The 56,721-nt window shown below is 71.2% G+C and carries 52 protein-coding genes (2 of these 52 only partly in view); 22 read left to right on the top strand and 30 right to left on the bottom strand.

Translation table 11 applies throughout. The features are described from left to right. The 4 genes from ACIBF8_RS28775 to ACIBF8_RS28760 all read right to left on the bottom strand — a co-directional run. On the bottom strand, window positions 1-582 hold the 5' portion of the coding sequence (locus tag ACIBF8_RS28775) for an alpha/beta hydrolase (protein ID WP_396787057.1). It extends 393 nt beyond the left edge of the window; the window shows 582 of its 975 coding nt (coding positions 1-582); its start codon is at window positions 580-582; the stop codon falls past the left edge of the window. A gap of 76 nt (window positions 583-658) precedes the next feature. After that, entirely contained in the window at window positions 659-1,555 is an 897-nt protein-coding gene (locus tag ACIBF8_RS28770) for an acetyltransferase (protein WP_396787056.1), read from the bottom strand. Between the two features lie 158 nt (window positions 1,556-1,713). Then, a complete protein-coding gene (locus ACIBF8_RS28765) occupies window positions 1,714-2,910 on the bottom strand; it encodes a low temperature requirement protein A (protein WP_396787055.1) in 1,197 nt (398 codons plus the stop codon). 177 nt (window positions 2,911-3,087) lie between these two features. Further along, window positions 3,088-4,626, bottom strand: coding sequence for a flavin-containing monooxygenase (locus tag ACIBF8_RS28760; RefSeq protein ID WP_396787054.1), 1,539 nt, complete (start codon window positions 4,624-4,626; stop codon window positions 3,088-3,090). A 226-nt stretch (window positions 4,627-4,852) separates the two neighbouring features. Here ACIBF8_RS28760 and ACIBF8_RS28755 point away from each other — a divergent pair, with 226 nt between their 5' ends. After that, window positions 4,853-5,815 (top strand): AraC family transcriptional regulator, encoded by a 963-nt coding sequence (locus tag ACIBF8_RS28755; protein ID WP_396787053.1) that lies wholly within the window; start codon window positions 4,853-4,855, stop codon window positions 5,813-5,815. Window positions 5,816-5,848: 33 nt separating this feature from the next. On the opposite strand, the gene ACIBF8_RS28750 is transcribed toward ACIBF8_RS28755, so the two are convergent. Then, the gene (locus tag ACIBF8_RS28750; protein ID WP_396787052.1) at window positions 5,849-6,790 is read right to left on the bottom strand and encodes an anti-sigma factor RsbA family regulatory protein; all 942 of its coding nucleotides are present in this window, start codon (window positions 6,788-6,790) and stop codon (window positions 5,849-5,851) included. A gap of 28 nt (window positions 6,791-6,818) precedes the next feature. After that, entirely contained in the window at window positions 6,819-8,036 is a 1,218-nt protein-coding gene (locus ACIBF8_RS28745) for a PP2C family protein-serine/threonine phosphatase (protein ID WP_396787051.1), read from the bottom strand. A 178-nt stretch (window positions 8,037-8,214) separates the two neighbouring features. Here ACIBF8_RS28745 and ACIBF8_RS28740 point away from each other — a divergent pair, with 178 nt between their 5' ends. The 3 genes from ACIBF8_RS28740 to ACIBF8_RS28730 all read left to right on the top strand — a co-directional run bounded on the left by ACIBF8_RS28740 (window position 8,215) and on the right by ACIBF8_RS28730 (window position 9,906). Further along, window positions 8,215-8,349 (top strand): hypothetical protein, encoded by a 135-nt coding sequence (locus ACIBF8_RS28740; protein ID WP_396787050.1) that lies wholly within the window; start codon window positions 8,215-8,217, stop codon window positions 8,347-8,349. Continuing rightward, window positions 8,328-8,675: a thioredoxin gene (gene trxA / locus ACIBF8_RS28735; RefSeq protein WP_396787049.1), complete on the top strand. Its 348-nt coding sequence runs from the start codon at window positions 8,328-8,330 to the stop codon at window positions 8,673-8,675. The genes ACIBF8_RS28740 and trxA overlap by 22 nt, the downstream gene beginning before the upstream one ends. Window positions 8,676-8,928: 253 nt before the next feature. Continuing rightward, on the top strand, window positions 8,929-9,906 hold the full coding sequence (locus ACIBF8_RS28730) for a glycosyl hydrolase (RefSeq protein ID WP_396787048.1): 978 nt from the start codon (window positions 8,929-8,931) through the stop codon (window positions 9,904-9,906). A gap of 1 nt (window position 9,907) precedes the next feature. Here the strand turns inward: ACIBF8_RS28730 and ACIBF8_RS28725 are convergent, their stop codons facing one another. Continuing rightward, a complete protein-coding gene (locus ACIBF8_RS28725) occupies window positions 9,908-10,801 on the bottom strand; it encodes an NAD-dependent epimerase/dehydratase family protein (protein ID WP_396787047.1) in 894 nt (297 codons plus the stop codon). 69 nt (window positions 10,802-10,870) lie between these two features. Here ACIBF8_RS28725 and ACIBF8_RS28720 point away from each other — a divergent pair, with 69 nt between their 5' ends. From ACIBF8_RS28720 to ACIBF8_RS28705, 4 genes are all read left to right on the top strand, one after another. Beyond that, window positions 10,871-11,281, top strand: coding sequence for a VOC family protein (locus ACIBF8_RS28720; protein WP_091399534.1), 411 nt, complete (start codon window positions 10,871-10,873; stop codon window positions 11,279-11,281). Window positions 11,282-11,378: 97 nt separating this feature from the next. Further along, window positions 11,379-12,005, top strand: a complete 627-nt coding sequence (locus ACIBF8_RS28715) for a glyoxalase (protein ID WP_396787046.1) — start codon at window positions 11,379-11,381, stop codon at window positions 12,003-12,005. Window positions 12,006-12,016: 11 nt separating this feature from the next. Beyond that, entirely contained in the window at window positions 12,017-12,472 is a 456-nt protein-coding gene (locus tag ACIBF8_RS28710; RefSeq protein ID WP_396787045.1) for a pyridoxamine 5'-phosphate oxidase family protein, read from the top strand. 89 nt (window positions 12,473-12,561) lie between these two features. Beyond that, window positions 12,562-12,981 carry a PPOX class F420-dependent oxidoreductase gene (locus tag ACIBF8_RS28705; protein ID WP_396787044.1) on the top strand — a complete coding sequence of 140 codons (420 nt, stop codon included), beginning with the start codon at window positions 12,562-12,564 and terminating at the stop codon, window positions 12,979-12,981. A gap of 43 nt (window positions 12,982-13,024) precedes the next feature. Here the strand turns inward: ACIBF8_RS28705 and ACIBF8_RS28700 are convergent, their stop codons facing one another. Further along, window positions 13,025-13,924, bottom strand: a complete 900-nt coding sequence (locus ACIBF8_RS28700) for a bile acid:sodium symporter family protein (protein ID WP_396787043.1) — start codon at window positions 13,922-13,924, stop codon at window positions 13,025-13,027. Window positions 13,925-14,070: 146 nt separating this feature from the next. Between ACIBF8_RS28700 and ACIBF8_RS28695 the strand changes: the two genes are divergently transcribed. After that, on the top strand, window positions 14,071-15,396 hold the full coding sequence (locus ACIBF8_RS28695; protein WP_396787042.1) for a glycoside hydrolase family 18 protein: 1,326 nt from the start codon (window positions 14,071-14,073) through the stop codon (window positions 15,394-15,396). 57 nt (window positions 15,397-15,453) lie between these two features. Here ACIBF8_RS28695 and ACIBF8_RS28690 read toward each other — a convergent pair whose 3' ends face one another. After that, window positions 15,454-15,819, bottom strand: a complete 366-nt coding sequence (locus ACIBF8_RS28690) for a hypothetical protein (protein ID WP_396787041.1) — start codon at window positions 15,817-15,819, stop codon at window positions 15,454-15,456. 211 nt (window positions 15,820-16,030) lie between these two features. Here ACIBF8_RS28690 and ACIBF8_RS28685 point away from each other — a divergent pair, with 211 nt between their 5' ends. Further along, window positions 16,031-16,840 (top strand): hypothetical protein, encoded by an 810-nt coding sequence (locus ACIBF8_RS28685; protein ID WP_396787040.1) that lies wholly within the window; start codon window positions 16,031-16,033, stop codon window positions 16,838-16,840. Between the two features lie 70 nt (window positions 16,841-16,910). On the opposite strand, the gene ACIBF8_RS28680 is transcribed toward ACIBF8_RS28685, so the two are convergent. The 8 genes from ACIBF8_RS28680 to ACIBF8_RS28645 form a co-directional block, all read right to left on the bottom strand. Beyond that, window positions 16,911-17,102, bottom strand: a complete 192-nt coding sequence (locus tag ACIBF8_RS28680; protein WP_396787039.1) for a DUF397 domain-containing protein — start codon at window positions 17,100-17,102, stop codon at window positions 16,911-16,913. Further along, window positions 17,093-17,305 (bottom strand): Scr1 family TA system antitoxin-like transcriptional regulator, encoded by a 213-nt coding sequence (locus ACIBF8_RS28675; RefSeq protein ID WP_396787038.1) that lies wholly within the window; start codon window positions 17,303-17,305, stop codon window positions 17,093-17,095. The genes ACIBF8_RS28680 and ACIBF8_RS28675 overlap by 10 nt, the downstream gene beginning before the upstream one ends. 762 nt (window positions 17,306-18,067) lie before the next feature. Further along, entirely contained in the window at window positions 18,068-20,128 is a 2,061-nt protein-coding gene (locus ACIBF8_RS28670; protein WP_396787037.1) for a cellulose binding domain-containing protein, read from the bottom strand. A 351-nt stretch (window positions 20,129-20,479) separates the two neighbouring features. Continuing rightward, entirely contained in the window at window positions 20,480-20,641 is a 162-nt protein-coding gene (locus ACIBF8_RS28665; RefSeq protein ID WP_396787036.1) for a hypothetical protein, read from the bottom strand. Between the two features lie 258 nt (window positions 20,642-20,899). Beyond that, window positions 20,900-21,961 (bottom strand): LacI family DNA-binding transcriptional regulator, encoded by a 1,062-nt coding sequence (locus ACIBF8_RS28660; RefSeq protein ID WP_396787061.1) that lies wholly within the window; start codon window positions 21,959-21,961, stop codon window positions 20,900-20,902. A gap of 87 nt (window positions 21,962-22,048) precedes the next feature. Continuing rightward, on the bottom strand, window positions 22,049-22,885 hold the full coding sequence (locus ACIBF8_RS28655; RefSeq protein WP_396787035.1) for a carbohydrate ABC transporter permease: 837 nt from the start codon (window positions 22,883-22,885) through the stop codon (window positions 22,049-22,051). Beyond that, a complete protein-coding gene (locus ACIBF8_RS28650; RefSeq protein WP_396787034.1) occupies window positions 22,882-23,880 on the bottom strand; it encodes a carbohydrate ABC transporter permease in 999 nt (332 codons plus the stop codon). Before ACIBF8_RS28650 ends, ACIBF8_RS28655 begins: the two co-directional genes overlap by 4 nt. Window positions 23,881-23,932: 52 nt before the next feature. Beyond that, window positions 23,933-25,228: an extracellular solute-binding protein gene (locus tag ACIBF8_RS28645; protein ID WP_396787033.1), complete on the bottom strand. Its 1,296-nt coding sequence runs from the start codon at window positions 25,226-25,228 to the stop codon at window positions 23,933-23,935. A 252-nt stretch (window positions 25,229-25,480) separates the two neighbouring features. Between ACIBF8_RS28645 and ACIBF8_RS28640 the strand changes: the two genes are divergently transcribed. Beyond that, complete coding sequence (locus tag ACIBF8_RS28640) at window positions 25,481-27,106, top strand: glycoside hydrolase family 43 protein (RefSeq protein WP_396787032.1); 1,626 nt, start codon at window positions 25,481-25,483, stop codon at window positions 27,104-27,106. 44 nt (window positions 27,107-27,150) lie between these two features. Here ACIBF8_RS28640 and ACIBF8_RS28635 read toward each other — a convergent pair whose 3' ends face one another. The 3 genes from ACIBF8_RS28635 to ACIBF8_RS28625 form a co-directional block, all read right to left on the bottom strand. Beyond that, window positions 27,151-27,774, bottom strand: coding sequence for a hypothetical protein (locus tag ACIBF8_RS28635; protein ID WP_396787031.1), 624 nt, complete (start codon window positions 27,772-27,774; stop codon window positions 27,151-27,153). 113 nt (window positions 27,775-27,887) lie between these two features. Further along, complete coding sequence (locus ACIBF8_RS28630; RefSeq protein ID WP_396787030.1) at window positions 27,888-28,601, bottom strand: hypothetical protein; 714 nt, start codon at window positions 28,599-28,601, stop codon at window positions 27,888-27,890. After that, window positions 28,598-29,197, bottom strand: a complete 600-nt coding sequence (locus tag ACIBF8_RS28625) for an RNA polymerase sigma factor (protein ID WP_396787029.1) — start codon at window positions 29,195-29,197, stop codon at window positions 28,598-28,600. The genes ACIBF8_RS28630 and ACIBF8_RS28625 overlap by 4 nt, the downstream gene beginning before the upstream one ends. Window positions 29,198-29,464: 267 nt before the next feature. Here ACIBF8_RS28625 and ACIBF8_RS28620 point away from each other — a divergent pair, with 267 nt between their 5' ends. Together ACIBF8_RS28620 and ACIBF8_RS28615 are read left to right on the top strand one after the other, a co-directional pair. Further along, window positions 29,465-30,667, top strand: coding sequence for a chitosanase (locus ACIBF8_RS28620; RefSeq protein ID WP_396787028.1), 1,203 nt, complete (start codon window positions 29,465-29,467; stop codon window positions 30,665-30,667). Between the two features lie 209 nt (window positions 30,668-30,876). Beyond that, window positions 30,877-32,127 carry a DUF222 domain-containing protein gene (locus ACIBF8_RS28615; RefSeq protein ID WP_396787027.1) on the top strand — a complete coding sequence of 417 codons (1,251 nt, stop codon included), beginning with the start codon at window positions 30,877-30,879 and terminating at the stop codon, window positions 32,125-32,127. Between the two features lie 174 nt (window positions 32,128-32,301). On the opposite strand, the gene ACIBF8_RS28610 is transcribed toward ACIBF8_RS28615, so the two are convergent. Next, on the bottom strand, window positions 32,302-33,141 hold the full coding sequence (locus ACIBF8_RS28610; protein WP_396787026.1) for an alpha/beta fold hydrolase: 840 nt from the start codon (window positions 33,139-33,141) through the stop codon (window positions 32,302-32,304). 72 nt (window positions 33,142-33,213) lie between these two features. On the opposite strand from ACIBF8_RS28610, the gene ACIBF8_RS28605 reads away from it, so the two are divergent. Continuing rightward, on the top strand, window positions 33,214-35,106 hold the full coding sequence (locus ACIBF8_RS28605) for an ABC transporter ATP-binding protein (protein WP_396787025.1): 1,893 nt from the start codon (window positions 33,214-33,216) through the stop codon (window positions 35,104-35,106). Window positions 35,107-35,167: 61 nt separating this feature from the next. On the opposite strand, the gene ACIBF8_RS28600 is transcribed toward ACIBF8_RS28605, so the two are convergent. The 3 genes from ACIBF8_RS28600 to ACIBF8_RS28590 all read right to left on the bottom strand — a co-directional run bounded on the left by ACIBF8_RS28600 (window position 35,168) and on the right by ACIBF8_RS28590 (window position 36,522). Continuing rightward, window positions 35,168-35,635 carry a PepSY domain-containing protein gene (locus ACIBF8_RS28600; protein ID WP_396787024.1) on the bottom strand — a complete coding sequence of 156 codons (468 nt, stop codon included), beginning with the start codon at window positions 35,633-35,635 and terminating at the stop codon, window positions 35,168-35,170. 106 nt (window positions 35,636-35,741) lie between these two features. Next, window positions 35,742-36,296, bottom strand: coding sequence for a DUF5872 domain-containing protein (locus ACIBF8_RS28595; RefSeq protein ID WP_396787023.1), 555 nt, complete (start codon window positions 36,294-36,296; stop codon window positions 35,742-35,744). A 28-nt stretch (window positions 36,297-36,324) separates the two neighbouring features. Further along, window positions 36,325-36,522, bottom strand: coding sequence for a hypothetical protein (locus ACIBF8_RS28590; RefSeq protein WP_396787022.1), 198 nt, complete (start codon window positions 36,520-36,522; stop codon window positions 36,325-36,327). 148 nt (window positions 36,523-36,670) lie between these two features. On the opposite strand from ACIBF8_RS28590, the gene ACIBF8_RS28585 reads away from it, so the two are divergent. Then, window positions 36,671-37,063: a septum formation initiator gene (locus ACIBF8_RS28585; protein WP_396787021.1), complete on the top strand. Its 393-nt coding sequence runs from the start codon at window positions 36,671-36,673 to the stop codon at window positions 37,061-37,063. Here the strand turns inward: ACIBF8_RS28585 and ACIBF8_RS28580 are convergent. From ACIBF8_RS28580 to ACIBF8_RS28555, 6 genes are all read right to left on the bottom strand, one after another. Continuing rightward, entirely contained in the window at window positions 37,060-38,133 is a 1,074-nt protein-coding gene (locus ACIBF8_RS28580; protein ID WP_396787020.1) for a hypothetical protein, read from the bottom strand. The two genes, ACIBF8_RS28585 and ACIBF8_RS28580, sit on opposite strands and share 4 nt — an antisense overlap. Then, entirely contained in the window at window positions 38,130-38,477 is a 348-nt protein-coding gene (locus tag ACIBF8_RS28575) for a PadR family transcriptional regulator (protein ID WP_396787019.1), read from the bottom strand. Before ACIBF8_RS28575 ends, ACIBF8_RS28580 begins: the two co-directional genes overlap by 4 nt. Before the next feature lie 105 nt (window positions 38,478-38,582). Continuing rightward, on the bottom strand, window positions 38,583-42,518 hold the full coding sequence (locus ACIBF8_RS28570; protein ID WP_396787018.1) for a ThuA domain-containing protein: 3,936 nt from the start codon (window positions 42,516-42,518) through the stop codon (window positions 38,583-38,585). Window positions 42,519-42,747: 229 nt separating this feature from the next. Beyond that, window positions 42,748-44,208, bottom strand: a complete 1,461-nt coding sequence (locus ACIBF8_RS28565) for a hypothetical protein (protein ID WP_396787017.1) — start codon at window positions 44,206-44,208, stop codon at window positions 42,748-42,750. Beyond that, window positions 44,205-46,061: a dynamin family protein gene (locus ACIBF8_RS28560; protein ID WP_396787016.1), complete on the bottom strand. Its 1,857-nt coding sequence runs from the start codon at window positions 46,059-46,061 to the stop codon at window positions 44,205-44,207. The genes ACIBF8_RS28565 and ACIBF8_RS28560 overlap by 4 nt, the downstream gene beginning before the upstream one ends. Window positions 46,062-46,176: 115 nt before the next feature. Further along, the gene (locus ACIBF8_RS28555; protein WP_396787015.1) at window positions 46,177-47,064 is read right to left on the bottom strand and encodes an IniB N-terminal domain-containing protein; all 888 of its coding nucleotides are present in this window, start codon (window positions 47,062-47,064) and stop codon (window positions 46,177-46,179) included. Window positions 47,065-47,360: 296 nt separating this feature from the next. Between ACIBF8_RS28555 and ACIBF8_RS28550 the strand changes: the two genes are divergently transcribed. The 7 genes from ACIBF8_RS28550 to ACIBF8_RS28520 form a co-directional block, all read left to right on the top strand. Further along, entirely contained in the window at window positions 47,361-48,626 is a 1,266-nt protein-coding gene (locus ACIBF8_RS28550) for an Hsp70 family protein (RefSeq protein WP_396787014.1), read from the top strand. A 5-nt stretch (window positions 48,627-48,631) separates the two neighbouring features. After that, window positions 48,632-51,196, top strand: a complete 2,565-nt coding sequence (locus ACIBF8_RS28545) for a LuxR C-terminal-related transcriptional regulator (protein WP_396787013.1) — start codon at window positions 48,632-48,634, stop codon at window positions 51,194-51,196. Continuing rightward, window positions 51,193-53,124 (top strand): nitrate- and nitrite sensing domain-containing protein, encoded by a 1,932-nt coding sequence (locus ACIBF8_RS28540; protein WP_396787012.1) that lies wholly within the window; start codon window positions 51,193-51,195, stop codon window positions 53,122-53,124. Before ACIBF8_RS28545 ends, ACIBF8_RS28540 begins: the two co-directional genes overlap by 4 nt. Further along, window positions 53,121-53,570 carry a roadblock/LC7 domain-containing protein gene (locus ACIBF8_RS28535; protein ID WP_396787011.1) on the top strand — a complete coding sequence of 150 codons (450 nt, stop codon included), beginning with the start codon at window positions 53,121-53,123 and terminating at the stop codon, window positions 53,568-53,570. The genes ACIBF8_RS28540 and ACIBF8_RS28535 overlap by 4 nt, the downstream gene beginning before the upstream one ends. Continuing rightward, the gene (locus tag ACIBF8_RS28530) at window positions 53,545-53,928 is read left to right on the top strand and encodes a DUF742 domain-containing protein (protein ID WP_396787060.1); all 384 of its coding nucleotides are present in this window, start codon (window positions 53,545-53,547) and stop codon (window positions 53,926-53,928) included. The genes ACIBF8_RS28535 and ACIBF8_RS28530 overlap by 26 nt, the downstream gene beginning before the upstream one ends. A 74-nt stretch (window positions 53,929-54,002) precedes the next feature. Further along, the gene (locus ACIBF8_RS28525) at window positions 54,003-54,740 is read left to right on the top strand and encodes a cellulose binding domain-containing protein (protein ID WP_396787010.1); all 738 of its coding nucleotides are present in this window, start codon (window positions 54,003-54,005) and stop codon (window positions 54,738-54,740) included. Window positions 54,741-54,841: 101 nt separating this feature from the next. Beyond that, window positions 54,842-56,721 carry the 5' portion of a glycerophosphodiester phosphodiesterase family protein gene (locus tag ACIBF8_RS28520; RefSeq protein WP_396787009.1) on the top strand. Its footprint extends 37 nt past the window's final position, so the window shows 1,880 of its 1,917 coding nt (coding positions 1-1,880); the start codon lies at window positions 54,842-54,844; the stop codon falls past the right edge of the window.

Raw genomic sequence — 56,721 nt, 5'->3', positions numbered from 1 at the left:
CGCGTAGGCCGGCGCCTGTCGCGGGTCCGGGCCGAAGAACGGCGAGAGCAACAGCAGATGCCGTACGACGGTGCCGGGCACCTGGGCCAGCCAGGTGGCCAGCACGGCACCGCCGGAGATCCCCACGACACCGACCTCGTCGCCCAGGGCGGCCGCGACGGCCCACGCCCGAGCGGCGTACGTCGTCAGCTCACCGGCCTGCACCCGGTGGTGGGCCCGCCGGTCGACGGTCCCGTGCTGGGGAGCCCGGGGAACCCAGACGTTGTACCCGCGGTCGAAGAACTCCTCGGCCAGTCCTTCGTACTGCTCGGGCGCCAGGGTGTATCCGTGCAGCAGCAGCACGGCCCGGCCGGTGCGGGAGCCGTGGCTCAGCAGGCGGCTGCGCGACTCCGGCCGAACCTCGGGATCAGCCGCCTCGGCGGCCATGATGGCCTCGGCGGCGCGGGTGGCCGTGTCGAAGTCGAGCGGTCGCGCCGGCGCGACCCGTAGCCCACGGCGGGGCACCGGCCAGAGATAGAGCCCGGCGACCGCCACCCCGACCAACGCGAACCCGCCGACGAGAAGCGCGATGATCCCCGGCATGCTCAGATGCTGACAGGAGCAGGGGACGGCGGCGGCCGAGGGGGTGCGCCCGGGTGACCGGGCGCACCCCGGTCAGCTACTGCTGATGGTGCGGTGGCGCGAAGACGACCCGGGAGCGCAGCTGCCGGAAACCGGTCCGTTCCAACTCCGCCAGCACCGCCACCCGGTGGGAGTCCACGTCGGCGATGACCTCGCGGGCACCGCCGAGGACCAGCACCCGCACCGCCTCGGCCAGCAACTCGGGACGGGCCGCCTCGTCGAGGAGGCCGAGATAGGCGAGCAGTGGGTAACAGGCGTCGCCAAACGTTCCGACCAACCCGACCGGCTCGCCGGCCGCCAGCGCGATGCGCCACCTCTCGGTGACATCGCCCAGCCAGGCCAGCGGGTCGGTGGCGAGGTCGACGCCGCCGACCGCCCGCGCGATCTCGACACCGGTCAGCACGTCCGGCTCGGCGATCCGGGCGACGAGCGCGTTGATCTCCGCCAGGTTGGCGGGGACCCGGAAGTCGTACCGCCCGGAGGACGCCGGCAGGGGCGTACCCGTCCAGGAGCACCGGACCCGCTCCCCCCGCTCGACCAGCCCGGCGAGCCGGGCGGCCGCCATCGGCGCCCGCACCACGGACAGCACCTCGGGTCGACGCCGCCAGTGCGCCGGCAGCGCGGCGTAGTACAGACCGGGACCGCCCAGCGCCTCGTGGGCGGCGTGCAGCAGTTCGGCGCCCACCTCCGGCTCGGCGTCCAGGTCGAACCGGTCCAGCCAGGGGGCACCGACGGCGCCCGGTGGACGGAGCCAGGCGGCCCGGCCCACCAACCTGCCGGCGCGCAGCGCGACCCAGGTGGTCTCGGGACGGTAGCCGCCGCCGGCGATCCCGTCGGCGTACGCGACCTGGCGCAGTTGGGGCAGCGGATCGGGCATGGAGTCGAACAGGTTTTCCTCGCCCGCGACAAGCGGACGGATGACGAGATCAGTCATGGGTTGGTCCTCCGGGAAGCGAGCGCCCCGGGTCAGATCCGCGCGGACGCCGGAGCGCGGAGGGGGCGCAGAACATCGGACATTGTTCTGACCTCCTTCCAGCTCGACGGCGTGCCCGACGACCATACGCGCAGTGGTCGCCGGCCCGCAATGGATCGTCACAGCGTCGGATTGGTCTCCGACCCGCGCGTGTGGGCTCGCTGGTCGTACACGGTGATGCCGGCCAGGATCAGCGCCGCGACGGCCGCCACGGCGACCGGCGGGAGCAGCACCATCGGCGGGGCCGCCACGACCAGCGCCGCCACGCCGAAATACAGCGCCCGACACCGCGGTTCGGATCGGTCCTCCCGCTCCAGGGTGCTCCGCCCGATCAGGAACAACACCGGGCCGCCGAAGATGATGGCGACCAGAGCCCAGTCGATCGGCGGGTGCGGATCCTCGATGACCTGACCGAAGCCGACGGCGGTGCAGATGATGCCCCCAACGATCAACAGCAGGCTGTAGCTCGCCCACCGCGACAGCTGGATCCCCTCCCCGCTCGAGGTCGAGGCATGGCCGGACCTGGCGTGGTAGAAGTAGATCCGCCAGAACGAGACGACCGCCACGAACGAGGCGACGAGGGTGACGGTTCCCGCGGTCGAGAAGCCGGGGAAGCTGACCGCGGCGCCGGCTTCGAGCACCACCTCGGCGAGAGCGATCATGAAGAACTGGTTGTACCGCTCGGCGAGATGCTCCTGCGAAACGGTGACCCCCAGGCTGTTGAGCCGCCTCCCGCCCATCCGGGGAAGGGGGTAGTTGGTGGCGGCGCCGATCAGCTCGATGCCGAGAGCGATGGTCCAGAAGACGCCCCGACCGAGACCACCGCTGATGCCGCCACTGATCCAGAGCACGCCGGACGCGATATGCCAGGTCAGCACCCGCACCGCGAACGCCTGACCCGCCTGACCCCGCAGGGCGAACGCCAGGAAGAGCGGTCGACCGACCTGGATGATCACGTAGGTGCAGGCGAAGATCACGCCGCGCTGGCCGAAGGCCTGTGGCAACGTGACAGCCAGCACCAGCGTGCCGAACATCGTCGCCAGCAGGACGGCCTGGAGGTCTGGACGGCGAGGGTCGTAGGTGCTCGCCAGCAGGGCGTTGAGCGACCAGATCATCCACATCGCTGTGAAGAAGAGGACCGTCTGACCCGCCTCTGACAACAGCGTGTGCCGAACGATGGTCAGGTCGTCCGCGACCCGCCCGGCGAGCCGGGCGAGCGCGAAGACGTAGACGATGTCGAACAGCAGTTCCAGGACGGTCGCCGAGCGCGGGCTCTTGCTGTCCCCGAGCCCACGAAACACGGAGCGCGTCAGCACGTCCAATTTTATCCATTTATGCGAGGGTTCTGACAGGCATAGCGGATACCCGGTCGGCGGGGCCTCAGCTCGGCTCGTATCGACGCCGTGAAAATCCCCGTCGCCGCTGTGCAGACGGTCATCCAGGCCCGAGCGTCCCCCGCGCCCGGGCTGCGTGCGCCCGTAGCCCTGTCGCCCTCACCGCATCGCGCGGGCGGGCCGGGTCGGTTCGACCTGGCCGGCCGCGCCCCCACCGGCGGTACGCCGGATCATGCGGGCCGTCACCCTGCGGTACGAGCCCGGGTCGACGGGGAACAGCCACTGCCGGGCCCGGGTCAGCGGGCCGAGGTTGAGCCCGAGTTCGTCGAGCACCTCGTCGATGTTGTGCATCGAGAACGGGATGATGTTCGTGCCGCGAGCGTGCCGGCCGTTGGTGCGCGCCATCATCCAGGCCAGCCGGGCGCGCACCTCGTCCCGCATCCGGCCCTCGGCCGGCAGGGTGATCCCACCCCGCAGGTACGCGGCCGTCCAGACCGCCGCCATCTCCGCGCTGAGCGGGCTGAAGAACGACGAGTTGTAGCCGGCGAAGGTCAGCCGCGGTACGCCGATCGGCAGGATCTGGCGGTAGAGCATGAAGTTGCCGGCGTCGTCCTGCAGTCGGGCGTGCAACGCGTCGTCGAAGAACGGCACGTGCTGGCGGAAGCCGGTGCCACAGATCACCAGGTCGGCGGCGAGCACCGTGCCGTCGGTCAGGCGGGCGGCGGGCCGGCCACCGTCGACCAGCAGCTCGGTGATCACCTGGTCCCGGTGCACGGCGATGCGGCCGTCGGTGACCCGCTCGAAGAAGCCCTCGGTGCCGAGGCTGACCGTGCTGCGGGCGATGTCCTCGAAGCTGCCGTTCGGCACCAGACCCAGCTCGCGCAGGTTGAACTGCCGGCTCGCGACCGAGCCGACGCTGTCGACCATGCGTCGGCGTAGACCGTTCCCCGGGCCGTGCAGGAACCGTTCGAAGCCCTTCAGGTGCAGGTAGCGGAACAGCGCCTCACCCATCCGGGTGAGCAGCAGGTACTTGTAGTTGAGCGCGCCGCCGAGCTTACGGGGCATCTTCCAGAGCAGTTCGCGGGCGACGACGTGGGTCCGGGCGGCCACCTCGCTCACCGGCACCGCCACATCGCAGGACGACTTGCCGTACCCGACGACGAGGACGCTCTTACCCCGGGCCGCCTCGATGTCGTGGAACTCCCCCGTGGGCAGCACGCGTCCTCCGGCGGCGGCAAAACTCGCGTGCCCGGCGTAGGACGGGACGAGGGGGTCGCTGAAGATGCCGTTGGCGACGATGAGGTGGTCGTACCGCTCCACCGTCAGCGGGTCCTGGGCGCCCGCCGGCCGCGATGTGACCAACCACCCGGTCTCGTCGTGAACGAGTTCGGCGGAGGCGACCTCCGTGGACAGCCGCAGCGCGCTGGCCAGCCCGAACTTCTCAACGTAGCTCTCCAGGTACCGCTGAACCTGCTCACCGGACGGCCACTGCGGGTAGTGGGCGGGCATCGGCAGGTCGGACAGGTGGTAGGTGCCCTTGTCGTTCTGGGTGTGCAGACCTGGGTAACGCCGGGTACGACTCCACACCCCGCCGACGTCGGGTGCCCGCTCGAACACTGTCACGTCGAACCCGCTCTGCCGCAGCACCTTTGCTGCGCTCACACCGGCGAATCCGGCACCGACGACGGCAATCCTCATGGTCTCCTCCGAAGAACGCGAACCCCTGCCGAAAACCGCGCCGGCCCGGACCGCCAGCGGTGGTCGCACGCTAACGAGCAGGCCGGGAAGGTCGCTATCCGTTCGACGCGAGCGGTATCCGCGGTACGCAGCCGCACCCTCTTCCTGTCGGGTCGACGGCTTTCGGGGCTGATCCGGCCCGCTGACCATTTACGGTCGGCGCGACGGGACGCCCGGGAGGTGTCGGATGGCTGCGGTGACGGTCCGAACGGATGACGTCGACCAGGCTCGCGCCGAGGTGGGCCGGGTTTTCTGTCCGCACCGGCTCACCCCGCAGGCGGGCGTGCGCAGCGTGCGTCTGCGGATGGCGGCTCGCCGGGCGGGCGGGGTGGGTGTGGTCGACCTCGACTACGGCCAGGCGGTGCGCATCCAACCGCCCGCGCTGGAGACCTTCTACCTCGTCCAGATCCCCAACGCCGGCAGCACGGTGGTCCGGCACGCCGGTCAGACGGTGACCTCGACGCCCGACGTCGCCTCGGTCCTGTCCCCGTACGACGCCTCGGACATGCGCTGGTCCGAGGGGTCACCGCACCGGATCTTCTACGCCGACCGGCGGGCCGTCGACCGGGAACTCGCCCGCCTGCTGGGCCGCCCGGTGGACGAACCGGTCCACTTCGACATCGGCATGCTCATGACCACGCCGACGGCGCAGGCGTGGGCGCGCGGGGTGGCTTTCCTCGCCGACGAGCTGTCGCAGCCGGCGGAGGCGTCCCTGTTCGATCACCCGCAGGTCGCCGCCCGCTTCGAACAGGGGCTCATCGGCAAACTGCTGCTGGCCCACCGGCACAGCCATTCCCACCTGCTCGCCGAGCCGGGCCACCACGCTCACCCCGGGCGCCTCGTCCGCCGGGCCTGCGCCCTGATCTCCGAACACCACCGCGAGGCACTGACCGTCGGTGACGTCGCCGAGACGCTCCGGGTGAGCATCCGTACGCTGCAGGATTGTTTCCGCCGTGAGCTGCAGACCACCCCGACGGCGTACCTGCGGGCCTGCCGGCTCGACGCGGCGAACCGTACGCTCCGCTCGGCCGCGCCGGGGGCATCCGTGACGACGGTTGCCCTGCAACACGGCTTCGTGCACCTCGGTCGGTTCGCAACCGAGTACCGGAGCCGCTTCGGCGAGTCGCCGTCGACGACCCTGCGCCGCTGACGATCGTCGCCTCGCCCCGGGGTCCGTCCGGCGTCAGCGGTGCATGTGCACGCGGATCGTGGTGGCGCCGGGCAGGGTGTGCACACGCACGAGGTCACAGAGTTGGTTGACCAGGACGAGTCCTCGACTGCCGGGCTGCTGCGGCGGCGGGGGGATCCGGCCGGCGAGTGGGTTCGTGATGTGCCCGGTGTCCCGGAACTGGCAGATCAGCCGGGTGGGGTCGGTCCAGACCGCGAGAGTCCCGCCGGCCGCGGTGTGCTTGACCGTGTTGGTGGCCAGTTCGTTGACGGCCAGGGTCAGGTCGGAGACCCGCTCCGGGGACAGACCGGCTGCCACGGCCTCGGCGGTCACCACCCGGCGGATCGTCGCAAGGGCGACCAGGTCGATGGCGATGGTGGTCGCGTGGGCGGGTGGGTCCTGCAGCGGCAGGTTGAACCCGGCCGCCACGACGATCGGATCGGCGTAGTGGGGGCTCTGCCGCACGACGGTGCCCATCTGGAGGATCGGATGAGTGCGGCGGGCGTCGTCGAGCCAACTCTGGTCGAGCCGGCCGGTGTCGTAGGGGCAGAGGATGGTGGCCGGCCGGCTGGCGAACGCCGCGTTGATCAGAGCCTCGTGTTGGGCGCAGGCGGGGTATTCGGTCGCCGTACGGCCAGCCCAGATGGGTTCACCGATGATGCGTACCCGCTTGTCGGGGTGGGCGGTGGCGAAGGCGAGCAGGACGCCCGGCAGGATCCGCCCGGGGTTGCGGCCGGCCACGCTCATGTCGTGCAGCTGGACTCTGGCCGCGTCGCTGCCGAGGGCGGCCCGGATGCGGTCGAGGTTGTCCTTCGGCACGGCGACCAGGACGGGCTCGTCAGCTTCGAGGCCGGCCTGGACGAACGGCACCGTGCCGGCCAGGTACTCCTCCTCGTCGCCGTAGAAGAGGGCGGGGTGGACAAGACCGTCAGTCCGGGTGGCGACCGAGTTGCTCATGCTGCTGGCTCCGACGGTTCGAAGTCGTTCAAGAGAGCCTTCCGCCGGTTGTGTGGATGGCGAGTAGGGCGATGTCGTCGATGGTCTGTTCGGCCGCGAGTGTGCTCATGATGCGGGCGCAGACCGTCTCGGCGGGAGCCGGTTCGACGGCGGCACGGAGCCGATCCATGCCGACGTCAATGACCTCGCCACGGCGTTCGATCAGCCCGTCGGTGTAGCAGATCAGCACCGCGTCGGAAGGAAACGCGACCTCGGTGTAGCGGCGGGCCGGCTGGCGCGGGCCAACGCCCAACGGAAGATCGACTGGCAGTGTCAGGATCTCGGCCGGGCGTCCCGGTGTGGCCAGGATGGGCGGCAGGTGCCCGGCGAGGGACACCCGCATGGTGGTGCGGTCCGGGGAGATCACGGCGTAGAGGACGGTGGCGAGGTTTCCCGCCTCGAAGTGGTGGATCTTGCGATCGAGCAGGGTCAGCGCGCTGGCCGGGTCGTCGCAGACCAACGCGTACGCCCGGAGGGCACTGCGGAGGCGCCCCATCACGACGGCGGCGGGCAACCCGTGTCCGGAGACGTCCCCGATGACGACGCCCAGCCAGCCGGACGGGAGGGTGAACACGTCGTACCAGTCGCCACCGACGCCGGCGTCGTGACCGGGTACGTAGCGGGCGGCCATGTCCACGCCCGGCGCCTGCGGCAGGTGGGTGGGCAGAAGGCTGCGCTGCAGTGCGAGCGCGGCGGTGCGGTCGAGGCCGCTGGCCTGCGTGCGGGTGGCAAGGCTGGCCCGGTCGGCGGCGAGTTGCAGGAGTTGCACGTCGGCTGCGCTGAACCGGCGCGGCCGGACACCGCCGACGAGCACGACGCCGATGACCTCGCCGCCGGCCAGCATGGGCACACCCACCAGCGAGCGAGCCTGGTGGCCGGAGAGAATCTGGTCGTCGGGGTCGGCGACGACCTCGTCCAGGATGACGGGCTGCATCTCCTGGGCGATCCGGCCGGCGAGGCCGCGACCGACGGGGATCCGAGAACGCGGCCGGGCGTCCCCCAGCCCCTTCCGGGCAGCGGTCACGAACTGCTGGGCGTGCACGTCCAGCAGCAGGATCTCCGCGGTCTCGACCCCGAGCACCTCCCGGACACGGTCGAGGAGTTCCTCCAGAAGGTCCTTGACGCCGAGCTGGGACAGTGCGGCGTCGGTGACGACCTCGATGCGGCGCAGCCGCTCGTCGCTCCCGCTTGCCTGCACGTCAATCACGTGCCGAAGCCTAGCCCCTTCCCAGCCTGGGACGCGCCGTGAGGACAACGTCCTACCGGGCTACGGGCGGGACGACATCAACGAGCACGACAGCCGCGAGGAGCGGGTCGCGTACCCAAAAAGGGGTATTCCGACCACCTGCCGCGGCTCGTCCGGCGACGTCTGCCCGGACTCGGTGGTGGTGCTGCGGCGCAAGATCGTCGAGGTCGACGGCGTCATCGACCGGCTCAGCGCGGTACGCCAGCAACTCCACGGTCAACTCGCCCAGGCGATCGCACATCGGGAGGAAACATGCCTCAAGAGGCGGAAGTAGGCTCGCTGATCACCGTCACCGACGACACGTTCGCGGAGCTGGTGCTGGCCAGCGACCGGCCCGTGGTCGTCGGCTTCTGGGCGGACTGGTGTCCGCCCTGCAAGGCCATCGAGAAGAGCCTCGCCGAACTGGCCCAGGAGTTCGGCGACCGGATGGTCGTGGCAAAGCTCAACTCCGACGAGAACCCGAAAGCGACCCGTACCTACCGGGTGATGTCCCTGCCGACGCTGCTCGTCTTCCGCCAGGGCGAGGTCGTCGGCTCGACCGTGGGGTCCAGGCCGAAGACGTACCTGCGCCAGACCCTGACCGCACAGGCCGGGTGGTAACGGCAGCGTCAGCGTGGAAACCGTTATCCCGATGCGGCCGGCCAGTCTCCTGAGGGGAGGCGGGTGACGGATCTTCCGTCATCGGCTGCACCGGGTAACCGTACGACCACGTGAAGGAGTCGAGACGATGCGCGCAACCGGCCAGGGAGAAGCGGACGCCACGAGGGGGAACCGCGGCGTCCACGCGGACCCGCGACGCGGGTTACCCGGCCGCCTCCCGGTCGGTGCGAGGCGTCTGCTGTGGCCGCTCGTCGTGGCCGCCGTGGTCGCCGTACTGGTGACGGGTGTGATCGTCGTGGTGCAACCGACGGGGCCGACGCCCGCCCCGGCGGCGACGCAGGCGCCCGACGCGCCGCCGGCCACGAGCCCGCAGCCCAGCGCACCCAGCGCGACCACGCCCGCCGCCCCGACGAGCCCGGCGGGGGCGAGCCCGTCGCCGACGGTGACGGCGAAGCCGACGACCGGGCGTCCGGTCGCCCCGGCGGCCCCCGCGGTGACCTCGAAGCGCAAGGGCGTCGGGGTGTGGACCTTCGACGGCGTCAGCCAGGCGCTGGCCAACTCCGGGGCGAGTTGGTACTACACCTGGGACGTGGGCCACCAGGGCGTCACCAGCCCGAAGGGCGCCGAGTTCGTGCCGATGATCTGGGGAGCGAAGAGCGTCACCGCGACCAACCTGCAACGGGCCAAGAGCAACGGCCGCTACCTGCTCGGGTTCAACGAGCCGGACCTGGCCGGTCAGGCCGAGATGACCGTCGAGCAGGCGCTGGAGCTGTGGCCGCAGTTGCAGGCCACCGGCCTTCCGCTGGGCAGCCCCGCGGTGGCCTGGGGCGGCGACCGGCCGGGCGAATGGCTCGACCGATTCATGGCCGGTGCCAAGCAGCGCGGCTACCGCGTCGACTTCATCGCCCTGCACTGGTACGGCGGAGACTTCACCACCGCCAACGCGGTCAACCAGCTGAAGTCGTACCTGCAGGCCGTGCACGACCGGTACCAGCTGCCGATCTGGCTCACCGAGTTCGCTCTGATCGACTTCTCCAACGGCGTCCGCTTCCCGACCCAGGCGCAGCAGGCCGCGTTCCTCACCGCGGCGACCCGGATGCTGGCCGGCCTGTCCTGGCTTCAGCGGTACGCCTGGTTCGGCCTGCCCGCCACGGACAAGGACCAGACCGGACTGTTCCGCACCGGCAGCACGGCCACCGCCGTCGGCCGCGCCTACCAGGCGGCGCGCTGACCTACGTCAGGTCGACATGGTCCCGCCAGGAGTGCCGCGGCTCGTACCCCAGCACCCGGCGGGCCTTGTCGATGCTGAGCAGGGTCTCGTGCTCGCCCAGCTCCTTACGGATCTCGACGCTCGGGTAGACCTCGGCCATCAGGCTGGCGCTGGACCTGGTCATGACGGTGTCGGCGTTGGCGATGATGAAGATGTCGGCACCGGGCTGGTCGTGGGCGAGGGCCCGCTCGACCGCCTGAGCACCGTCGCGGGCGTCGATGTAGCCCCACAGGTTCCACCGGCGCAGCCGCGGGTCGGCGTCGAACGAGGGGAACGGCGCGTAGTCCTCGACGTCCATCACGTTGGAGAAGCGCAGACCCACCATGACCAGCTCCGGGTCCCAGCGGCAGAAATGCCGTGCCATCTCCTCCTCCAGGGCCTTGTTCAGCGAGTACGTCGACTCGGGTCGCGGCGCGTATTCCTCGTCGACCGGCGCGTACGGCGGCGGGGTGTCGAACGGCAGCCCGAGCACCGTCTCACTCGACGCCCACACGACCCGCTTGATCCCGGCCGCCCGGGCCGCCGCGAACACGTTGTACGTCGCCGCCGAGTTGTTCGCGAAGGTGGTCGCGTTCGCCATCAGCCCGGGGGCCGGGACCGCCGCCAGGTGCACGACCGCGTCGACCCCACCGGCGTGCTCGTCGGCACCCCCGGTGAACGCCTCCACCACCTGCCCGTAGTCGGTCAGGTCGACCAGGAGGAACTCGCCGTGCACGTCGCGCGGGTCGCGGCCGCCGGCGCGGTCCACCGCCAGCACGTCCACGCCCACCGCGCGCAGGTGGGCGACCACGGCACGGCCGAGCTTGCCGGTAGCGCCGGTGACGACGACGCGCCTGGGCAGTGCGGGATTGCTCATGACTACATCTTCGCCGGGGGCAAACGGGGACCCACACGTGGGTACGGCGTTACCCCTAGCATGATCGATATGGACATCACGATTCACACCTGCTCCCTGCCGCACACCGACCCGGACGCCTCCCTGGCCTTCTACCGCGACGCCCTCGGCTTCGAGGTCCGTAGCGACGTCGGTCAGGGCACGATGCGGTGGATCACGGTCGGCCCCGCCGACCAGCCCGGCACGTCCATCCTCCTGGCGCCGCCGGCCGCGGACCCCGGGGCCACCGAGGACGAGCGCCGCACCATCACCGAGATGATGGCCAAGGGCACCTACGGCTGGATCCTGCTGGCCACGCGGGACCTCGACACCACCTTTGAAAAGGTGCAGGCCGGCGACGCCGAGGTCGTCCAGGAGCCGACCGAGCAGCCGTACGGCATCCGCGACTGCGCCTTCCGCGATCCCGCCGGCAACCTGGTCCGCATCCAAGAGCTTCGCTGAGCCGTCCGGTCCTCGATGTGCGCCGTTCCGGACAGCTGACGAGACCGGTCAGGAATCAAGAAGCGCCGGTCGCCCGGGCGCAAATAGCGTGATCGCCATGACATCCATCGCATCCGTCACCCTCGACGTGGCCGACCCCGCGGCCGCCCAGCGCTTCTACACCGCCGCCTTCGGTCTGGACAAGCAGATTCGCCTGCGGGCCTCGGACGCACCGACGAGCGGCTTCCGTGGGTTCACGCTGGCGCTCACGGTGTCCCAGCCGGCCACCGTCGACGGCCTCATCGGCACCGCCCTGGACGCCGGTGCCACGTCGCTGAAGCCTGCTGCGAAGTCGCTCTGGGGCTACGGCGGTGTCGTGCAAGCCCCGGACGGGACGATCTGGAAGATCGCGACCTCGGCGAAGAAGGACAGCGGCCCGGCCACCCGGCAGATCGACGAGATCGTGCTCCTGCTCGGAGTCGCGGACGTGCCTGCGAGCAAGCGGTTCTACGTCGAGCGCGGCCTTGCCGTGGCGAAGAGCTTCGGCCGCATGTATGTCGAGTTCGTTGCTGGGTCCAGCCCCGTGAAGCTGGCGCTGTACCGACGTCGGGCCCTCGCCAAGGACGTCGGCGTCGCCCCCGGCGGCACCGGGTCGCATCGACTCACGATCGGCGGCGACGGCGGGCATTTCACCGACCCGGACGGGTTCGCCTGGGAAGCCGCATCGCTGGCGACCGCGAAGTGACTGGAGCAAGCATGACGGACGTTCCGCCGCGTGGGCTTGAGCAGAGGCTTCGGGACACTCGCGCCAGACTGGAGAGCGACATCGACCTCTGGGTCGCGACGGCGGGCGCCCCCGGGGGCGTACACCTCATCCCACTCTCGTTCCTCTGGGACGGGACCGCGTTCCTCGTCGCAACGCCGCGCGCCTCGGTCACCGGCCGTAACCTGGTGGCGGATGGCCGGGTACGACTCAGCCTCGGGCCGACGCGCGACGTCGTCATCGTCGACGGCACCGCCGAGCCGGTGGACATCGCCGACCTCGGCCCGGAGACGGGTGATGCGTTCGCGACCAAGACGGGCTTCGACCCGAGCGCTCTCGACGAGCCCTACCAGTACTTTCTGATCCGACCGCAGCGCATCCAGGCCTGGCGGGAGGCGAACGAGCTGAAGGGACGCGTCCTCATGCGTGACGGCCGCTGGCTCGGCTGACCGCGCGATGTACCCGCGCGTACCACCATGATCGGGGCCTGCGGGTGCGTAACGTGCAGGGGTAAACGCTGACGTCAAGAGGAGACTTCATGTCCAAGCCACCGCTTCCCGAGGCCGCGGTCGCCATGCTCCAGAAGCCGAACCCCGCCGTCATGACCACCCTTCGCAACGGTGGCCAGCCGGTCTCGGCCGCGACCTGGTACCTGTGGGAGGACGGCCGGATCCTGGTGAACATGGACGAGAGCCGCCGCCGGCTGGAGCACGTCCGCAACGACCCCCGGGTGTCCCTCACCGTGCTCGACGAGGCCGGCTGGTACACCCACGTCAGCATCATCGGGCACGTCGTCGAACTCCGCGCCGACGAGGGCCTGGCGGACATCGACCGGTTGTCGGAGCACTACACGGGCAACGCGTACCCGCGGCGGGAACGTGCCCGGGTCAGCGCCCTGATCGAGGTCGACCGCTGGCACGGCTGGGGCGCGCAGAAGGACAACAGCCAGGTCGGTTGAGCGCCGGCGACCGCCCTGACGCCCTGCCGGCCGCGTCCGGGCGTCAGGGCAGTGGCCGGCCGGGTGTCAGGGTGGCGGCGGACCGGGCGCCGACGCGGGTCACCAGGTAGCCGAAGGCCGCCGCGGTGAAGAACATGACGATGCCGTAAACAGCGCCCGGGATGGCCATCTGGGTGCTGTTGAGCAGTGCCGGGCTGAGCGCGATCGTGATGGCCAGGGTGCTGTTGTGGATGCCGATCTCGAACCCGGCGGCCGTGGCGGCGCTCCGGTCGACACCGGCGAGCCGCGGCACCCCGTACCCGATGGCGAGGCTGAGCAGGTTGAAGGCGAGCACGGCCAGGCCGACCGAGACGAAGTAGTCGGCGATGTGCTCGCGCTCGCCGAGCACCGCGCCGACGATCACCGCGACGAGCACGACGACGGAGAGGATCCGGACCGGGCGGTGCAACCGCTCGGCGACGTGCGGCACCCGGGCCCGGATCAGCATGCCGATCGCGACCGGGACGAGCACGATGGCGAAGACCTGGAGCACCTTGTCGAACTGCAGGCCGATGCTCCTGCCGTCGGGCAGGAAGTACGCCGCCGACAGGTTGACCAGGATCGGCAGGGTGAACACGGCGAGCACCGAGTTAATGGCGGTCAGGGTGATGTTCAGGGCCACGTGTCCGCCGAACAGGTGGCTGTAGAGGTTGGCCGTGGTGCCGCCGGGCGACGCGGCCAGCAGCATCATGCCGACGGCCAGTTCGGGCGCGAGGTCGAAGGCGAGGACGAGGCAGAAGCAGAGCGCCGGCAGCACCAGCACCTGGCACACCAGGGCGATGACGGCGGCTCGTGGATGCTGAGCCACCCGGCGGAAATCCGCCATGGTCAGTCCGAGACCGAGACCGAGCATGATGATGCCGAGGGCGACGGGAAGTCCGATCAGAGTCAGGGCGGAGTCCATGGCACAACATCGTTACCACCCGGTAACGCCGTCACAATCCCCCATGTGGACGGACGGCCCTTGACCCCGGACGGTGATCGGCTTAACTTCATCAATCAGATAAGTCTCTTTACTAATTCTGTTTGATGTCTCGTGGGAGTGTGCCGATGCGACCATTCCGCCACCGCCGTCTCACCGCCGTCGTCGCCCTGGCGACCCTGCTGGTCACCGCCGCCCCGCCCGCCGCCGCCAGCGCCGGTGACAACCAGCAGCGCCGCGCCGGCTACCACCGGGTCGGCTACTTCACCCAGTGGGGCATCTACGGCCGGGCCTTCCCGGTCAAGAAACTCGAAACCTCCGGGGCGGCGAGCCGCCTCACCCACCTCAACTACGCCTTCGGCAATGTCAGCGAGGACGGCCGCTGCTACCTGGACGGCGGGCCGGGCGAGGGTGACGCCTGGGCCGACTACCAGCGCCCGGTGCCGGCCGAGGAGAGCGTCGACGGCGTCGCGGACGCCCCGGGCCAGGCGCTCAACGGCAACTTCGGCCAACTCGCCAAGCTCAAGGCCAAGCACCCGAAACTGAAGGTGCTGATCTCACTGGGTGGCTGGAGTTGGTCCACGTACTTCTCGAACGCGGCCCGCACCGACGCCTCCCGCAAGGCGTTCGTCACGTCCTGCATCGACCTCTACCTCAAGGGGAACCTGCCCGGCGGCCCGGGTGCCGCGGCGGGCGTCTTCGACGGCATCGACCTCGACTGGGAGTGGCCCGGCTCGGAGGGTGAGCCCGGCAACGTCGTCCGCCCGGAGGACCGGGAGAACTTCACCAAACTGCTCGCCGAGTTCCGCCGGCAGCTCGACGCGTACGGGCGCACGACCCGCGCGCACCACCCGCTGACCGCGTTCCTGCCGGCCAGCCCGGCCACCATGGACGCCGGCTACGAGGGCCGCAAGATCTTCAAGTACCTGGACTTCGCCACCGTGCAGGGGTACGACTTCCACGGCGGCTGGGACGCGCGGGCCAACCAGCAGTCGGCGCTTCGCGTCCCGGCGGGCGCCCCGGACAACCCGGACTTCTCCGTCGAGGTGGCCATCGACGGGTGGATCGCCCGTGGCGCGCCACGGGACAAGCTCGTGCTCGGCATCCCCTACTACGGTCGTGGCTGGACCGGCATCACCGGCGGCGGCAACGGCCTGTTCCAGCCGGCCACCGGGCCGGCGCCGGCCACCTTCGAGGCCGGCTACGAGGACTACAAGGTGCTCAAGACCCTGGCCGGTAACGGCTACACCGTGCACCGCGACCTGCGCGCCGGGCACGCCTGGTTGTTCGACGGTACGACGTTGTGGACGTACGACGATCCGGCGGTCGTGTTGCAGAAGACGCTCTACATCCGCCGAGCCGGGCTGGGCGGTGCGATGGTCTGGTCGCTCGACGGTGACGACGACAACGCCACCCTGACCAAGACGATCGACCTCGGCCTGACGACCTGGTAGGCGTACCCCGATCCACCCGGCCCGTCGCCGGCCGATTTTTCGCTGGCGGCGGGCCGTTCAACCCTTGTCGACGGTGACCGCCCGCACGGCGGCGTCGATGAGCGCGGTCACCTGCTCCATGTCCCGAGCATGGTGCACGTCCACCTCGGCCGACCAGCCGTCGGGTCGACTGAGCCGCACGGTCGCGTCGTCGCGGCGGTGGGTCAGCCAGCCGGCGACCGCCTGGACCAGCACCATGGCGGCTCCCGCATCCTCGACCGCCACCCGCAGCACGCCCGCGCCACCCTCGGACGCGCCGTCCGTCGGCGTCAGGCTCACTGCCCCGCGAAGCCGGTCATCGGCGCGCAGCCAGGACGCCAGCGAACGCTGCGCATCGGCAGCCGGAAGATCCGGACCGACCGCGAGCGTGATCGTCTCTGGCACGGTCTCCTCCTTCCCGACGACGACAAACCCCGCCACCATCCTGCCAGCCCGGCCTGGTGCCGGCATCCCACGCAGTCACCGAAGTCGATCAGAGCTTGACCGCCGTGTCGGCCGGTTCATAGGCTCCGGCGGGGGGCTCGACCTCACGCCGGTCACCACGGCCGACATCAACGACAACACCGAGGCGTTCACCGGACGTACCGTGCTGCTGGTGCCCGACGGCAGCAGCGCCACCGGCGGTCTGACCGCCGCCGGGCAGGCCAACCTGCGCGACTGGATCGGCCAGGGCCACACCTACGTGGGGCTGCGCAACGAGGGCACCCGGCTGGCTCGTGCCGCCGGTCTCACCTCGACCACGGAGAAGCCGAAGCCGGCGGACTACCTCGTGATCGGCTCGCACCTGCGCGTCGACGTCGACCACGACAGTCCGGTCGCGTCGGGCCGCCCGGCGGAGGACTTCGAGTTCAACAACAGCGACCCGATCCTCAACCCGAGCACCACCGGGACGAACGTGCTCACCTACCCGACGGGCGACACATTCTGGGCCAACGGCTACACCGTCGGTGCGGACGCACTGAAGGGCACGGCCGCCGTCGTCGACGAGCCGACCGGCGCCGGTCGGGCGGTGCTGTTCGCGTTCAATCCGCTCTTCCGGGCGTACAACGAAAATGGTCTGCACCTGGTGGCCAACGCGTTGCTCTACCCGGCCGGTCAGGCTGGCGCACGACGCGCGCCGGGCACCGACGCAGCGCGCGCCAGCGCCGCCGCCGCGCCGGTGACGGCGGACCTGGGCGGCGGGTGGCGGCCGATCACCATCGAGGTGGCGGCCAGCGACCTACCCCGCACCCAGGCGATCGTCGGCCGTTTCACCACCGCCGCGCGGGCGTCCGCGAAGAACGGCTCGGCGTACGTCGTGATCCCGAACCCGCAGGGACTCCAGGCGGACGAACACCCGTTCGCGAGGGATCTGGTCCGTGCGCTGCGCGACGCGAAGGTGCCCCTGCGGTCCGTGGTCGGCTGACCGGCCCCGCACCGCGAAGCGCCCGTCCCCTCGTTTCGGGGGCGGGCGCTTCGGCGCGTTCGGGGATTGGTTACGACCGTCGGGCCACCTCGGCGACGAATGCTCGCCAGGCCACCGGCCCGAAGACCAGCGCCGGGCCTTCGGGATCTTTCGAGTCCCGCACACCGACGATGCCCGGCAGGTTGTCCGCGACTTCGACGCAGTTGCCACCGCCGGAGCCACTGCAGGTGGGCTTCCGCCACACAGCGTTGATCAGGTCCATGATGTCTCCACTTCCCTCATCAGATCGAGTGACTGGCGGCGGGGCAGCGCCTTGCTGCGAACCATCTCCCACCTCGACATGAGGGTATCCACATCGTCGTCGCGGTCGACGACAACCCCACCGAGATGGTTCTCCATCTCCGCCACCCATTTGTGATCAGGCAGACGGGCCAGACTGAATGGCCCGGTCAGGCCGACGTGCATTCAGCTCGACCCGAATCAGCGAGCCACCGTCTGAGCGTAGTGGTCTCCACAACGGAATGTCGCCAACGACGCGGCCGGTGGAGGGCTGATCCACTCGCCTTTCCAGAAGTCGGGGTATCGGAAGGCCAAGGACACCCCAACTTCCGGAAACACGAGTGGATCTTGCCGCACGGTGTGACCATGCCTGGCAATCGGCCACCCGCCCCCCGGTCGGCTAGCGGACATCCACCGAGCCGGATCACGACAGCGCTCCCCGCACCCTGCGGCGCAGGCTGGCCGGGATCTGTGACGACGCTGGTCGGCAGCCGGAGGAGGCACGCGGCCCATGGGCGTACCCCGTGCAGGGACGACGGGTCGAACGGCGCTCGCCGCCCTCCTCGCGCTGCTGCTGACGGCCACGACGGTCGGGTGCCGGCGGTCGCGTCCCTCGTCGGCCCCGACCAGCGACGCGGCGACGGTCGGTCTGACGGTCAGCTCAGCGCAGCCGACCTACCGGGTGGGTGAGCGGGTCACCCTGCGGCTGAAGCTGGTCAACAACCGCGATGCCGAGTGCCGACTGAGTCGGGTGCCGGACCCGGCGGTGACGGTCCTGTCGCTGACCCGCGACGACGCCGCCGTGTCGCCCGCGTTCGGCGCAGGCGCGTACTACCGGGACTTCACCGGGTACCTGGTCGAGAACCTGGTGCCGGTGCCGCCGCGCGGATCGGTGGAGCTGACCCTGGGCAGCTGGTCCGCGGAACGGGCCAGCCGGCCGCGGTGGTGTCAGCCGGTGGCGCAGACGGTGCCGTTGAGCGTGAAGGTGCTGGGCAGCACGTTCGGCCCGCTGTACGCGCCGACGAAGCCGGCGCTCACGGTGCCGCCGGCGGCGATCTGCCGGTTGTCGGTGGTGGGCGTGACCCGTACGGCGGTGCCGACCTGCTCCCAGGTGGCGTTCCAGCCGCTGCTCACCTGCTGCCAGCCGGTGGGCCAGGTCCAGGTGAGAGTCCAGCCGTTGATCGGGCTGGTCCCGTTGTTGACGATGTCGACGCCACCGATGTAGCCGTTGCCCCAGTCGTTGCTCGTGGTGAAGCGGACGGTGCACGCACTGGTGGTCGGGCTTCCGGTGGCGAAGGTGAGCGGTGGTGAGGCCCAGGACACCCGGCCGGCGGTGTCGCGGGCCAGCACGTTGACGGTGTACCTGCTGCCCGGTACGAGGTTGCCGACCGTGAACGAGGTGGACGTCGTCTCGCCCAGTTGCTCGCTGACCGCGCCGTTCTGCCGGTGCACCTCGTACTTGGCGATCGGGCTGCCGCCCGGGGTGGCCGCCGGCCAGGAGATCGTCGCGGCACGGTCGGTGACGCCGCTCGCGGTCGGCTGGCCCGGTGCCGCCGGCCGTCCGGCGGTCGTGTCGGCCGGGCGCAGCACGAGCATGGTCAGCGAGTACGCCGGCAGCGTCCGGCTGGTCGCCGAGCCGGACTGGCTGGTGGCGATGCCGGTGGCGCCGTTGGTGAGGGTGGACACCGTCGGCGCGGCGGCCGACGGGGCGAACCCGGCGTAGTCGATGGTGACCGGGTGAGCGTTGTCCGGATCCTTGTTCAGCAGCAGCACGGCGAGGTCACCGTTGCCCCGGCGGACGGCGTGCGCGGTGACCAGGGGCTCGTCGGTGCCGGCGCGGACGAACTGGTCGCCGGTCGTCGCGAAGAGCTTCATCATGCTCAGTGCGTGGTACGGCGCGAACGGCGTGTTCAGTGGCGGCTGGCAGACCGAGCCGTCCTCGGTGCAGGCGCCGCTGGAGAGCATGCCGAAGTCACCGTAGTCGGTCTGGCCGGCCACCTGCGTCACGCTGCCCATGCCGTTGTGCACGTTCCACCAGTGGGCGGTGAAGACGCCGTTCTCCAGCAGACCGCTGTAGACGTCGGCCAGGAAGAGCGCGGCCGGCTGGGTGTTGCGTCCGGCGTCGACGTTCAGCTCGGTGAAGCTGATGCCGATGCGATCGGCGTTCGGGCCGGCGTACCGACCGAGTTGTTGGCGCAGCAGGTAGGTGGCGTCGGGGAGGTGGTTGACGCGGGCCAGCGACTCGGCGGCGGTGCCACCCGGGTACCAGTGCACGTCCACGAAGTCGATCTTCGGGCCGGCGATGGAGAGCACGGTCTGGTTCCACGGGCCCGGGTCGCTGCCGGCGGTGATGCCGTCCGGCCAGTTGCCCGGCATGGTCAACACCGCCCCGACCTTGATGCCGGGGTCGACCGCCTTCATCGCGTCGGCGTACTCGACCACCAGCCTCGCGTACTGCGTCGCGCTCTTGTCCGGGTGGTCGTCCGCCTCCCACGCGGACCCGTAGTGGCCGTTGCCGTAGTTCTCGTTGCCAACGGTCCAGTACCGCGCGCCGTAACCCTTGGTCACGTTGGCGTACCGCACCCAGTCGGCGGCTTCGGCGGGCGTGCCGGTGCCGTAGTTCGCGATGATCATTGGTTGCGCACCGGCTCGCCGGACCGCCGCCATGAAGGTGTCGAAGTCGGTTCCGGGCGCGACGTAGCCGCCGGGTGCGGTGTGGTCCTTCCAGTGGTAGATGTCGGCGTACGAGCCGCCGGGGTAACGCATCATCTGCACGCCGGCATCCCGGAGCAGGTCCGACGTCTCGGCGGTGCCGAGGTTCGAGTCCCAGATGGCGTGGTTGACGCCGAGAGCGGTGTCCGGCACGGTCGCCAGACCCGCGCGGGCGTTGACGGTCACGGTGACCGGGTCGGCCGCCGCACTGGCGGTTGGTGGGTTGACGACCGCGAACGCGCTCGCGGCGAGCAGCAGGCCCGCCAGGAGTGCCGCGCGGGTCTTCGGTGTACGCATGGGCGGGGTTCCTTCGCGCAGATGAGCCGCCCAACCGGCCCGGGTGCGGCGCGGTGACGGGCGAACTCGTGAACGGATGACGCTCGTTGGTCCATCGCTGGTGTCACCGTCCCCCGGAGATCACATCTGGATCCCGGCTGCCCAGTGGACGGACGTCAGCCCCGCGCGCGGCTCTTCATCGACGTATCACAATGGCACTCTCGGCTCGGATATCTCAAGATGCGTGGCACTGGAACTGGACCCGCAGCTGATCCGGTGACCGATGGCCGCGCCGGGTCGGCGTACCCCGTCGGCTGCCTGGGCGGCCCGTGGCCCGGCTGGGGAATCTTCCGGAGCCGGGCCACGGCGGGCTCAGCGGTGCCCGGCGGCGGTGATGTTCGCCTGCACCGCGTTCTCGGTCGTGTCGCTCGACGGGTGTGGCTCGGGCCGGGCGGCGTCCCGCTGCTCGGGCCCGGACTCCGAACAGCGGGACGCCACCCGGCGACCGGGGCTGGAACCGACGGTCGTCGTCACGGGCGGCCCGGCCTTGGGCCCCCGCTCAGTGACGTCGGCTGGGCAGGTGGGCAGACGGGTTGTCGTCGCACAACTGTCCCGGCCGCTGCGGCGCCCCTGGGGTTTCGACGACCGTCCGTCACGTTAGCGCTAACAGTGAGTACCTGTCCATAGACAAATATCTTTATCTTCCAGTGTGCTCGTGGTGGGGGCGGTGGCGCTGACCGGAGGCACCGTGGCCAGCGTGAGGTGGATCCGCGACACCGCCGAGGGCCGCCTCTACGGCGAGGCCGAGGTGCCGGACGCGCCGGTCGCCCTGGTCCTGGGCACCAAGGTGGACGCGGACGGCACCGGCGCCGGTCGCCGTGGGGGCGCGGCACTATCCCGGACGATGAGCTCGGTGGCGAGTTCGACCCGAGGACTCTCGGTCCTCTCGCCGCCGGCGAGGCGCAGCACTGTCCGTGCGGCCAGCATGCCCATCTCGGCCAGGGGTTGACGAACGGTGGTCAGCGGCGGCGAGCACCACCGGACCTCCGGCAGGTCGTCGAAACCGACCACGCTGATGTCGTCGGGCACGCGCAGGCCCCGCTTGCGGACCGCCTCGTAGACGCCGAGTGCCATCTGGTCGCTGGAGGCGAAGATGGCGGTGGGTGGATCCGGTAGGGCCAGCAGTTGCATACCCGCGGTGAAGCCGGCCTCGTGGTAGAAGTTCCCGGGGCGGATCAGGGTGTCGTCGACGGGGATGTCGGCGGCGCCGAGCGCGGCCCGGTAGCCGTCCATCCGGGCCCGGCTGCACATCAGGTGCGGTGGGCCGGCGATGAAGCCGATGCGGCGGTGACCCAGGCTGATCAGGTACTGGTTGGCGCTCAGGCTGCCGGCCCAGTTGGTGGCGCCGATGGTGGGTGACTCCTGCGGGTCCACCCCGGCCGGGTCGATGATGACGACCGGCAGGCGGAGCCGGCGCAGCTCAGCCTGCAACGGTGGGTTCACCATCGAGGTCACGAAGATGATTCCCTCGGTGGAGCGCGTCCGCATGTTGTCGAGCCACTGCTTGGCCGACGAGATGCGCCAGTGGATGGCCGACACGACGGTGCCGACGCCGCTGGTCTGGCCGACGTCCTCCACGCCACGGATGATCTCCACGGCCCAGGGGCTGTCCAGATCGTTGAAGACCAGGTCGATGAGGGCGGCATCGGTGCGCCGGGCCGGTGACCGGCGGCGGTAGCCGTGTCGGTTGAGGAGCGCCTCGACGCGTTCCCGCGTGTCGGGGGCGACGTCGGAGCGGCCGTTGATGACCCGGGAGACGGTGGGCACGGAGACTCCGGCCAACCGCGCGATCATGGCGATGGTGACGTTTCGGCCGTTCTCCGTGCCCACGGTCCCCCCTGCGTCCAGCTGGAAATCAGGTCTACTCGCGGTGGTGCGATGTCATCCCTTGACGCTGCCGGTGAGGCCACCGATGAGTTGGCGTTCGGCCACGGCATAGAAGCCCAGGGCCGGCAGCATGGACAGCACGACATAGGCGAGCACCCGGGCGGTGTCGTCGGCGTACTGGCCCTGGAACGCCTGAACCCCGACCGGCAGGGTCCACCAGCTCTGGTCGCTGAAGACGACCAGCGGCAGCATGAAGTTGTTCCAGCTGGTCACGATGGCCAGCACCGACACGGTGGCCAGGGCGGGACGGGCCATCGGCAGCAGGACCCGCCAGAAGAACCCGAAGGAGCCGCAGCCGTCGAGAACTGCGGCCTCCTCGACCTCGGCCGGGATGGTACGGAAGAACTGGCGCAGGATGATGATGGTGATCGGCAGCCCGAAGGCGGCCTGCGGGAGGATGACACCGAGCGGATTGTCCAGCAGACCCATGCCGCGCAGCAGAACGAACAGCGGCAGGATGGCCACCGCGAACGGGAACATCAGCCCGATCGCGAACAGGGTCACCAGGAACTCGCGGCCCCGGAAGGCGTACCGCGCGAAGACGAACGCCGCCATCGCCGCCGCGGCCACCACGATGAGGGTGCTGCTCGCGGCGATGAGGAGACTGTTGCCGAGCTGCCGCCAGAACACCCCGTCGCTCAGGATCTCCAGGTAGTTCGGCACCCAGGGGTCGGGCCAGCCCAGCGGGTTGGTGGACAGCTGGCCGTTGTCCTTGAAGCCGCCGAGCACGCCGAACCACACCGGCACGACGATGAGTGCGCCGACGATGATGCAGACGAGGTGCAGGACGACACTGCGGGTCCGCGGGGCGCGGCTCGCCGTGGCGGTCATCGCTGGCCTCCCTGGTTGGTGATCGCACCCGCGGTGTCACGACGCAGGACGATGCGCTGGTAGAAGAGGGCGAAGACGAGGCTCAGCAGGAACATGATGATGCTGATCGCGCTGGCGTAGCCAACCTCGAAACGCTTGAAGCCGTACTGGTACATCGTGACGGCCAGGGTCTCCGAGGTGTGGATCGGACCGCCGCCGGTGAGCACCCAGACCATGTCGAACAACTGGATGGTGCCGATGACCGACAGAAACACGCTGATCCGGATCGTCGGGCCGAGCAGGGGCAGCGTGACGTGTCGGAACGCCTGCCAGGCGGTGGCACCGTCGGTGACGGCGGCCTCCGACAACTCCTTCGGGATGCCCTGGCGGGCGGCCAGAAAGAGCATCATGTAGAGGCCGAAGTACTTCCAGGACACCACCAGGAAGACGGCGAACAGGACGGTGTCCGGGTCGGCGAAGACCGTGCCCGCGTCGGCGCCCAGCCACCGGGCCACCCCCTCGCCCAGCCCTCGGTTGGGTGAGAAGACCAAGGTGAACAGGACGGCCGTGGTGACCTCGGAGAGCACGTACGGAGCGAAGAAGATCAGCCGATAGACGGCCCGGCCGCGAAGTGGCTGGTTGAGCAGCATGGCCAGGGCCAGCGCGGCGGGCAGCTGCACGACCAGGGAGAGCACCACCAGCACGAGGCCGCGCCGCAGGTCGCCGCGGAAGGTCGGGTCGCCGAACGCGCGGGTGTAGTTGTCCAGCCCGATGAAGTTCTCCGGCAGCCCGAAGCCGTTCCACTTGTAGAGGCTGGCGTAGCCGGCCACCACGATGGGGGCGAGGACCAACAGCAGGAACAGCGCCAGGGCAGGCGCCAGGAACACGGCGAGGACACCACCCCGGCCTGGCCGGGGCCGGCGGCCGCGCCGTCGCGCGGTGCCCGGCCCCGGTGCCGGCGGATCGGTCGCCGGGTCGCCGCGCCTCGTGTCCGACACGGTCGATGGCCTGGTCATGCCTGCTCCACTCGGGTTCTACGACCGGCTACGGATGGATGACGGGTCACGGTCAGACGGTCTTCGCCACCTGCGTGATGTCCTTGAGGATCGCCGCCGGCTGCTTCTTGCCGGCGATGATCTCGGCGACGCTGTCGTTGATCTGCTGCCCGAGCGCGGGTGCGTACGCCTGGTCGAGGTAGAGCTGGAAGCCGGTGTTCTTGGCCAGCGTCTCCGCGACGACCTTGCCGTTGGCGTCGGGAATGGCCGAGGTGGCGGCCTCGACGGTCGGCAGCACCGCGCCGGTCTTGGCGGACCGGCGCTGGTTGTCGGCGCTCAGCAGGAACTTCAGGAAGTCGATGGTGGCAGCGGGTGCGTCCTTGCCGACGGCGAAGCCGTTGCCGCCGCCGAAGACCTCGGTGGCGGTGCCCTTGCCGCCGTCCACGGCGGGGAACGGGAAGAAGCCGAGCTTGTCGCCGATGCCCTTCTTACTGGTCGAGCTGGAGGCCTGCACAGCCGGCGCCCACTGCCCCATCAGCTCCATGGCGGCGCCGCCGTTGCCCATGGTGGCGGCCTGTCCGTCCGGCGAGCCGTATTCGGCGCCGAGGAATCCCTTCTGGAAGGGTTGCAGGTCGACGAGCTCCTTGAGCCGCTCGCCTGCGGCGGCGAGGTCGGGGGTGTCGAAGTTCTTGTCGTCGACGGCCTTCTGCAGCGCGCCCACCCCACCGATCCGCATCGCGAGGTAGGACCAGTAGAAGTGGGCCGGCCACTTGTCCTTGCCGGCCAGGGCGACCGGCGTGATGCCGGCGGTCTTGAGCTTGCCGACCACGTCGAGCAGGCCGGCCCAGGTGGTGGGGGCCTCGGTGATGCCGGCACGGGTGAAGAGATCCTTGTTGTACCAGAACCCGACCATGCCGATGTCGAACGGGATGCCGTAGATCTTGCCGTCGATCGTGTACGGCTGCATCGCGGCGGGCAGGATGCCGTCGACCAACGACTTGACGTCGTCGGTGAGGTCCTTGACCAGGCCCGCGTCGACCTGCTGCTTGAGCACGCCGCCGCCCCACGACTGGAACAGGTCCGGCGGGTCGCCGGCCTGGGTGGCGGTGGTGAGCTTGGCCTTGAACGCCTCGTTCTCCAGCGGCTGGATGGTGAACGTGACGTTGCTGTGTGCGGTCTTGTACTCGTTGGCCATGGCGGCCCAGACCGGCAACATCGGTTCGGTGTTCTGAATGTGCCACCAGTTGATGGTCTGCGGCGCGTTGGGGTCGCTGGACTCGCCGTCGCCGCCACAGGCGCTCAGCAGGTACGCGCCGGCGCCGGCACCGGCGAGGCCGAGCAGCGTTCGGCGGGAGAGGTGCGTAGTCATGATCCATCCCTTCGGGGACTCAGGGGGTGCTCGGACGCCGGCTGAGCCGGCGGGCTGGCGATCTATGGATCTCCGAAACTTTCAATGCTTCGCCGGTATTACCGATCGATGGCCGGCACGCTACGAGCTGTTTCCGCAACGGTCAAGACCTCTGTCCTATTGCGAAAAGACCGGCTAGCGTAGGCAGGACTTCTAGCAATCCGGGACAGCAATTTTCCGGAAGTTCCAGACAGCCCGTCCAGAGGAGCCCTCGTGTCGACCGACATCGCTAACGTGGCGACCGCTACCCGGTCGATCCGCAATCCCGTCCTCGCCGGGTTCCACCCGGACCCGTCGATCCTGCGCGTCGGCGATGACTACTACCTGGCCACCTCGACCTTCGAGTGGTATCCGGGCGTGCTCGTGCACCATTCGCGTGATCTCGTCAACTGGCGCAGCCTGGGTGGGATCATCACCGAGCGACGCCTGCTCGACCTGCGCGGCTGCGGCGACTCCAACGGGGTGTGGGCGCCCGACCTCACGTACCAGGACGGTCAGTTCCACCTCGTCTACAGCGACGTGGCGAGCTTCGCCAGCGGTTACTGGGATCCTCAGAACTTCCTCGTCACCGCCGACGACATCGCCGGCCCCTGGTCGGACCCGGTGAAGCTGCACGGGCGCGGATTCGACGCGGCGCTGTTCCACGACGACGACGGCACCAGTTGGCTACTGAGCATGAGCGCGGACTGGCGCCCCGGCCGGGACCGCTTCGGCGGCATCGAGATCCAGCAGTACGACCGGGCCGCGCGCCGCCTGGTCGGCAGCCCTCGGATCCTGTTCACCGGCACCCCGGTCGGCGTCACCGAGGGTCCGCACCTGTACCGCCACGACGGCTGGTACTGGCTGATCACCGCCGAGGGCGGCACCAGCTGGGAGCACCAGGTCACCGTGGCGCGGTCCCGGGAGTTGTTCGGGCCGTACGAGGTGGATCCGGCCGGGCCGCTGCTCACCTCGGTCCACCGGCCCGACCTGCGCTTGCAGAAGGCGGGGCACGGCAGCCTGGTCCGCACCCAGGACGGCGAGTGGTACCTGGCTCACCTGGTCGGCCGCCCGTACTCCCCGCTGGGCAGTTGCGTGCTGGGCCGGGAGACCGCGATCCAGCGGGTCGAGTGGCCGTCGGGCGGCTGGCCCCGGATCGCCGGAGGGGTGCCCGCGGATGAGGTCGTCGCGCCCAACCTGCCCGCGCATCCGTGGCCGGCGGAGCCGGAGACCGACCACTTCGACGCCCCCGAGCTGGGCCGGTGCTGGTCGACGCTGCGTCGGCCGGCGACCCCGGACTGGGTCGACCTGCGCACCCGCCCGTCGCACCTGCGGGTCCACGGCGGGCAGTCGCCGGTCGGTCGACAGGCCCCCAGCCTGGTCGCGCGACGCGTCGGCGCGATGCGCTGCTCTCTGGAGACGGTGGTGGAGTTCAAACCGGCCGACCATCGTCAACTCGCCGGAATCACCGCCTACTACAACACCCTGAACTGGCACCACCTCTACCTGACCCGCGCCGACGACGGGCGGACCGTGCTGGAGCTGCTCAGTTCGGACAATGGGCGGCGCACCGCGTACCCCGATCTGACCGTCGATGTCGGCGGCGTCACCCGGGTCGGCCTGCGGGCCGTCTTCGACGGCCCGGTGGTGCGCTTCGACTATGACCTCGGCGACGGCTGGCAGGGACTATCGGTCGAGTTGGACGCGACCATCCTGTCCGACGAACACGCCGCGCTGATCATCGACGGTGAGCCGGCGGCGTGGGGCTTCACCGGGTCGTTCCTCGGTCTGTGGGTGCAGGATCTGGGCGGCGACGGCGTGTACGCCGACTTCGACCTGGCCACCTACCGGGAGCAGTGACCACGCGGACGGCACCCGCCGGGTGCCGTCCGCTCCAGTTCGTCCTACTTGACCTCGGCGGCGACGGCGCGCAGCTGACCGAGAGTGGTGCGGAAACCGTGACCGGACGCGGCCGGGTCCTCGGCGACCAGGCCGCTGACGGCCATGGTCTGCGAGCGGGTCACCGCGACGGCCTCCGCGCCGGATCCGCTCAGGTCGAACACGCCGAAGTCGCCGCTGAGGGTGCGGAACGTCGGGGCCGTCGGGTCCTGGGCGAGGTAGAGCACCACGACCTGGCCCGCCGTGAGGGTGGACATGTGTGCCATGTCCGCCACCTGAGCGTCCAGGCTGGCGAGCGTGATCCGCGCTCCGGCCCGCACGGTGGACCCGGCCGTCGCCCGCAGCACCTCGTCGACCCGGAATCCGGCCGCCTCGACCTCGCCACGGACGACCAGGTCGGCGGCCTCACTGAGCTGCCGCACCGTGCCGTACCCGCGCAGCTTGCCCTTGGCCGGCGGGGGCGTGCCGTCGGTCGGCGGGGTGGCGCTGCTCGGCGCGGCGCTGCCCGGGGCGGGTGCGGCGCTCCGGTCGGCGGCGCCGGTGCTGCCGCAGGCGGACAACGCCGCCGCGGCGAGCACGGCGGCGGCCGTGGCCCAGAGAGACCGGTTACGGCGGAGGTCGACTGCCATGGAACGCTCCTCGCGTCTCGGTGCCGTCCCGGGTCGTCTCGCTCGGAACGCGGCACTGCTTACGCCCTCTATCTGTGCGCGCCCGGCACCGAGTTCCATTCTTTTTCTCGGGCTCAACCCCGCTCGTGCGCGAGCTGGCGAAGCTCGGCCAGCGAGGTGTCGAAGGCGCGCCCCATCCCGGTGGCGTCCTCGGTGCGCAGCCCGGTCACCGACATCGCCGGCGACCGGCTGGTGACCGTCTCCCCGGCGACGTCGAAGATCCCGAAGTCGCCGCCGAGCGGGGCGTAGACGTGCGCCGCCGGGTCGCTGAGCCCCAGGTAGAGGACGGTCGGTTGGCCCGCCCTCCCGACCGACTCCGCCGCCACCGTGATCTCGGCGGACACCGGTGCGTCCGGGGCGTGGTAGAGCACCTCGGCCACCCGGTAGACGGCCCTCCCGTCCGCCACCGACGTCACCTCGCCACGGACCACCAGGTCGGCCGTGTCGGTGAGTTGGCGCACCGTGCCGTACCCCCGGGTCTTGGCGGCCGGACCCGGTGACGCCGGTCGAGCGGCCGGGCCGCTCAGCTCGGGAGACGGGAGCGCCGCCGGGGGCCCGTCGCCGGACCGGACCGCGATCCCTGCGCCGATTCCGGCCGCGACCAGGACCAGGGCGGCCGCCGCGAGCGCGGGCCGCAGCGACAGGCGGGCCCTTCTTTGGGTACGCGGCTCCTGCGCGATCGCCGTCAACAGACGGCTCCGGTGCAGCTCGTGCCGGTCCGCCGGCAGGTCGTGATCACCGGGGTGCGGGGCGATCTCCGCCCACTCGGCCGGGTCCGGCGCGCTCACTGGCTGCCCTCCCGCACGAGCGAGGCGTCCACGACCGGCGGTCGGGAGGCGCGTGGTGGGGCGTCGACGAGGGTCCGCAGCCGAGCGCGAGCGCGCGACAGCCGGGACCGGACCGTGCCGACCGGAACACCCAGCGCCTCCGCCGCGGAGTCGTAGTCGAGGCCCTCCCACAGGCACAGGGTCAGCACCTCGCGCTCGGGTCGGCGCAACCGGGCCAACGCGTCGATGGCGGCGGCGATGCGTCGGCTGTCGTCGAGCCGACCGGCGACCTCGTCGGCGTGGTCGGGCAGGGTGACGTCCGCGGCGAGCAGCGCGGCGGCCACCCGACGGTAGCGGCGGTTGCTGCGGGTGTGGTTGCGGGCTTCGTTGGTGGCGATGCCGAGCAGCCAGGGGCGCAGCGATCCGCCCTCTTCGGTGACCCGCTCCCGGGAACGCCACGCTTGCAGGTACGTGGCGGCCATGACGTCCTCGGCCGTGGCCCAGTCGGCGGTGAGCCGGAACGCGTGGTTGTACACCGAGCGCGCGTACTGGTCGAACAGCTCGGCGAACGCGCCGGGATCACCGGCGCGCACCCGGGCGCGCAGACTCGACTCCATGACCATCTTCTGTCCGTCGGACGGTGCTGGTTCCGATGGACCGGCCCGTTGATCAGTTACGCCCCGACGATAGTCACGGCCGGAACGTCCCGCCAACGACAGCATGAACAGGTCCGGTCACACCGCGCGGTCGTCGATTGACGAGGAATCGACGTACTGGTATCTGTTAATACAGTTTCCTGATGCTCGCGGTGCCCGCCGGGGCCGAACCGCCGCGGCGTGCCACCGACCGGCCGGCGGCCCGCCGCCCCTTCCCCGAGGAACACCATGGTTCACCAGAGAACAGCCGCCTACGTCGTGGGCACCCTGCTGATCGGCGTCGCCGTCGTCGGCTTCGGCCTGCCCTCGGCGAGCGCCGCGACCGCCGGGCCGATCACCGGCCTCGCCGGCAAGTGCATCGATGTCGCCGGCGCCAACTCGGCCAACGGCACGCCGGTCCAGCTCTACGACTGCAACGGCAGCGCGGCCCAGACGTGGACCGTCGGCAATACCGACAACTCGATCCGCGCACTCGGCAAGTGCCTCGACGTCACCGCCGCGTCGACCGCCAACGGCGCCAAGGTGCAGCTGTACGACTGCAACAACACCGGCGCGCAGAAGTGGACGGCCAGCAACGGCGCGCTTGTCAACTCCGGCTCCGGCAAGTGCCTCGACGTCACCGACCGGAGTACCGCAAACGGTGCCCGGCTGCAGATCTGGACCTGTGGTGGCACCAGCAACCAGCAGTGGACCCTGCCCGGCGGCGGCACCCCCACCCCCACCACCCCGAGCGGGACCAACCTCGACGACCCGGCGAAGAAGGACGTCGCCATGCAGCTCGTCTCGGCCGCGGAGAACTCCTCGCTCGACTGGCGCGCGCAGTTCTCCTACATCGAGGACATCGGCGACGGGCGAGGCTACACGGCCGGCATCATCGGCTTCTGCTCCGGCACCGGTGACATGCTCGAACTGGTCGAGGCGTACACCCGCACCAAGCCGGGCAACGTGCTGGCCGGCTACCTGCCGGCGCTGCGCGCCGTCAACGGCACCCCGTCGCACGCCGGCCTGGACCCCAACTTCCCCCGCGACTGGCGGACCGCGGCCAACGACTCGGTGTTCCGGGCCGCCCAGGAGGCCGAACGCGACCGGGTCTACTTCAACCCATCGGTACGCGACGGCAAGAGCGACCAGGTCCGGGCGCTCGGTCAGTTCGCCTACTACGACGCGGCGGTCATGCACGGGTACGAGGGCATGCGCCAGATCCGCAGCCGCGCCCTGACTCGGGCCAAGCCGCCGGCCCAGGGCGGCGACGAGCGGACCTGGCTCAACGCCTTCCTCGACGAACGGGTCATCGAGATGAAGAAGGAGGAGGCCCACTCGGACACCTCCCGCGTCGACACCGCCCAGCGGGTGTTCCTCAACAACGGCAACTTCAACCTGAACACCCCGTTGGTGTTCGCCGTCTACGGCGACCAGTTCCGCATCGGCTAGGTCGCTGGGTGGTGGCGGGGTCGCTTGCACGGAATCTCCATTCGCCGACGACCCCGCCGCACTGCCCCTGCCCCGCCGCCTGATACTTGCCTGGCCGCGGGGGGCCAGCCCGGCCGCGTGACGCCTGCTCGTACCTGCCCGGCCACGACCTGCCGATCGAATCGATCATGTTGACTGAAGATGTCGTACACCTGTTCTAGTGTCGGGGCATGGTTGAGGAGTTGGCGCAGGCAGACGACGCGATCGCCGCGTGCGTCGACGCCCCCGCTTGGACCCTCCCGGAGCACGAGCTGGTCGCCGCACTCGATGCCGCGCATCGCTTGGAGCACCGCCTCGCCGCCGTGAAACTTGCTCTGGTCCGGGAGCTCGACGGTCGCGGCACGCCCCGCACACAGGGAGCCTCCGGCACTGCGGTCTGGCTCAGCGAACGACTGCGGCTGACCGTTCCCGCCGCCCGCCGGCTCGTCGACCTCGCCACCACCCTGGACAGCGGCAGCCCCGGCATCCGACAAGCGCTGGCCGATGGCGCCATCAGCCTGGATCAGGCCCGGGTCATCGCTGACACCGTCGACACCGTGAGGAGGTCGGCCAGTGCCGAGGCCGGCGACAAGGCGGTCGGCGTGCTCGTCGACTGGGCCGGCCAGTTCGACCCCACCCACCTGCGCAAACTCGGCACCCGCATCCTCGACCACGTCGCCCCCGACCTCGCCGACGCCGCCGCCCAGGCAGCCCTCGAAGCCGAAGCACGACGCGCCGCCCGCGACCGGCACCTCACGTTGTCCGAGCAGACCGACGGCCGCCTCCGACTCACCGGCACCCTCGACGCCGAAACCGCCGGCCTGTTCCGCGCCGCCATCGACCCACTGACTGCCCCGTCCGGACCGGACGATTCCCGGTCCCCCGGTCAACGACGCCATGACGCCCTCGCAGAGGTGTGCCGACTCGCCCTCTGGACCGGCGAGTTGCCCGACAGCGGTGGCGATTCCGCTCAGATCGTCGTCACCACCAGCTACGACGGGCTGACCCGGCAGCTGAGCAGCGGCACCCTCGACACCGGCCTCACCCTCACCCCCGACACGGTGCGCCGACTCGCCTGCGACGCCACCCTGCTACCCGCCGTCCTCGGCGGCGCCGGCCAGGTCCTCGACGTCGGTCGACAACGCCGCCTCATCACCGGGCCGCTACGCCGCGCTCTCGTGCTACGCGACCGTGGCTGCGCGTTCCCCGGATGCGACCGACCACCCCGCTGGTGCCACGCCCACCACATCCACCACTGGGCCGACGGCGGCGCCACCAGCCTGACCAACGCCGTCCTGCTCTGCGGCCACCACCACCGCCACGTCCACCAGACTGACTGGGCCGTCCGAGTCGGCGACGACGGACATCCGGAGTTCATTCCACCCGCCTGGCTCGACCCCGAACAGATCCCCCGCCGCAACCATTACCACCGACGAGCATAGGAGCCGCCAGCAGAGAAATAGCACCCTTCGGAGACAACTCGCTACGCAGCTGCGCTATCGCGAATCCGGGGGTCCGGCTGTGCCGCCCGATGACCAGCACCGGCCCGCCCTTGCCCTGGCGGGGGTCGTCCGTCCCCGAGATCGCGGTAAGACTGGCTGGAAGACCGGCGACCCCTATTGCCTCAGGAACGTGGTGACCGCCTGCCGGAAGTCGTGCGGATTCTCGACCCACGGAAGGTGGCCGGCGCCGGCGAGACTCACCCGTTTGCTGTTGGCCAACGCGCGGTGCAGCGAGTCGACGGCCGAGCGGGGCCGGATGTCCTCGGTGCCGTCGATGATCAGCACGGGCAGGTCGAGCGCTCCGCACCGCGCGGCCATGTCGGATTTGCCGAGCTCTTGCTTGACCTCGGCGTTGACAGCCTTGTTGCAGTCATAGTTGATGCCCAGCCACGGCGTGGCCATGCGATCGGCGTGGCGCAGTGCCACGCCGTGGTTGGCGAAGTCGGCCGACGATTGCAGCACGGCCCATTCACGTTCCTCTGCGGGCGTGCGGTCACGCGCGCTGAGGGCCTCCCACCGGTCCAGATTGGGCCCGAGCCGCAGCCTAAGATTCCGCTCATAGTGCGGGTGCCAGCCACGATCGGGATCGATGCCGGTCCCGGACACGTAGATCAGATGGCTGACCCGTTCGGGGTGTTCGATGGCGTACCGCAACGCCAGGTGCGCACCCCACGAATGGCCCAACAGGGCCGTCCGTGGACCGGCCAACTGGTCACGTACCGCGTCGAGATCGGCCACGAAGCGGGCGATGCCGTACGGACCGCGCCGCTGCGAGCGCCCACAGCCGCGCTGATCCCATCGGATGGTGTGGGCATGGTTTTCGAGCAGCCGGGTTACCGGGGCGAGATAGTCCCACAGCCCCGGCCCTCCGTGACAGAGCACCAGAGGCAGCCCGGTGCCGGCCTGTTCCGCCCACAGGCGGCAGTCGTCGTCGCAGCGCACGCCCTGGTCCACATCGACAGTATCGCGTGGCGACTTGACCTGAAGCTCGGGTGAGGTCCTAGCCTCCGACATCGGAGGTACCGAATGAGTATGGAAGTTACCGCGTGGATGTCCCTGCACCACGCGATGAACGCGCAGGACGAGCGCCCGCTGTCGCGCGCCACGTTGAAGCGCATCGCACAGTTCGCGCGGCCACACCGCACTTTGATCATCAGGTTCCTGCTGTTGAGTGTGGTGACGGCGGTTCTCACCGTGGCGGCGCCCGTTCTCGCCGGCCGGGTGGTCGACGCGATCGTCGACGGCGCCGACAGCGGCGTCGTGATCCGGTTGGCGGCGCTGATCGCCGTGATCGCCCTCGCCGAGGCCGGCCTGGGTCTGGTGACGCGATTTCTCTCCGCGAGCATCGGTGAGGGGTTGATCGTCCAACTGCGGACGGCTGTCTTCGACCACGTTCAACGCATGCCGGTGGCGTTCTTCACCCGGACCCGTACGGGCGCGCTGGTCAGTCGACTGAACAACGACGTGATCGGCGCGCAGCGGGCCTTCAGCGACACCCTGTCGAGTGTGGTCGGCAACGCCGTCACGCTGATCCTGACGTTGGCCGTGATGCTGACCTTCTCCTGGCAGATCACGCTGCTGGCGCTCGTCCTGCTGCCCATCTTCGTTCTCCCGGCTCGCCGGATGGGTTCACGGTTGGCCCAGTTGCAGCGGGAAGCGGCCGAGCACAACGCGGCCATGAGCACTCGGATGACCGAGCGGTTCTCCGCACCCGGCGCCACGCTGGTCAAGCTGTACGGGCGGCCGGCCGAGGAGTCCGCCGAGTTCGCGGTGCGGGCCCGACGGGTACGCGACATCGGCATCCGCGCCGCGATGCTGCAGTGGGTCTTCATCACCGCGCTCACGGTCGTGGGCTCGCTGGCGCTGGCCCTGGTCTACGGGCTCGGTGGTCTCTACGCCCTGCGGGGCAGCCTCGACGCCGGGACGGTGGTCGCCCTCGCGCTGCTCCTGTCGCGCCTGTACGCACCGTTGACATCGTTGGCCAGTGCCCGCGTCGAGGTGATGAGCGCGCTGGTGAGCTTCGAGCGGGTGTTCGAGGTTCTCGACCTCAAGCCACTGATCCTCGACAGGTCCGACGCCCGGCCCCTTCCCGACGGCCCGGTCGCGGTGGAGTTCGACGAGGTCCGGTTCGGCTATCCGTCAGCGGACAAGGTGTCGCTCGCGTCGCTGGAGGACGTGGCGAAGCTCGATACGCGCGGCGGCGAGGAGGTGCTGCACGGGGTGTCGTTCCGCGCCGAGGCGGGGCAGATGGTCGCCCTCGTCGGCTCCTCCGGGGCGGGCAAGTCGACGATCGCGCAGCTCGTGCCCCGCCTCTACGACGTCGAGGACGGTGCGGTGCGGCTCGGCGACGTCGACGTGCGCGATCTGTCGTCCGAGTCGATCCGGACCGCGTTGGGGGTGGTGACCCAGGACGGGCACCTCTTCCACGAGAGCATCCGGGCCAACCTGGCGTTCGCCCGGCCGGACGCGACCGAGGACGAGATGTGGGAGGTGCTCCGGCGGGCCCGGCTCGACGACCTGATCCGCGCACTGCCCGATGGGCTCGACACCGTCGTCGGCGAACGCGGATACCGTCTGTCCGGCGGGGAACGGCAACGACTCACCATCGCCCGGCTGCTGCTGGCCCGTCCGCGCGTGGTCATCCTCGACGAGGCCACCGCGCATCTCGACTCCACCTCGGAGGCCGCGGTTCAGGACGCCCTCGCCGAAGCTCTGACCGGCCGCACGAGCGTGGTCATCGCGCACCGGCTCTCCACCATCCGGGCGGCCGACCAGATCCTCGTCGTCGAGGACGGACGCATCGTCGAACGCGGGCGACACGGTGACCTGCTCGCCGCTGGCGGCCGTTACCAGGAGTTGTACCGCACCCAGTTCGCCCAGGAGGAGCCGACGGTCCAGGAGCAACGCGTCGCCATCTGACGTCCAAGTGGTGTCACCGCCCGCCGCGATGATCTCCGTCGCGGGCGGTGACACCGGCCGGTCAGTCGGCGTCGTTGTCGTCGGCGTCGACCGGCTCCTGCTCGGCCTTGACCACCGAACCGTTGTCCCGGTCGACATCCACCTCATGCTCGGTGTCGCCCGCGACGATCTCGACGCTCCACACCGGCCGGCCGTGCTCCTGCTCGGCTTCGACCTCGACGATCTGGCCGCCACCGGCCTTGGCGAGCGCGATCTCGCCAGCGCGCTTCTCGTCGACCGCGCTGCCCGTCGGCGCGCTGCCGGACGATGGGGTACCGGACGGCACGGTGCTCGATGACGTACTCGATGGGGTCGACGGCGAACCGGCGGTCTCCGGCGCGACGGTGGCCGTTGGCGCGCCGGTTGCCGCGGCGAGTGCCGTGCCGCCGGTCCGCGAGTCGTTCGCGGCGGTGACGCCGAGCGCGACCCCGGCCACCGCCAGCACCGCCGACCCGCCGACCGACGCCAGAAGCAGATTGGTGCGCTTCATCGTGGTGTCCACCTCTCCTCGGTTGTCGACTCCGAGGATCGGCCGGATCGGGATAGCGCCGCGCTGTCCGGACGCTGAGGCCGGGTTAAGGCGGTCGAGGGGCGGGTCAGCCGCGCCGGTTGAGTTCCGCTTCCAGCCGCTGGACGAGCGTCTTGCGGTCCTTGCTGGCCCGCTCGTTCCGCAGCGCGCTCTTGAGTTGTCGGGTGTCGAGGCCACGGACCAACTTGGCCGCCTCCGTGACCGACATCTCCGTCATCCGCCCGGCCGTGGTGGCGTCGCGACGCGCCCGCCTGGCCGGCCCGGTGTCGGCGACGTACTGCTTGCCGGTTCGGGACGCTTCGCGCTTCTTCGTGTCGGTCGCCCGCTTCTGGCTCTCCGACATCTCGTCCCAGGCCTTCTTGGGCAGGTAACGGCTCGTCGTGCCGTCCTTGCGGGCCCTGGTGTCGCCCTCCTTGGTCTGCCACTTCTCGTTGCCCCAGCGCTGGAGCGCCTTCTGCCGTTCGTCCTTTTGACCCAGGAATTCGCCGCCGCGCCTCTTGTACTCCTGAGTGACCAGCTGCGACTTACGCGCCGACCACTGCCCCGGCCGGCCGCCCTTGTCGGACGCCTTTACCTCTTCCTTGATCTGCTCTCTGAGCTCGGGTTTCGTATACCGCGCCATGACTGGCAGCTACCCGGCACCGCAGCGCCTATGCGTCCTGCGGCGACGTCGGAGGCCCGAGCCGGAGCAGCACCTGCGCGCCACCGCCCGGGCCGGTGAGGACCACCTCGCCCACCTTGCCCACCTCGCGGGCGAGCCGGACGGCGAACGGCGTGCCGTCGGGGGTGTGCGCGAAGACGTTGCCGAGCAGGGCGTCCACGGCCGCCGTCAGGTTGTCGGCGGCCACACCGACCGGGAGAGGGCCGGGGCGCCAGGTCGAGGGGTACGAATCGTCAGGTCGTCCTCGATGGGCCGCCGTTCGATCCTCATCGCCACCGAATGGGTGGCCACCGCCGCCGTCGCCACCCCTGATCGGGTTGGGTGCCATCCGGCTGGTGGGTGAGAGCATCACCGGCACCCCGGGCGGGGTGCGCGGCGAGGCGGAGATCGAACGGGCGCTCGCCTCGCCCGAGCCGGCGCCCGCCGGCACCACGGGCGTCGGGCCGGGCCCGACAGGCACCGCCGGAGCAGGCACGACGAACCCCGCGCCGAGCGCCAGCGCCGGGGCTCGGCGGGGGTTCGCCACCGACGGCGGCACGGCCGTGGCCGAATGCGGCCCCGGCGGCGTACACCTCGTCTCCTGGGCGCCCGCGCAGGGTTACCGGGTCCGCGACGTGGACCCGGGCCCGGACGACGACGTCGAGGTCACCTTCCAGGGGGCGAGCCGGGAGTACGAGTTGAAGGTGCGCTGCATCGGCTCGGAACCGGTGGCCGTCGCCGACGACTAGGTGTTCTGCTCGCGGTCGGCGTTCCGGCCGAGGGCGACCATGCGCAGGGTCTCCTCTCGACGTCGGACGAGTAGCGCCCCGGCCAGGAAGGTCACCGGCGCGACGAGCACCAGCATCGCCCACTGCGCCGGCACCAGGGGGATGGCGTGCCCCATGTTCATGGTCGAGGTGACCCAACCGGCGAGGACGCTGTCGATCACCAGGGCGAGGGCTGCCACGGGCAGGAGCATGACGACGATCCGTCGACGTACCTCCGGGGTGAGCGTGGCCACCGCGATCACCATGGCCAACGCGGCGGCCGCCAGGCCCGCGACGTAGAGCCACAGGACCAGCTCACTGCTCGCCTCGATGTCATAGAAGACCTGGTAGGAGACTCCACCGCCGACGAAGGCGAACGCGGGGCTGGTGACCCGGTTCGTCACCAACAGCGCGACCATCGCGGCCGGCGCGAGCAGCAGCGCCAGCAGTCGGCGTACGCCCAGCACCGCGATCACCCGGCGGCGCGGCACCGGCACGGTGAGCGCGCCGGCAGCCACCACGGCGAGGGCGAACTGCGGCAACGTGTCCACCACGTACGTCGGGTTGTCACCCGTCTGCGGGGCGACGAGCGCACCCCAGCCGAGCACGCCGGCCCAGGCCAGAGCAGCGGCGACCCAACGCCACCCGACCAGCACCGCGGCGCAGACGCCCGCCCAGCCGGCGACGCCCAGCCAGTCGACGAGATCCGGGCCGCTCGGCTCGAACCCGGGCGGCAGGCTCGGCACGAGGACGAGCTGGTCGAGCAACGCCTTCCCGGCGAGGGCCAGCAGGACGACCCCGGCCAGCAGGCCGGTCACCGTCGCCGCGTCCGCCCAGCTCGGCTCGGTGAACCCCCGTGCGCCCACCCGCAGCCGCGCCCGCAACCCGGCGCCGACCAGATTCCGCACGTCGGCGGCGCCGGGTCGCCGCTGCCCCGGCCGCGCGCCGGCGAGGAGCACCGCCAGCATCTCGTCCTCGTACACCCGACGGTGTTCCCACGGATAGACGGCCAGCAGCCGCCGGTAGCGGCGTTCCAGTTCGTCGCTACTCACGCCGCACCCCCGTCGGTGAGTAGGCCGCCGCGGCGCAGCCGCACCCGGGCGGCGTCCGCGTTGTGTCGCAGCCGGGACGCCTCTTCGGTGAGCCGCCGCGCGCCCAGGGCGGTGAGGCGGTAGTAGCGGCGCAGTCGCGACTGCACCACTTCTTCGCGCTCGACCTCGATGAGGCCGTCGGCGCGGAGCCGGTCGAGGACGGCGTAGAGGGTGCCGGCGCGCAGCCGCACCCGGCCGTCGGAGATGCGCAGCACGTCCTCGATGACGGCGTACCCGTGCAGGGGCGCCTCCGCCAGCGCGGTGAGCACCAGGAACGTCGGTTCCCGCAGTGGAGCCTCAGTCATAGCAGGGAGCATATACCGATAGTCGGTATATGCAAGAGCGGCGAGAGTGGCGCGACGAACGTGGCCGGCACGCATCGCCGTGCCGGCCACGTCATCGGTGGTGGTTCAACTGGTGTACGCCTCCACCTCCCAGAGCGAGTGGCCGTATCCGGTGCCCCGGGCGGTGCCGTAGATCCGCAGGTAGCGACCGTTGGCGCCGAGCCCGGTGTGCTCGTCCACGCCGCCGTCGGCGCCGGTCACCGTCTTCACGGTGGTCCAGGTGGTGCCGTCGTTCGAGGTCTGGATCTGGTACGCGCTGCTGTACGCCGCCTCCCAGCTCAGCTTGACCCGGCCGATCGCGGTCGCGCTGCCGAGGTCGACGCGGATCCACTGCGGGTCGGAGAACGTGCTCGACCAGCGGGTGGTGAGGCTGCCGTCGACCGCCTGGGCGCCGGTCACGTCGGCCCCCTCGTTGCTGGATGTCGACGTCGGCTTGTTCAGCAGCAGGTTGCCGCCGGTCGGGCTGCCGGTGCCGCCGTACACCTCGAACTCGAACAGCGAGTAGCCCCAGGCGGTCCCCCGGGTGGTGCCGAGCAGCCGGACGTACCGGCCGGAGCCGCTGAGCCCGGTCAGGTCGTCCACGCCACCGTCGCCGCCGGTCACCGTGCGGATCGTGGTGAAGGTGACCCCGTCCGGCGACGTCTGGATCTGGTAGCCGCTGCCGTAGGCCGCCTCCCAGGTCAGCTTGACCCGGTTGATGGCGTACGTGGCACCGAGGTCGACGTCGATCCACTGCGGATCACCGAAGGCGCTGCCCCACCGGGTGCCGGCCGCGCCGTCGAACGCGTTGGCCGCGACGAACGCGCCCTCGAAGCTGGACGCTCGCGCCGGCTTGCCCCGGGCCAGGTTGGTGCCCGGCTCGGGATCGGGGTCCGGGTCCGGCCCGGGTCCACCGGGGCTGGTGGACAGGGTGAACTCGTCGATGTCGAAGTACGGGCCGGTGCCCTTGAAGACCAGGAACAACGTCCGGGTGCCGGTCGGGGCGGTGACCCCGCCGGTGACGGTGGCGAAATTGGCGTACCCGCCGGTGGGAACCACGGTGGCCGAGCCGACCAGCGGCCCGGTGGGTGAGTCGACCCGCAACTCCAACGTGCCGCCACCGCCGGCTGGGGCGCCGACCCGCGCGCTGAAGGACTGCACGCCGGTCAGGTTGTAGGGGCGGAACGAGATCCAGTCGTTGTTGTCGACGTAGCCGACCGCCGCGCCGCCGTGCCCCGCCGCCCCGGCGACGATCTGGATGCCGGACGAGTCACCGAAGTGCTCGGCCTGGCGTACGCGCGGTTGCAGTACCGCCTGGGTGTGCGTGGTCAGCGGCGGTTGGCCGCCGCCACCCAGGTCGGTGTACTCGGCGTCGATGATGCCGAAGATGTTCGCCGCCGTGTCGTGCTCGCCGTCGGCCGAGGTCTGGATGACCCCGGTGCAGCCCTGCACACTGCCGAGCTGGTGGCCGTGCGAGTCGTGCCCGAGGACGTAGTTCACCTTGACCCGGGCACAGTTGATCGCGCCGTCCTGGGCGTCGGTGACGGTGACGGAGAACGGCACCGCGTCCCCGAAGGTGAAGGTCCGCCCGTTCAACGGGGTGTTCACGGTGACCACCGGGGCACTGTTGCCGACCGTGACGACCACGCTCGCGGTGGCCGTCTTGCCGGTGGTGTCCCGGACCGTGAGCGTCGGGCTGCGGGTCCCGTTGGTGGTGTACGTGAAGCTCGGGTTCGCCGCGGTCGAGTCGGTGCTGCCGTTGTTGTCGAAGTCCCAGGCGTAGGTGAACGGGTCGCCGTCCGGGTCGAGGGTGCCGGCCGAGGAGAAGGCCACGGTCAGCGGCGCGGTGCCACTGGTCGGGGTTGCCGACACCTTCGCGACGGGTGCTCTGCCCTCGCGGGCGTACTCGATGCGGTAGAGCGCCGAGTTGGCGTCGCCGTTGAACCAGCCGGTCCCGTAGTCGAGCACGTAGAGCGCCCCGTCCGGCCCGAACTCCATGTCCATGACCTGGGTGCCGGTCCACGGGAACGGGTTGATCTTCAGGGGCTGGCCGGTCGAGTCGAGCTTGATGTTCTTGATCCAGCGACGGCCGAACTCGCCGGCGAAGTAGGTCCCGTCGTAGTACTGGGGGAACGCCACGGGCGAGGTGTTGTTCGGGTCGTACCGGTAGACCGGACCGCCCATCGGCGACAGGCCGCCACCGGTGAACTCCGGCGGCGAGCCGGAGCCGCCGTACGGCAACCAGGCCGGGATGGCCGGCGGCAACTGGGTGATGCCGGTGTTGTTGGGCGAGTTGTTCACCGGCCCGCCGGCGCAGTTGAACTTCGCCCCGGACGGCCCGGACGGGAAGGTGTAGTCGTTGTACGCGTCGTTGCGGGCGGTGCAGTACGGCCAGCCGTAGAAGCCGGGCCGGTCGATCCGGGCGAACTCGACGTTGCCCGCCGGCCCCCGGTTCGGGTCGGCGGTGCCGGCGTCGGGGCCGTAGTCACCGAGGTAGACGATCCCGGTGGCCTTGTCCACGCTCATCCGGAACGGGTTACGGAAGCCCATCGCGTAGATCTCCGGGCGGGTCCGCGCGGTGCCCGGGGCGAACATGTTGCCGGCCGGGATGGTGTAGCCGCCGGCCGCGCTCGGCTTGATCCGGAGGACCTTGCCGCGCAGGTCGTTGCTGTTCGCCGAGGTGCGCTGGGCGTCGAAGGCCGGGTTACGCCCGGCCCGCTCGTCGATCGGCGTGAAGCCGGCCGAGTCGAACGGGTTGGTGTCGTCGCCGGTGGACAGGTAGAGGTTGCCGGCCGCGTCGAAGTCCATGTCACCGCCGACGTGGCAGCACATGCCCCGGCTGGTCGGTACGTTCAGGATCAGCGTCTCGCTGGCCAGGTTGATGGTGTTGTCCGCGTTCACGGTGAACCGGGCCAGGCGGTTGACGCCGTCCCAGACGGCGAAGTCGGCCGGGGTGCCGGTGGCGGGCGCACCACCGCCGGGTGTGCTGAGCGGGGGCGCGTAGTAGGCGTACACCCAGCGGTTGGTGGCGAAGTTGGGGTCGGCCTTGATGCCCTGCAGGCCCTCCTCGTCGCCGGTGTAGACCGGCAGGGTGGCCGCGATCTTGGTGTTGCCGGCGGCATCGGTGTGCCGGATCACGCCGTTGCGGGAGGTGTGCAGCACGCCCCGGTCCGGTAGCACGGTGAGGCTCATCGGTTCGCCGGTCTCGGCCGCGCCCTTGGCCAGCTCCACCTGTTGGAAGCTGCTGGTGACGGTCGGGCCACAGTCGGCGTCGACCGCGCCGGCGGCGGTCCGGATGCCACCGAGCAGGTGCTGCCGGAAGTTCGCCTCGGTGTACGACGCGTCGGTGTGCCCCAGGCCGGTGTACCAGGCTCGACCGCCGGAGTAGTTGTGACACCAGGAGATCGGGTGGTCGGCACCCATGCTGCCGCCGGTGTAGGTGGTCTCGTCCAGGGTGGCCAGCACGTGCACGTTGCCCCGGGGGTTGGTGCGGTAGTTGTACAACTCGTCGAACCGGCTCCACCGCTGCGGCAGCGTCGCGGTGGACGGGTGCACCTGGTCGGCGACCTTCACGGTGGCGGTCTGCTCGGCCGGGTGCGAGGCGAAGTACGCCCCGACCAGCCCCCCGTACCAGGGCCAGTCGTACTCGGTGTCGGAGGCGGAGTGCACGCCCACGTACCCGCCGCCGCCGGTGATGTAGCGCTCGAACGCGGCCTGCTGGGCGGCGTTGAGGACGTCGCCGGTGGTGGAGAGCCAGATCACCGCGGCGAACCGGTCCAGGTTGGCGTCGGTGAACTGGCCGGAGTCCTCGGTGGCCTCGACCGTGAAGCCGTTGGCGGCGCCGAGTTGCTGGATCGCGGCGATGCCCGGGGTGATGGATCCGTGCCGGAATCCGGCGGTTTTGCTGAAGACCAGCACGGTGAACGGTGCGGCGCTGGCCGTGGGTGGTGCGGCGACGATGCCGCCCGCCACGAGGATCGCGCTCAGCGCGACGCCGAGCCACGATCTCAGGGATCTGCGCACGGTGGGGTCCTTTCGCAACACGGGACGGCGTGCGCCGATCACGCCTGGTGGTGGGACGAGACATGTGAATGCATCGTTGCGTCCGGGTGACGGGCGCGTCAAGCGCCCTCCCACCATCCGTGAGAGCGTTATCTCCGCAGGTCAGCGGCGACCGCGCCGAGCAAGATCGAATAACGGTTTTCCGGCCACGAACCTCGCCGGCGACCCGCCGCGCGACGGCCGTCCCCGCTCAGCGGCCGCCCGCGACCAGCTCGGCGATCATCCCCTCGCAACTGCGGACCACGACCTGCGCACCACGCCGCTGCGCCAGCGGGAGCAACGGATCCTCCGCCCGGTCCCGCCACCGCCACTGCGCGTCGGCGGCGACCTCCCAGAGCCGCCGCACGTCGGCCTCATGCTCGACACCGAGCCGGGCCGCGAGGCCCACCCCGTTGCCGCCGACCAGCCGCTGCGCCTCGGCGGCCAGCTCCGCGTCGAACCCCAGCCGGGTGTTGCGCAGCGCCACCAACAGGCGTAGCTCCCGGAACTCGTGCGCGCCGGCGAGGATCTGCTCCACGGCACCGACCAACTCGGCGGACCCCCGGGTGGGTTCGGCCCGCAGCAGCGCCTCCACCGCGGCCAGCGCGGACCGGGCCTTGAGCGCATCGCGGCGATCGATGAAACAGCGCGTCACCGACTCACGCAACTCGGTGAGACCGCTGCGCCGAATGAGCTCGGCGGAGAGCTTCACCCGACTGTCGAACCCGCTGCGCACCAACGTGGCCGCCAACCGGACGCCGAAGAGCCCGAACCGATCCAGCAGCGCCGCGCGCACCTCGGTCTCCAGCCGTACCGGCAGCTCGCCGCGGAGGAACCGATCGGCCGAGATGAGGTGCGCGTCCAGCTCCGCCCGGGGTGCCTGGGCCAGGGCCGCGAGCGCGGCGAAGTCCGACTCACCGAGCATCCGGCCCGCCAGGCCGATCATCCCGCTGCACGCCACGACGTTCACGCTGAGCGCGTTCACCCTCGGGTCGCGGTAGTGTCGTCGAGCGAGCTGGCGGGCCGTGAGCAGGCCGTCGATCCGGCCTCCGCCGGTCTCGTCGGCCCGGGACAGCACCATGATCACGTTGACCGGAGCGGACTGGCCGACGGCACTGTCCCTTCCGGACTCCAGCACCCGCAGATCGCTGTCGCGACCGTCGCGGGTCAGGTACAACACCGCGTCCGAGTCCCGCAGAACCCGCTCCAACACGGGAACCCCACCCTGCTCGACGCTGCCGCCGACCGCCGGGGTGTCGATCAGCGTGATCTGCCGCAGCGCCCGTGTCGGCCACTGCACCACGATGTCCCGCACGTCCCCCGCGCCCCAGCCCAGATCCACCCGCAGCCCGGTCGCCGACTTCACCACCGTCAACTCCTGCGGAGGCTGGCCGACCGGATAGGCGGTGGCCCGGGGCGCGGCCCCGTCCTCGTACCAGGTGAAGGCCCCGTCCGCCCGCTCGACCGGCGCGACCTCCTCGCCCATCAACGCGTTGAGCATCGTCGACTTACCGGATCGCCACGGGCCGACGATGGCGATCCGCAGCGGCTGCTCCAACCGGGCCACCTGATGGCGCAACTCCCCGACTGCCCGGGGATTGTCCTGGTAGAGCTCGATGGCCTGGTGCAGCAGCCCCCAGGCCGCCTCGTCCAGTCGCACCCCCACCGTCATGCCTGCGGCTCCAGCAGCAGCGGGGCGGAGCGGGCGCCGGTCAACTGCTGAGCCTGCTCGTAGACCGCGGCCAACCGGGTCATCTTCAGCCGGATCTCGCGCTGCCGCTGCTCGCGCAGGGAGGCATCGGTATCCGCCTCCTGCTTCGCGCTGCGGAACGACTGCACGATGGCCTCCTGAAGCTCCTCGGTCAGGCCCGTGAAGTGGTCCCGCAGCATCCGTTGCACCTGCCGGGCGGCGTCGCGGCAGTCTCGGACGATCCGGACGAAGAAGTCGTCGACGTGCCGCTGGATGGCTGTCTTGACGGTCGCCTGGCGGCGACGGAGCAGTTGCTTGCTCTCGTCGCGGATGCTCTTGCCGCCGAAGAGCGCGCCGATGCCGACCGAGACCGGATTGATCATCGGCATTCCGGCCAGGGTGGTCGCCAGACCGAACATCAGCATGCCGCCGTATGAGCCCTTCATGCCGGTGAAGAGCTTCTGGCCGGTGGTGAACCTGTCAATCGTCGGCCGTTGCAGCTCGGGCAGTCGCTCGCCGATGTCCTCCGGCATCGTCATCGACCAGGGCGGCAGCACGTCGTAGCCGTACCTGTCGAAGTTGGCGGCCACCCGGCGGGCGATCCAGTCGCAGCGCTGGATCAGCCACTCGTGGTTCGCCTCCGCCGCCTCCACCAGGCTCCGCTCCAACCAGTCCTGGAAGGTGTCCCAGGCGACCAACGGATCGGCGGTGTCGAACGCCTCGTCCACCGCCCGCAGAATCTGGCGGGTTCGGTCACGAAGGTCGTACTCGAGGTCGGCGAGCAGGTCGGTGATCTCGTCGTTCAGCGTGTTCTGCCATCGGGTGGAGCACCGGCGCAACTCATCGACCTCGCGCTGCGCCGCGTGCAGCCGGGAGATCGGCCCGGACTGCTCCTCGGCCTCCTGGGTCGCCAACTCGGCGCGCAGCGGCGCGGCCAACTGCTCCACCACCGTCCGGGCCACCGTCTGCACGGCCGCTCGGGCCAGGTGGTCCGCCTTGCCGGACAGGTCGCGTTGCAGGCGGGCGATCAGCGCGGGGAAGCCGGACTCGGCGTTGAGACCACGATCGTCGGCCGCGGCCGCGCGCAGGCGCAACGTCGCCGAGACCGGGATCAGCGTCGCCGGGACGCCCGCCTCGGCCAGGTGCTGCCGGTTGCGCTCAGCGACCGTACGCCAGTCCGCCACCAGATCGGTCTTGCTCTGCACCACCACCACGTTCGGGTGCGAACGCATGAGGTGCAGCAGCATGTTCAGCTCGGCGACCGACAGTTCCCGAGTGGAGTCGGAGACCAGCAGAACGGTGTCCGCGCGGGCGGGCGCGGCGACCGAGGCGGCACCACCGACACCGGCGACCTCGTCGGTGCCGGGAGTGTCCACCAGCACCAGCCCGGCACCGAGCAGGGCGCGGGGCAGTCCGATCTCGACGTACGCCGGGCCGCCGCCCGGCCGCCGCCCGACCAGGCCGGCCACGCCCGCCGCGACCTGGTTGAGCGGCACCGAGGTCCGCTCAACGGTCACCTCGGCGGCGGTGCCGGCGGGGCGGCCCGGGGCTGGTGGCGGAGCCTGAGCCACCGCCGCGGTGGGAGCCTCGGCGTGCCGCACCACGGTCGGCAGGACGGTGGTACGGCCGTCGCCGACCGGGCAGGCCGGAGCATTGATGATCGCATTGATCAGCTGACTCTTGCCCTGGTTCGGTTCACCGATGACCAGGACACGCAGCGTCGGATCGAGCAGTTGCGCACGCTTCTGCCGCACCGTCTGGAGCAGGTCACCGCGACCGTGGGCAGTGCACGTGCGGGCGATCTCGTCCAGCACGTCCAACCAGATCCCGGCCATCACCGCACCAAGTGTGCGGATTTCGGCTCAATTATCAAGAGGGACCGGATGTGGAACCCGGAAGGGCCGGATCGCCCGAGACGATCCGGCCCTTCGCTCCGCCCGGAAATCCGGGTCAGAGCAGGCCGCCGGTGATGCCCAGCAGCCCGTGATCGGACGAGGCGTGCGAGTCGCCGCCGAGCACACCATTGGTGGCCCCGCCGGTCACGTCACCGACCGTGTCGGTGACACCGGGGAGGAGGCTGTCCACCTGGTGCGTCACGCCACCCACCGTCGACGGCACGTCGAGCGGCGGGACCACGCCACCGACGACACCGTCGCCGTGCCCGAGGCCCAGCCCGCCGAGGGTGTCGTCGACACCGAGGGAGCTGACGACCCCGCCGATCTGACCGTGCGTGCCGGAGAGGACACCGCCGGTCAGGTCGCCGCCGATCAGATTCGAGTCGGTGACGCCGAGCAGACCGCTCGGGTCGCCGACGGTGCCGGTGACGTCACCGAGCACCGGGTCCGCGATCGCGTCCACCGGCTGCACCACGTCGGCGTCGAGGGTGTGCGCCACGTCGGAGACACCGGCCAGGTCGGTGTCGAGACCGGACGGACCGACGCCCAGACCGATACCCGGCAGCACGGTGACCCCGGCGGCGGCGGTCGACGGGTCGATCGCGATGGCGCCGAGCACACCGGCCTTGACGTCCACGCCGCTGGGCGAGCTGGTGACGCTGATCTGCTGCGCCACGCTCTGCAACTGACCAACCACGTCGGTGGTGTCGGTGAGCAGCGGGTCCAGCCCGAGCTGCCCGACCGGCGAGGCCAGCGGCGCGAGGCCCGCCCCCGGCGCGTAGTCGACGACCAGCGGTACGACGTCCTGCACGTCCGCGGCGGTGATGTCGGTGAGCCCCGCGCCCCGCAGCGCACCCTCGGGGTCGAGGTCGAAGGCCGACCGCGCGTCCGGGTTCGTCAGTAGGTCGAGCACGAAGTCGTGAAGCGTCTGGTGCGAGTCCATGTGCCGGTTCTCCTCGGATGTGGCATCTGCCGGTGTCGTACGTCGACAGTGACGCTATTGCCGGGGCCCCGCTGCGGGCATCGGGGTTCAGCCCGCATCCGGGCCGGTTGAACTAGGGGCTCCGCCACCTCGTACGTTAGGGGGACAGGGGGAAACCGTCCCGACGAGATTAGGGTCCCGACCAGGGACTGATCTCTGGTACGAACGTAGGAGCCCGCGGGGTTCGCCGGGGGTGGGTCGTCGGGCCGCCGACGCCATGCCACCGATCGGTCGACTCACGGGGGGAGACAGAGACGATGCCGTACGTCCTGGGGATAGACATCGGAAGCACCAACACGGCTGCTGCCGTCGCACGACGACACGGCGCGACCTGGACACGTCCCGAGGCCGTCCCGCTGCGCACCGGCTCACCTCTCATGCCCTCGGTGCTGTGTCTGGCCGAGGACGGCTCACTGCGCGTCGGGGAGCCCGCGACCGACGACGGCAGCCGCACCACCCGGGACTTCGTCCACCGGATCGGCGACGACGTGCCCGTGCTGCTCGGCGGCGAACCGTGCGCGCCGCAGACACTCACCGCCGAACTGGCCGCCTGGGTGGTCGAGCGGGTGCACGCCCTGGAAGGCGAAGCGGCGCAGGCGATCGTGCTCAGCCACCCGGCGGGGTGGCGCCCCTACCGGCGGGAGGTGCTGCACCGGGCGTTGTCGGGCCTCGGCCTGGGGCACGTGACGTTGCTGCCGCGCACGGTCACGGTGGCTGAGAGTCACGCCGCTCGCGGGTTCGCGGGCAGCACGGCGGTGGTCTACGCCCTGGGGGGCAACAGCTTCGAGGCGGCTCTGGTGCGGCGCACCTCGCGCGGGACGTACGAGACGTTCGGCACCCCGCAGGGTCTCGACTCGATCGGCGGTGCCGACTTCGACGAGGCGCTGGCCGAGCATTCTCGGACCATGCTGGCCCGGGAGCTGGCGGCGAGCGCACGCCGCGGCACTCAGGCCGCGTTGCGCGGACTGCGCGCGGAGTGTGACCGGGTCAAGCGGGTGTTGACCGTCGACCTCACGGCCGACGTGGTGCTGCCCCTGCCGAGCGGCCCGGCCCGCATACCGGTGACCCGGGCGGAGTTCGAGGCCATGATCCGCCCGACCGTGCAGGCCACCGTCGATCTTCTGCTGCGGGCCGTGCGCACCGCCGAGCTGACGCCGGAGCAGCTCGACGGCGTGCTGCTGGCCGGCGGCTCCACCCGCGTCCCGCTGGTGACCGAGCTGATCAGCGCGGCCCTCCCGGTGCCCATCGAGGTGGAGCCGGACGCACAGTTGACCGCCGCCACCGGGGCGGCGATGGCCGCCTGTCAGGTGGTGTCACCACGCCCGCGCCAGCCGGCACCGGCCCGCGTTCCGGCCCCGGTCAGCGGTGCCGGGCGGGCCACCCTCCCGGCACCGCGACGTCCCCAGCACCACACCACCGTTCCGGGCGATCCGCCACCGCGGCCCCCGGTCCGGGTCCTCCCACTGGAACTGCCGAAACCGTCCCGTCTGGCGTTGGCCCGCAGCCGGGGACGCGAAGGATGACCCCAATGATCATGAATGACCTCGCCGCACCAGGGTTGACCCTGGACAAGGGGTTGCAGGCCCTGCTGGACACGGTCACGCAGCATCCGACCGGCCCACTCGCCATCGGCGTCACCGGGCCGGGCGGGCACGGTAAGACCGCGCTGCTCGCGGAGTTGGAACGGGTGCACCAGCGGGCCGGGGTCACCGTCCGCACGGCCGCTCCGGAACCGGGTGACGCGGTCGACCCCGACACGGTGCTGCTCGTGGACGACGCGCACCTCCTCGACGACGCGCGGATCGGGGCGCTGCTGCGCCTGGTCGCCGCCCGTCGACACCGGTTGGTGGTCGCTCACCGTCCCTGGCCGCGGTCGGCGGCACTCAGCGAACTGGTCGACGCCCTGCGGCGCGACGGGCAGGCCGTGCTGCTCACGCCGTTCACCCGGGAGCAGACCGCCGCCTACCTCGCCGCGTGGCCCGAGCTGGGCCGCCCCGCCGACCTGGTCGACGTGGTCCACACGCAGACCGCCGGCGTACCCCGGGACGTCGAACGACTGGTCCGCGGCCTGGCCGGCGCGGAGACCCGGACCGGCGCGATGGCCGAGCCACCCCGGTCCGTCGTCCTCGAATTCGGGCCGGACCTGGACGTTCAGCCCACCGCGGTACGACGACTGCTCCTCGCCGTCGCGGCCGGTGGGGCGTTGCCGGTGAGCATGCTCGGCGCCCTGCTGGGCCGGGATCCGGCCGGGGTGGACGAGCTGATCGCCACGACCAGGGCGGCCGGGCTGCTCGGCGCCGACGGCCGGCTCGCGCCGATCGTCCGGCGGGCCGTCGCCACACTCAGCCCGACCACCGACCGGACGGCCGTCTGGCGCCAGCTCACCGAGTTGCAGTTGGCCCGGGGCGGCGCGGTGCTGCCGCTGGTCCGCTCCCTGCTCGCGGTCGGCGCGCTCGGGGACTGCCCGGCCGCGACCCTGGCCGCCGCCGCGGACGAGGCGCTGGCCGACGAGCCGGCGTTCGCCGCCGAGCTGTTCGCGGCGGCCACGGCGGCCGGACGACCGCCCAACGCCCAGCAGGCGCTCGCCGCCGCGCTCGCCGGCGACCTCGACGACGCCCTGCGGCTGGCGGACCGACTGCTGGCCACGGCCGCTCCCCCGGATCGCGCGGAGGCGGCGGTGGTCGCCGCCACCGCCCTGGCCCACCGTGGTCACGTCGGTCGCAGCGTCGAGCTGTTCCGGTGGTCGGGCACCGCATCGGCGGCGGCGTTCGCCATCGTCGGCGGGCTCGCCACCGGCGACCCGGGTGCCACCGCCGAGTCACCGGCGGGTGACCCGGCCGGCGAACCACCCACCCTGCACGCCAGCGCCGCCCGACTGATGGCCAATGGGGTACGCGAGAGCGTGACCGGCCCGCCGACCGCCGCGCTCTCCGCGCTCGTTCAGGCCGCCGCGCTGCTGGAACCGGACGGACGAGCGGCGCTGCTCCCGGACAGCCCGGCCGCCCTCGCCGCGTTGACGGCGGTGCACTGCGGTGAGCTGGAGATCGCCGAGCGGGTGCTGCACCGAGCCCTGGGTGCCGGTGTCGGCGGCCCGCTGATGGCTCGCCGTCACCGGCTGTTGCAGGCGTGGATCCTGATGGTCCGTGGCGAGATCCACGCCGCCACCGAGCGCCTCGCCACGGTGACGCTCGACGGGCGGCAGTTGGAGTCGCGCGACCTGCTCTTCGCGGCCGCGATCCGGATGGGCATCGCTCGGCGCAACAGCGACCTCGGGGCGCTCAAGCGGGGTTGGGGGCAGGCGCTGGAGGCGGTGGTGCGGCACCCGGTCGACCTGTTCACCCTGCTGCCGCTGGGTGAACTGGCCATCGCCGGCGCACGGCTGGGTGACCTGGCCCGACTGGAGCCGTACCTGCACCAGGGGCGTGCACTGCTGGACCGCCTCGGCAATCCACCACTGTGGAGTGTCCCGCTGCACTGGAGTGGTCTGCACGCCGCCATCCTGACCGGTGAGCCGACGGTCGCCGACGAACACGTCACGGCGCTGCTCGCCGCCGCGGGCCACAGCCGGTACGCGGCCGTGGTCGCCGCCGCCGCGGAGAGCTGGGTGGAGGTGCTCCGGGGGGTCGTCGACCCGGCCCGGGTCGAGGCCGCCGCCCGAGGGCTACACGACACCGGGTTGTGCTGGGACGGCGCCCGCCTCGCCGGGCAGGCCGCGATCCGCACCGCCGACCGGAGAGCGATGACCACCCTGCTGGAGTGCGCCCGAGCATTGCAGGGCCGGCCGCCCGGCGGCCACGACGGGCAGACACCGACAGCTGGCGCCAGCACGGCACGGGCCACCGGCCCCACCCAGCAGGGGCTCAGCGACCGCGAGTACGAGGTCGCCGAGCTGGTGCTGGCCGGACTGACCTACCGGGAGATCGGCGACCGGCTCTTCATCTCGGCCAAGACCGTCGAACACCACGTGGCGCGGATGCGCAACCGGCTGAACTGCGCCAACCGCGCCGAACTGCTGGCGCTGCTGCGCACCCTCGTCGCCGACCGGGCCAGCGACACGGCCGGGCAACCGTGGCCGCAGCGGGCCAGCCGATGACCCGTACCGACCTTCGGCTGATCCGGACCAGACTGGCCGTGCTGGCCGCCGTGCTGATCACGCTCTGGTCGTACGCGGCCTACGTGTCCAGCCAGCAAGCCGTCGACCTGCTGCGGGTCCGGGCACTGGCGGACACGCTGGGTCAGCCCATCGACCGCCTGATCCTGGGTCTACAGACCGAACGCCGGATCACCGCCGAGACAGTCGCCGGGGCGGGGCAGCCGACGCCGGCGCTGGTCGGGGCACGCGCGGGCACCGACCGGGCCGCCGCCGAGGTCCGCGAGTTCACCAAGGGCCGCGACCTTCGGCTGCTCAGCGCCGGCAGCGTCCGCGACCGGGCCGGGGAGCTGGTCCGACGGCTCGACGGGCTGGGCACGACCCGATCCCAGGTGGACACCGGGCGGCTCGACCAGGCCGCGGCGGTCGAGGGGTACGACGAGGTCATCGACGTCGCCTTCCGGGTGTACGGCCCGGAGTGGGGCGCGTACGAGAGCGGGTTGGCCGCCGACACCCGCGCGGTGATCGCACTGGCCCGCGCCCGGGAGCTGCTGGCCCGGGAGGACACCCTGGTCAGCGCGGCGCTGACCGGTGCCGGGCTCGACGTCGACGGGCGGCTTCGGCTGGCTGCCCTCGTCAGCAACCAGCGGTACGCGCGCACCGAGGCGGCGGCCGGGCTTCCGGCCGGCGGTCAGGGCGAGCACCAGCGACTCGCGGCCGGCCCGGAGTTCGCCGGTCTGCTCGCTCTGGAGGACCGGCTGCTGGCCCAGACGGGCACCGCCAACGCCCTGGCCGGTCTCACCCTCCCGGACTGGCGGGCCGCGGCGGACGCCGCCCTCGGCGCGCTGCAGGCGCTGGTGACGAGCACCGCCCGCAGCAGCGTCGAGCGGGCCACGCCGGGCGCCGCCGTGCTCGTCGCGCGTACCGGGGCGGTGGTGGGGCTCGGCCTCATCGTGGTGCTCGTGCTCCTGTTGAGCTGGGCGACCACCGTCCGACGCCTCACCGACGAGCTGGCCGGGCCGGACGCCGAGCCACCGGCTCCGGAGCGGGACACCCCGGCGCCGACCCCCGGCGCCGAGCGCGAGCTGTTCCTGCGGCTGACCCGACGCAACCAGGTTCTGCTGCGCGAGCAGCTCAGCCTGCTGGACGGGATGCAGCGTCGGGAACGGTCCGGCGAGGAGACCAGCGAGCTGTTCCAGCTCGACCACCTCACCACCCGGATCCGCCGCAACGTGGAGAAGCTGATCGCCCTGGCCGGCGCGACGCCCGCCCGTCGTTGGCGACGCCCGGTGCCCCTGCTCGACGTCGCACGCGGAGCGGTCGCCGAGGTGCCGGACTACCACCGGGTCCTGATCGCGCCGCACTGGCCGTGGTCGCTCGCTGGTCCCGCCGTCACGGACGTCATCCACCTGCTGGCGGAGTTGATCGAGAACGCCCTGGCCTACTCCGGTGCGGACACCACCGTCCGGGTCAGCGGCGAGCACCGACCGCAGGGGTGCGCCGTCCTGGTCATCGATGACGGGCCCGGCCTGGACGCCGCCGCGCTGGCCGAGGCGAACCACCTGCTCGGCAACCCACCAGCGGACGGCCCGCCCACCGGCGCCTCCGGGTGGTACGCCGTCGCCGTCCTGGCCGGTCGCTGCGGCGCCCACGTCTCGCTGCGCCCCAGCCAGCGCGGTGGGACGGCCGCGATCGTGCTCCTGCCGGCCCAGTTGGTCACGGTCTCCGACACTGGCCGCCCACCGGCCACCACCGCACCCCACACCCCGCACCCACCGGCCCGTACCGGCGCCGACCTGCCCGACCCGAGCGGCGACGGCGCGCTGCCGACGCGGGTCCGCCAGACCGGGCCGATCGGCCCGGAACACGGCAGGACCAGCCTCGACACGGTCGAGTTGCCAGTCGCGAAAACAGCAAGGAGACATCAATGACGTCTGCAGTGGTCACCGAGGACGGCCTGACCGACGCCCTGAACCGCCTGGTCGACCGGGTGCACGGCGCGGAGTTCGCCGTGGTGCTCTCCCCGGACGGGTTGCCGCTCGGCGGCTCCCGACGGGTGGAGGCGAAGCTGGCCGAGCAGATCTCCGGCGTGGTCGCCGGCCTGATCGCGTTGGGGCTGGCCGCCACCCGGACCTGCGAGGCGGGTCGGCTGCGCCAGATCGTGGTGCAGATGTCGCGCGCGTTCCTGTTCATCGCCACCATCCCGAACGGGACCATCCTCACCGTGCGGATCGCGGGTGACGATGTCGAGGTCGGCGACATGGCGTACGAGGTGGCGCTCTTCGTGGGGCAGGCCGAGCAGCACCTGCCGATCACTCTGGGACCGGCCTCCTCGGTGACGATCGGGGACACTGGTGCACACCAGCGGCACCACTGACGAGGCGTGGTACGACGACGACGCCGGTCCGGTCGCCCGCCCCTACACGATGACCGGGGGGCGCACCGCGCCCGCACGCGGCCGGTTCGACCTGATCTCACTGGTGGTCGCCCGGCGGGGGGTCATGCCGCGCACACCGCTCTTTCCTGAACAGGCGCGAACCGTCGAGCTGTGTCACCATCCAGTGTCGGTGGCGGAGGTCGGTGCCGAGTTGGACCTTCCGGTGGGGACCGTCCGGGTGCTGCTCGGCGACCTGCTCGCCGCCGGTTTGATCGAGACGCACGAACCGCCGATGCTGTCGGAGCTGCCGACCGAGGATCTACTTGAGGCGATACTCGTCGGGCTTCGCGCTCTGTGACCGGGCAGGCGCCATCCGCGACCCGGACGGCTCGTGAGGGCGCGCCCGCCGACGAACTGAAGGAGAGACAGGCAGTGCCGGCAACACCACCCCAACCACGCCGTACCGTGGCGATCATCCTGCTGGATCGGGTCGTGGCCCTGGCCACGGCCACACGGCGGGTGCTCACCGGTCGGGAGGACGTCTCGCGGGCCGCCTGGGTGGCCGTCCTCGCGGCGCTCGGGGTGCTGGTCGCGACGGCCGTGTCCGTCGTCGGGGTGCTGCGTACACCGGAGAAGCTGACACCGGTGACCCTCGACCCGCCGCCGTCGGTGAAACAGGTCGGCACGTCGCCGCCCGGTACGCCCCGGGCGCAGGCGCGACCGGCGGTCACCAGCCCGGCGGCGCCCGCTCCCCCGCCTGCCTCGGCCACCTCGGTCCCGCCGGCCGTCGCGGCGTCGACCAGGCCCACACCGACCGGCGCGAGCGCCACACCCACCCCGGCGGCCCTGAACGCCGACTTCGCCGTCGCGGACAACGCCCTGCTCAGTTACGGCGCGGTCGTGACGATCGGCAACCCCGGATCGGTGCCGGTGCCACAGTGGACACTGGTTATCACCCTGCCGCGAGAGTCGCTGGGGATCAGCGGGGTCGAGGGCGCGCAGGCCACCCGGGACGGTGCGGTGTGGACGTTCGTGCCGGACGGGAACACCGGTCAGGTGCCGGGCAGCGCCTCGGTCCGGGTGACGTTCCGAGTCAATGGTTCGTTGACCGGTTCCGCCCCGAAGGCGTGCACCATCGACGGGGCCGCCTGCGCTGGCCTGCCGAACTGACCGGCCGCGGCCGGCACGATCGGGCGCGGTACACCCGGCGTTCCGGCGGCAGCCATTCGTCATTGATCATCAGTTCGGGCGCGCTTCGTACCGTTCCGACCATGACTGTCCTACCCGCATCATCGTCGCTCGGCCGCGCCGGGTCGCGCCTCGGTGCCCTGCGCACCCGGGCCGCCGCCTCCGTCGCCGCCCTCGCCGTCACCGGCGCCGCCGTCGCGGTCGCCGTCGCGGTCTCGCCGCCCGCCACCGCCGAGCCGGGCAGCGTCGTCGTCTCGGAGAACTTCTCGGCCGGGTCGCTGCCCGCCGGTTGGCACGCGGTCGACGGCGCCTGGAGGGTCGAGAACGGCCGGCTGTACGGAACGTCCGCCAGCTCCAGTGAGAACAACAAAATCACCTTCGGTCGGCACCTGAACGACTTCCGCCTTGAGGCGACCATGCGCTTCGAGTCGGTCTCGGCCGCCACCCGCTGGGCCTCGCTCGGCATCGACGTTCCCGCCAGCGGCGCCACGCCCTGGTGGATCGCCACCATGCGCAGCGGTACCACCGCCGCCAACGGGCTCGAATTTGCCCAGCGGACCACTGCCAACGCCTGGGTCGTGACCAACACCGCCTCCGCCCCGTCCGCCGCCGGCACCGGCCGGGACGTCCGCGTCGCCGTCGAGGTGCACGGCAACCAGGCCCGCTGGATCTTCGACGGGCGGGAGGCGATGCGGACCACCAGCCTCCAGCGCTCCGCCGACGGCGTCCAAGGGCTCTTCGTCAACGGCGCGACCGTGTCGTACGACGACGTCGTCGTCACCGAGTTGGCCCCGAACGGCTACCTCCGCCCGGAGGGCAGCCCGTTCACCGTGATCGCCCACCGGGGCGCGTCCGCCGCCGCGCCGGAGAACACCCTCGTCGCCCAGGAGATCGCCCGTAGGGGCGGCGCCGACTGGATCGAGAACGACGTCCAGCCGAGCAAGGACGGCATCCCGTTCATCCTGCACGACGGCACCGTCGACCGGACCACCGACGGCACCGGCAACATCCGGGACCTGACCGCCGCGCAGATCAAGGCGCTCGACGCCGGCTCCTGGTTCGGCCCGCAGTACGTCGGCGAGCGGGTGCCCACCCTCGCCGAGCAGCTCGCCGACCTGCGAACCCGCGGCGGCAACCTGCTGGTGGAGATCAAGGGCAAGCACACCCGGGACGAGGTCGCCACGATCATCCAGGTGATCCGGGACGAGCAGATGATGGGCCGGGTCTTCATCCAGAGCTTCGAGGTCGACGCGCTCAGGTACACCTACGAGATCGCCCCCGAGCTGCCGCTCGGCCTGCTCCGCAGCACCCTCGACGCCGACCCGGTGGCGATCGCGAAGGAGCTGCACCTGACCGCGTACAACCCGGACGGCAACGCGCTGCTGGCCAAGCCGGAGGTCGTCGCCCCGCTGCACGCCGCCGGGGTCGCGGTGATGGCCTGGACGATGGACTCCGCCGGCCTCTGGCAGCGGTTGGAGCGGATCGGCACCGACGCGATCATCACCAACCGGGCGGCCGAACTGGTCGGCTGGAACTCGGCGTTCCTCCAGCGGGCTCCCGCCGACCCGACCGTGCAGATCACCTCGCCGGCCGACGGGGCTCGACTGGACCGGGCGCAGTCCCCGGTGATCGCCGTCGCCGCGACCAACGCGGACACCGTCACCGTCACGCTGGACGGCAAGAAGTCGGCCGCCGGGCGCAAGCTCGACCTGGCCAAGCTGACCGCCGGTCGGCACACCATTTCCGCCGTGGTGACCGGGCCGGAGGGCACCGCCACCGCGAGCAGCACCTTCACCGTGACGGTGAGCCAGGCCGGCCTCGGCTACCTGATCCTCACGTCCGCCGCCGACCCGGCCGCCGTCACCGCGATGGCCACCAAGCTGGCCCACGCTCAGTACGCCGAGCTGGCCACCTACGCCGACCGGCAGGCCGGCAAGCTGGTGCCGGCCGAGGTCGCCAGCGT

The sequence above is a fragment of the Micromonospora sp. NPDC050276 genome (assembly GCF_044459545.1).
Lineage (GTDB): Bacteria > Actinomycetota > Actinomycetes > Mycobacteriales > Micromonosporaceae > Micromonospora.
Note: the sequence above shows the minus strand (reverse complement) of the source record. Positions and strands in the feature narration are given on the sequence as shown.

Coding starts and splice junctions, on each gene's coding strand:
- ACIBF8_RS28770 (WP_396787056.1), bottom strand. CDS start 1,555: ATGACTGATCTCGTCATCCGTCCGCTTGTCGCGGGCGAGGAAAACCTG.
- ACIBF8_RS28760 (WP_396787054.1), bottom strand. CDS start 4,626: ATGAGGATTGCCGTCGTCGGTGCCGGATTCGCCGGTGTGAGCGCAGCA.
- ACIBF8_RS28755 (WP_396787053.1), top strand. CDS start 4,853: ATGGCTGCGGTGACGGTCCGAACGGATGACGTCGACCAGGCTCGCGCC.
- ACIBF8_RS28750 (WP_396787052.1), bottom strand. CDS start 6,790: ATGAGCAACTCGGTCGCCACCCGGACTGACGGTCTTGTCCACCCCGCC.
- trxA (WP_396787049.1), top strand. CDS start 8,328: ATGCCTCAAGAGGCGGAAGTAGGCTCGCTGATCACCGTCACCGACGAC.
- ACIBF8_RS28725 (WP_396787047.1), bottom strand. CDS start 10,801: ATGAGCAATCCCGCACTGCCCAGGCGCGTCGTCGTCACCGGCGCTACC.
- ACIBF8_RS28720 (WP_091399534.1), top strand. CDS start 10,871: ATGGACATCACGATTCACACCTGCTCCCTGCCGCACACCGACCCGGAC.
- ACIBF8_RS28715 (WP_396787046.1), top strand. CDS start 11,379: ATGACATCCATCGCATCCGTCACCCTCGACGTGGCCGACCCCGCGGCC.
- ACIBF8_RS28710 (WP_396787045.1), top strand. CDS start 12,017: ATGACGGACGTTCCGCCGCGTGGGCTTGAGCAGAGGCTTCGGGACACT.
- ACIBF8_RS28705 (WP_396787044.1), top strand. CDS start 12,562: ATGTCCAAGCCACCGCTTCCCGAGGCCGCGGTCGCCATGCTCCAGAAG.
- ACIBF8_RS28700 (WP_396787043.1), bottom strand. CDS start 13,924: ATGGACTCCGCCCTGACTCTGATCGGACTTCCCGTCGCCCTCGGCATC.
- ACIBF8_RS28695 (WP_396787042.1), top strand. CDS start 14,071: ATGCGACCATTCCGCCACCGCCGTCTCACCGCCGTCGTCGCCCTGGCG.
- ACIBF8_RS28680 (WP_396787039.1), bottom strand. CDS start 17,102: ATGGACCTGATCAACGCTGTGTGGCGGAAGCCCACCTGCAGTGGCTCC.
- ACIBF8_RS28675 (WP_396787038.1), bottom strand. CDS start 17,305: ATGCACGTCGGCCTGACCGGGCCATTCAGTCTGGCCCGTCTGCCTGAT.
- ACIBF8_RS28670 (WP_396787037.1), bottom strand. CDS start 20,128: ATGCGTACACCGAAGACCCGCGCGGCACTCCTGGCGGGCCTGCTGCTC.
- ACIBF8_RS28660 (WP_396787061.1), bottom strand. CDS start 21,961: ATGATCGCGCGGTTGGCCGGAGTCTCCGTGCCCACCGTCTCCCGGGTC.
- ACIBF8_RS28655 (WP_396787035.1), bottom strand. CDS start 22,885: ATGACCGCCACGGCGAGCCGCGCCCCGCGGACCCGCAGTGTCGTCCTG.
- ACIBF8_RS28650 (WP_396787034.1), bottom strand. CDS start 23,880: ATGACCAGGCCATCGACCGTGTCGGACACGAGGCGCGGCGACCCGGCG.
- ACIBF8_RS28645 (WP_396787033.1), bottom strand. CDS start 25,228: ATGACTACGCACCTCTCCCGCCGAACGCTGCTCGGCCTCGCCGGTGCC.
- ACIBF8_RS28635 (WP_396787031.1), bottom strand. CDS start 27,774: ATGGCAGTCGACCTCCGCCGTAACCGGTCTCTCTGGGCCACGGCCGCC.
- ACIBF8_RS28625 (WP_396787029.1), bottom strand. CDS start 29,197: ATGGAGTCGAGTCTGCGCGCCCGGGTGCGCGCCGGTGATCCCGGCGCG.
- ACIBF8_RS28620 (WP_396787028.1), top strand. CDS start 29,465: ATGGTTCACCAGAGAACAGCCGCCTACGTCGTGGGCACCCTGCTGATC.
- ACIBF8_RS28615 (WP_396787027.1), top strand. CDS start 30,877: ATGGTTGAGGAGTTGGCGCAGGCAGACGACGCGATCGCCGCGTGCGTC.
- ACIBF8_RS28605 (WP_396787025.1), top strand. CDS start 33,214: ATGAGTATGGAAGTTACCGCGTGGATGTCCCTGCACCACGCGATGAAC.
- ACIBF8_RS28600 (WP_396787024.1), bottom strand. CDS start 35,635: ATGAAGCGCACCAATCTGCTTCTGGCGTCGGTCGGCGGGTCGGCGGTG.
- ACIBF8_RS28595 (WP_396787023.1), bottom strand. CDS start 36,296: ATGGCGCGGTATACGAAACCCGAGCTCAGAGAGCAGATCAAGGAAGAG.
- ACIBF8_RS28575 (WP_396787019.1), bottom strand. CDS start 38,477: ATGACTGAGGCTCCACTGCGGGAACCGACGTTCCTGGTGCTCACCGCG.
- ACIBF8_RS28565 (WP_396787017.1), bottom strand. CDS start 44,208: ATGACGGTGGGGGTGCGACTGGACGAGGCGGCCTGGGGGCTGCTGCAC.
- ACIBF8_RS28560 (WP_396787016.1), bottom strand. CDS start 46,061: ATGGCCGGGATCTGGTTGGACGTGCTGGACGAGATCGCCCGCACGTGC.
- ACIBF8_RS28555 (WP_396787015.1), bottom strand. CDS start 47,064: ATGGACTCGCACCAGACGCTTCACGACTTCGTGCTCGACCTACTGACG.
- ACIBF8_RS28550 (WP_396787014.1), top strand. CDS start 47,361: ATGCCGTACGTCCTGGGGATAGACATCGGAAGCACCAACACGGCTGCT.
- ACIBF8_RS28545 (WP_396787013.1), top strand. CDS start 48,632: ATGATCATGAATGACCTCGCCGCACCAGGGTTGACCCTGGACAAGGGG.
- ACIBF8_RS28540 (WP_396787012.1), top strand. CDS start 51,193: ATGACCCGTACCGACCTTCGGCTGATCCGGACCAGACTGGCCGTGCTG.
- ACIBF8_RS28535 (WP_396787011.1), top strand. CDS start 53,121: ATGACGTCTGCAGTGGTCACCGAGGACGGCCTGACCGACGCCCTGAAC.